General features: G+C 35.3%; 44 protein-coding genes and 1 tRNA gene. 21 read left to right on the forward strand and 24 right to left on the reverse strand.

Annotated features, from left to right (window positions below; translation table 11 throughout):
* Window positions 1–538: 538 nt before the first annotated feature.
* Window positions 539–4,978: a GUN4 domain-containing protein gene (locus ACP6PL_RS21575; RefSeq protein WP_426547331.1), complete on the reverse strand. Its 4,440-nt coding sequence runs from the start codon at window positions 4,976–4,978 to the stop codon at window positions 539–541.
* Window positions 4,979–5,370: 392 nt separating this feature from the next.
* Here ACP6PL_RS21575 and ACP6PL_RS21580 point away from each other — a divergent pair, with 392 nt between their 5' ends.
* A complete protein-coding gene (locus tag ACP6PL_RS21580; protein ID WP_426547332.1) occupies window positions 5,371–5,643 on the forward strand; it encodes a hypothetical protein in 273 nt (90 codons plus the stop codon).
* A 77-nt stretch (window positions 5,644–5,720) separates the two neighbouring features.
* Here the strand turns inward: ACP6PL_RS21580 and ACP6PL_RS21585 are convergent, their stop codons facing one another.
* Window positions 5,721–6,701, reverse strand: coding sequence for a M28 family peptidase (locus tag ACP6PL_RS21585; protein WP_426547333.1), 981 nt, complete (start codon window positions 6,699–6,701; stop codon window positions 5,721–5,723).
* Window positions 6,702–7,364: 663 nt separating this feature from the next.
* On the reverse strand, window positions 7,365–7,838 hold the full coding sequence (gene rnhA, locus ACP6PL_RS21590) for a ribonuclease HI (protein WP_426547334.1): 474 nt from the start codon (window positions 7,836–7,838) through the stop codon (window positions 7,365–7,367).
* A 227-nt stretch (window positions 7,839–8,065) separates the two neighbouring features.
* On the opposite strand from rnhA, the gene ACP6PL_RS21595 reads away from it, so the two are divergent.
* The 4 genes from ACP6PL_RS21595 to ACP6PL_RS21610 all read left to right on the forward strand — a co-directional run bounded on the left by ACP6PL_RS21595 (window position 8,066) and on the right by ACP6PL_RS21610 (window position 12,756).
* Window positions 8,066–8,242 carry a hypothetical protein gene (locus ACP6PL_RS21595; RefSeq protein ID WP_426547335.1) on the forward strand — a complete coding sequence of 59 codons (177 nt, stop codon included), beginning with the start codon at window positions 8,066–8,068 and terminating at the stop codon, window positions 8,240–8,242.
* A gap of 626 nt (window positions 8,243–8,868) precedes the next feature.
* Window positions 8,869–9,918: a type 2 isopentenyl-diphosphate Delta-isomerase gene (gene fni / locus ACP6PL_RS21600; protein ID WP_426547336.1), complete on the forward strand. Its 1,050-nt coding sequence runs from the start codon at window positions 8,869–8,871 to the stop codon at window positions 9,916–9,918.
* 423 nt (window positions 9,919–10,341) lie between these two features.
* Complete coding sequence (sppA, locus tag ACP6PL_RS21605) at window positions 10,342–12,168, forward strand: signal peptide peptidase SppA (protein ID WP_426547337.1); 1,827 nt, start codon at window positions 10,342–10,344, stop codon at window positions 12,166–12,168.
* 183 nt (window positions 12,169–12,351) lie between these two features.
* Window positions 12,352–12,756: a hypothetical protein gene (locus tag ACP6PL_RS21610; RefSeq protein WP_426547338.1), complete on the forward strand. Its 405-nt coding sequence runs from the start codon at window positions 12,352–12,354 to the stop codon at window positions 12,754–12,756.
* Window positions 12,757–13,025: 269 nt separating this feature from the next.
* On the opposite strand, the gene ACP6PL_RS21615 is transcribed toward ACP6PL_RS21610, so the two are convergent.
* The 6 genes from ACP6PL_RS21615 to cpdA form a co-directional block, all read right to left on the reverse strand.
* Window positions 13,026–13,733, reverse strand: a complete 708-nt coding sequence (locus ACP6PL_RS21615) for a GDYXXLXY domain-containing protein (RefSeq protein WP_426547339.1) — start codon at window positions 13,731–13,733, stop codon at window positions 13,026–13,028.
* A gap of 117 nt (window positions 13,734–13,850) precedes the next feature.
* Window positions 13,851–15,380 carry a YifB family Mg chelatase-like AAA ATPase gene (locus ACP6PL_RS21620; protein WP_426547340.1) on the reverse strand — a complete coding sequence of 510 codons (1,530 nt, stop codon included), beginning with the start codon at window positions 15,378–15,380 and terminating at the stop codon, window positions 13,851–13,853.
* Window positions 15,381–15,596: 216 nt separating this feature from the next.
* Window positions 15,597–16,844 carry a hypothetical protein gene (locus ACP6PL_RS21625; protein WP_426547341.1) on the reverse strand — a complete coding sequence of 416 codons (1,248 nt, stop codon included), beginning with the start codon at window positions 16,842–16,844 and terminating at the stop codon, window positions 15,597–15,599.
* A gap of 110 nt (window positions 16,845–16,954) precedes the next feature.
* A complete protein-coding gene (gene psbA / locus ACP6PL_RS21630; RefSeq protein WP_426547342.1) occupies window positions 16,955–18,016 on the reverse strand; it encodes a photosystem II q(b) protein in 1,062 nt (353 codons plus the stop codon).
* Between the two features lie 517 nt (window positions 18,017–18,533).
* The gene (locus tag ACP6PL_RS21635; RefSeq protein WP_426547343.1) at window positions 18,534–18,881 is read right to left on the reverse strand and encodes a histidine triad nucleotide-binding protein; all 348 of its coding nucleotides are present in this window, start codon (window positions 18,879–18,881) and stop codon (window positions 18,534–18,536) included.
* Window positions 18,882–19,600: 719 nt separating this feature from the next.
* Window positions 19,601–20,413: a 3',5'-cyclic-AMP phosphodiesterase gene (gene cpdA, locus ACP6PL_RS21640; protein WP_426547344.1), complete on the reverse strand. Its 813-nt coding sequence runs from the start codon at window positions 20,411–20,413 to the stop codon at window positions 19,601–19,603.
* 171 nt (window positions 20,414–20,584) lie between these two features.
* On the opposite strand from cpdA, the gene ACP6PL_RS21645 reads away from it, so the two are divergent.
* Window positions 20,585–20,656: transfer RNA gene (locus ACP6PL_RS21645), tRNA-Cys, on the forward strand.
* Window positions 20,657–21,339: 683 nt separating this feature from the next.
* On the opposite strand, the gene ACP6PL_RS21650 is transcribed toward ACP6PL_RS21645, so the two are convergent.
* The 5 genes from ACP6PL_RS21650 to coaD all read right to left on the reverse strand — a co-directional run bounded on the left by ACP6PL_RS21650 (window position 21,340) and on the right by coaD (window position 26,465).
* Window positions 21,340–21,927, reverse strand: coding sequence for a hypothetical protein (locus tag ACP6PL_RS21650; protein ID WP_426547345.1), 588 nt, complete (start codon window positions 21,925–21,927; stop codon window positions 21,340–21,342).
* 1,250 nt (window positions 21,928–23,177) lie between these two features.
* Window positions 23,178–23,327, reverse strand: coding sequence for a hypothetical protein (locus ACP6PL_RS21655; protein WP_426547346.1), 150 nt, complete (start codon window positions 23,325–23,327; stop codon window positions 23,178–23,180).
* Window positions 23,328–23,381: 54 nt separating this feature from the next.
* Window positions 23,382–24,782 carry a DUF2157 domain-containing protein gene (locus tag ACP6PL_RS21660; protein WP_426547347.1) on the reverse strand — a complete coding sequence of 467 codons (1,401 nt, stop codon included), beginning with the start codon at window positions 24,780–24,782 and terminating at the stop codon, window positions 23,382–23,384.
* Window positions 24,783–25,335: 553 nt separating this feature from the next.
* Window positions 25,336–26,004, reverse strand: a complete 669-nt coding sequence (locus ACP6PL_RS21665) for an ATP synthase subunit B family protein (protein ID WP_426547348.1) — start codon at window positions 26,002–26,004, stop codon at window positions 25,336–25,338.
* Entirely contained in the window at window positions 25,965–26,465 is a 501-nt protein-coding gene (coaD, locus tag ACP6PL_RS21670) for a pantetheine-phosphate adenylyltransferase (RefSeq protein WP_426547349.1), read from the reverse strand. Before coaD ends, ACP6PL_RS21665 begins: the two co-directional genes overlap by 40 nt.
* A 611-nt stretch (window positions 26,466–27,076) precedes the next feature.
* On the opposite strand from coaD, the gene ACP6PL_RS21675 reads away from it, so the two are divergent.
* The 4 genes from ACP6PL_RS21675 (at window position 27,077) to ACP6PL_RS21690 (ending at window position 30,477) form a co-directional block, all read left to right on the forward strand.
* The gene (locus tag ACP6PL_RS21675) at window positions 27,077–28,237 is read left to right on the forward strand and encodes a DUF58 domain-containing protein (RefSeq protein WP_426547350.1); all 1,161 of its coding nucleotides are present in this window, start codon (window positions 27,077–27,079) and stop codon (window positions 28,235–28,237) included.
* 169 nt (window positions 28,238–28,406) lie between these two features.
* Window positions 28,407–28,772, forward strand: a complete 366-nt coding sequence (locus ACP6PL_RS21680) for a ferredoxin thioredoxin reductase catalytic beta subunit (protein WP_426547351.1) — start codon at window positions 28,407–28,409, stop codon at window positions 28,770–28,772.
* A gap of 634 nt (window positions 28,773–29,406) precedes the next feature.
* Window positions 29,407–29,805: a DUF309 domain-containing protein gene (locus ACP6PL_RS21685; protein ID WP_426547352.1), complete on the forward strand. Its 399-nt coding sequence runs from the start codon at window positions 29,407–29,409 to the stop codon at window positions 29,803–29,805.
* A gap of 90 nt (window positions 29,806–29,895) precedes the next feature.
* Window positions 29,896–30,477: a YdeI/OmpD-associated family protein gene (locus ACP6PL_RS21690; protein ID WP_426547353.1), complete on the forward strand. Its 582-nt coding sequence runs from the start codon at window positions 29,896–29,898 to the stop codon at window positions 30,475–30,477.
* Window positions 30,478–30,879: 402 nt separating this feature from the next.
* Here the strand turns inward: ACP6PL_RS21690 and ACP6PL_RS21695 are convergent, their stop codons facing one another.
* The gene (locus ACP6PL_RS21695; RefSeq protein ID WP_426547354.1) at window positions 30,880–31,200 is read right to left on the reverse strand and encodes a hypothetical protein; all 321 of its coding nucleotides are present in this window, start codon (window positions 31,198–31,200) and stop codon (window positions 30,880–30,882) included.
* Window positions 31,201–31,479: 279 nt separating this feature from the next.
* Window positions 31,480–32,121 carry a DUF3747 domain-containing protein gene (locus ACP6PL_RS21700; RefSeq protein ID WP_426547355.1) on the reverse strand — a complete coding sequence of 214 codons (642 nt, stop codon included), beginning with the start codon at window positions 32,119–32,121 and terminating at the stop codon, window positions 31,480–31,482.
* 662 nt (window positions 32,122–32,783) lie between these two features.
* Between ACP6PL_RS21700 and ACP6PL_RS21705 the strand changes: the two genes are divergently transcribed.
* Window positions 32,784–34,667 carry an AAA-like domain-containing protein gene (locus ACP6PL_RS21705; protein WP_426547356.1) on the forward strand — a complete coding sequence of 628 codons (1,884 nt, stop codon included), beginning with the start codon at window positions 32,784–32,786 and terminating at the stop codon, window positions 34,665–34,667.
* Window positions 34,668–35,104: 437 nt separating this feature from the next.
* On the opposite strand, the gene ACP6PL_RS21710 is transcribed toward ACP6PL_RS21705, so the two are convergent.
* Window positions 35,105–35,683 carry a Uma2 family endonuclease gene (locus ACP6PL_RS21710; RefSeq protein WP_426547358.1) on the reverse strand — a complete coding sequence of 193 codons (579 nt, stop codon included), beginning with the start codon at window positions 35,681–35,683 and terminating at the stop codon, window positions 35,105–35,107.
* Between the two features lie 61 nt (window positions 35,684–35,744).
* Here ACP6PL_RS21710 and ACP6PL_RS21715 point away from each other — a divergent pair, with 61 nt between their 5' ends.
* Window positions 35,745–37,202 (forward strand): FAD-dependent oxidoreductase, encoded by a 1,458-nt coding sequence (locus tag ACP6PL_RS21715; RefSeq protein ID WP_426547359.1) that lies wholly within the window; start codon window positions 35,745–35,747, stop codon window positions 37,200–37,202.
* A gap of 246 nt (window positions 37,203–37,448) precedes the next feature.
* Window positions 37,449–38,024 carry a Uma2 family endonuclease gene (locus ACP6PL_RS21720; RefSeq protein WP_426547360.1) on the forward strand — a complete coding sequence of 192 codons (576 nt, stop codon included), beginning with the start codon at window positions 37,449–37,451 and terminating at the stop codon, window positions 38,022–38,024.
* A gap of 580 nt (window positions 38,025–38,604) precedes the next feature.
* Here ACP6PL_RS21720 and ACP6PL_RS21725 read toward each other — a convergent pair.
* Window positions 38,605–39,507 (reverse strand): aldo/keto reductase, encoded by a 903-nt coding sequence (locus ACP6PL_RS21725; RefSeq protein WP_426547361.1) that lies wholly within the window; start codon window positions 39,505–39,507, stop codon window positions 38,605–38,607.
* A gap of 291 nt (window positions 39,508–39,798) precedes the next feature.
* Complete coding sequence (locus tag ACP6PL_RS21730) at window positions 39,799–39,984, reverse strand: Uma2 family endonuclease (protein ID WP_426547362.1); 186 nt, start codon at window positions 39,982–39,984, stop codon at window positions 39,799–39,801.
* 39 nt (window positions 39,985–40,023) lie between these two features.
* Between ACP6PL_RS21730 and dacB the strand changes: the two genes are divergently transcribed.
* Window positions 40,024–41,487, forward strand: a complete 1,464-nt coding sequence (gene dacB / locus ACP6PL_RS21735; protein WP_426547363.1) for a D-alanyl-D-alanine carboxypeptidase/D-alanyl-D-alanine endopeptidase — start codon at window positions 40,024–40,026, stop codon at window positions 41,485–41,487.
* Between the two features lie 72 nt (window positions 41,488–41,559).
* Here the strand turns inward: dacB and ACP6PL_RS21740 are convergent, their stop codons facing one another.
* Window positions 41,560–41,733, reverse strand: a complete 174-nt coding sequence (locus ACP6PL_RS21740) for a hypothetical protein (RefSeq protein ID WP_426547364.1) — start codon at window positions 41,731–41,733, stop codon at window positions 41,560–41,562.
* A gap of 493 nt (window positions 41,734–42,226) precedes the next feature.
* Between ACP6PL_RS21740 and rseP the strand changes: the two genes are divergently transcribed.
* The 3 genes from rseP to rpsN all read left to right on the forward strand — a co-directional run bounded on the left by rseP (window position 42,227) and on the right by rpsN (window position 45,343).
* Window positions 42,227–43,321 carry an RIP metalloprotease RseP gene (gene rseP / locus ACP6PL_RS21745; RefSeq protein ID WP_426547365.1) on the forward strand — a complete coding sequence of 365 codons (1,095 nt, stop codon included), beginning with the start codon at window positions 42,227–42,229 and terminating at the stop codon, window positions 43,319–43,321.
* Window positions 43,322–43,820: 499 nt separating this feature from the next.
* Window positions 43,821–44,495, forward strand: a complete 675-nt coding sequence (gene nth, locus ACP6PL_RS21750) for an endonuclease III (protein ID WP_426547366.1) — start codon at window positions 43,821–43,823, stop codon at window positions 44,493–44,495.
* A 545-nt stretch (window positions 44,496–45,040) separates the two neighbouring features.
* A complete protein-coding gene (rpsN, locus tag ACP6PL_RS21755; RefSeq protein WP_094671973.1) occupies window positions 45,041–45,343 on the forward strand; it encodes a 30S ribosomal protein S14 in 303 nt (100 codons plus the stop codon).
* A 228-nt stretch (window positions 45,344–45,571) separates the two neighbouring features.
* Here the strand turns inward: rpsN and ACP6PL_RS21760 are convergent, their stop codons facing one another.
* Window positions 45,572–45,901: a hypothetical protein gene (locus tag ACP6PL_RS21760; protein ID WP_426547367.1), complete on the reverse strand. Its 330-nt coding sequence runs from the start codon at window positions 45,899–45,901 to the stop codon at window positions 45,572–45,574.
* Window positions 45,902–45,941: 40 nt separating this feature from the next.
* Between ACP6PL_RS21760 and aat the strand changes: the two genes are divergently transcribed.
* Complete coding sequence (gene aat, locus ACP6PL_RS21765) at window positions 45,942–46,523, forward strand: leucyl/phenylalanyl-tRNA--protein transferase (protein ID WP_426547368.1); 582 nt, start codon at window positions 45,942–45,944, stop codon at window positions 46,521–46,523.
* On the opposite strand, the gene ACP6PL_RS21770 is transcribed toward aat, so the two are convergent.
* The 3 genes from ACP6PL_RS21770 to ACP6PL_RS21780 form a co-directional block, all read right to left on the reverse strand.
* Window positions 46,497–47,483, reverse strand: a complete 987-nt coding sequence (locus ACP6PL_RS21770; protein WP_426547369.1) for an alpha/beta hydrolase — start codon at window positions 47,481–47,483, stop codon at window positions 46,497–46,499. The two genes, aat and ACP6PL_RS21770, sit on opposite strands and share 27 nt — an antisense overlap.
* Window positions 47,484–47,551: 68 nt before the next feature.
* Complete coding sequence (locus tag ACP6PL_RS21775; RefSeq protein WP_426547370.1) at window positions 47,552–48,400, reverse strand: DUF3598 family protein; 849 nt, start codon at window positions 48,398–48,400, stop codon at window positions 47,552–47,554.
* 425 nt (window positions 48,401–48,825) lie between these two features.
* The gene (locus ACP6PL_RS21780) at window positions 48,826–49,218 is read right to left on the reverse strand and encodes a DoxX family protein (RefSeq protein ID WP_426547371.1); all 393 of its coding nucleotides are present in this window, start codon (window positions 49,216–49,218) and stop codon (window positions 48,826–48,828) included.
* Between the two features lie 407 nt (window positions 49,219–49,625).
* Here ACP6PL_RS21780 and ACP6PL_RS21785 point away from each other — a divergent pair, with 407 nt between their 5' ends.
* The 3 genes from ACP6PL_RS21785 (at window position 49,626) to ACP6PL_RS21795 (ending at window position 52,643) form a co-directional block, all read left to right on the forward strand.
* On the forward strand, window positions 49,626–50,099 hold the full coding sequence (locus ACP6PL_RS21785; RefSeq protein ID WP_426547372.1) for a hypothetical protein: 474 nt from the start codon (window positions 49,626–49,628) through the stop codon (window positions 50,097–50,099).
* A gap of 191 nt (window positions 50,100–50,290) precedes the next feature.
* Entirely contained in the window at window positions 50,291–50,752 is a 462-nt protein-coding gene (locus tag ACP6PL_RS21790) for a hypothetical protein (RefSeq protein ID WP_426547373.1), read from the forward strand.
* A gap of 619 nt (window positions 50,753–51,371) precedes the next feature.
* A complete protein-coding gene (locus tag ACP6PL_RS21795) occupies window positions 51,372–52,643 on the forward strand; it encodes an aspartate aminotransferase family protein (protein WP_426547374.1) in 1,272 nt (423 codons plus the stop codon).
* Window positions 52,644–53,444 lie beyond the last annotated feature (801 nt).

The following is a 53,444-nucleotide window of genomic DNA, read 5'->3' on the forward strand; positions in this document are numbered from 1 at the left end:
GATATGCCGTTTCGGCTGTCGCCGACATGAAACGCGTAGCGTCCCGGAGGGAACGAAGACCTCGGCATCCCATCCTAACGGAATGCTCCGCAAACGACCGCTTTTTCCTCTTGAAAGAGGAGGCTTTAAACCTGAATTATTTAATTAATAATTAATAATTAATAATTATTCGGTAAATTCATAAGTAGCATCATTATTTTGTATTTCATATAATTATAAGTACTAAAGTGAACATGATAGTACATATTAATTAAGAGAGATAGGCATTAAAAAAATGTAGAGATGTTTGCTTAAATCTATCTAACAAAAAGTCATATCATGTACGCTGGTATCATTTGTGTAAAAGTTAACGTCAATATCTACAGGAAATTTAAGTTTTTTTCTTGCTCTTAAGCCTTCCTCCCTTGTCCCTATTCCTTCTTGCTTCTTGCTTCTTCCTTACCTTTATCTTGCAATACAGATGCTACCGGACATGATATCATCGCTTATTTATTAGATATCTTGGAAGAAAACTGTAGGGAGGTTTTATGGAACTTACCTACAAGGATTCCCAACCCAAACTTTGAATGTGTTCTAATGTTCCTCTAACATCAATTTCTTCGATTGCTTTTCTGCCATATATACATATAATAACTTCCCTTATAGTTTGATTTTCGTCAGATAAATTTTTGACTATTTGTGGCAACATAATCTGCCAAGCTTCTTGAGCAGATAAAACACCTGCTCCACTACCAAATAAAGGAAAAGCAATTGTTTTAAAACTGAGATTATGAGCTATTTTTATACAACTATCAACTAAATATTGAATTACTTCTTTATATGGACTTCTTAATAATCCATAAAAGACTTTTTTGGCTTGGAGATTCCCACCACTGGTCATAACTACATCCCTAAAAGATGAAGAAGATACAAAAGTTGGCTTCATCATCTCTATTCTCAACTTCATCATTTCTTTGCCAATATCTTCCCCACCAACTTGTCTAATTCGGTCACAAACTAGACCACCTATACTACTAACAATTACATCTACTTGTAAATCAGTAATATCACCTTGATAAATTTTTACTACTTTGTCATGTACTAAAAATTCACCTAAAAATCCTTCTGCATCAGATTGATAAATTTTTACTAATTTGTCAGACTGACATACATCTAATTTCATTGCTATCGCAGGAATAATATCCCACCAAACTTTTTTGACAAAACCTGATTCAAAATTTGATTTTGTCAGATAGAAACTGAACCATAACCAATTCAATACTCCCCCGGGAAGATGACCTTTTGGAGCATTTATATCAAATCTTAATTCGTCATAAGTTAAAAGTTGGTGTTGATTTTTCCAACCTAATTTATCTCCACAGTAATAATAATTTCCCAGGTCATTAATTTGATAGTTATTATCTTTAGTTGCACCACAACTTTTCCAAATTTCTTTCTGAATGCTAAAGCCAAATTTACCATTACTATATCTTACCCACAGATTATCTATTTTCAGTAGATCGTGGCAGGGAAAATTAATAATATCTTGCGTCCTTAACCAACCTTTTGATTCTCTACCAGATATTTTGAGCATAATAGCAGTAGTTTCTAAATCTGCTTCTCGCCATTCTCCTTCTGCTAATAAATCCCGTAACCGAATATAGTTAATTTCATAATTAGAATTAAGACTAAAACTAACAGGAATTTCTGTAGGTTGCTTAACGATTTCTTGAGAAACAACATCACTTAAATCAACATTTTCTATACTATTTTGATTCTGACGCTCCTCTAATTTTTCCAACTCCTCCGGATGAGTAACAAAATAATCCTGCAACCATTCATAACCGTGCACCAAAAGTTCATCCAAACTTTCCACTCGCCACAAATAAACCATACTATCTTCCCCACCCGCAACTAAATATTTACCATCTTGACTAAAACTAATACTGGTTAATTCCGTTTCTGGAGTCTTCCATTCCGCTAGTTTGCGCCCAGAAAAATCCCACAATATAACAGTATAGTCACTTCCTACAGTTGCTACCCGTTGCCAATCTAAACTAAAACATACATCCACCAATTTTTCCTGATGGGCACTCCATTCTCTCAAAAGTTCCCCAGAGACATCCCAAACTTTGATTCTATCCCTACCCGCAGAAGCAACTTGCTTTCCATCACCACTAAAACTAACACTTCTCACCTTATCTCGATGCCCATCCCAGTTTGCTAACAGTTGCCCAGACAAATTCCAGATACAGACTTTTCCATCCCACCCACCTGTAACAATGCGCTCTCCATCTTGGCTAAAACTAACACTAGCAACAATTCTACGGTTACTGCGTTTCAATATTGCTAATTGCTCTCCTTCCAAGTTGCGTAATATTGCCGTGCCATTAGCTCCCACCGCTACAAGAGATTTACTATCAGGACTAAATTTTATCTCTAATATTAGGTCTTGCTTGGGATGACATTGACTGACAAGTTGCCCGTTTTCCTTCCAAATTGAAATATTATTGCGCCCTGCTGTAGCTAGGTATTTGCCATCAGGGCTAAAATTAATGCTGGTAAGTCTACCTCTGGTGCTTTCCCACTGAGTTAATATTTGACCAGATATATTCCAGATTTTGACACTGCCATCTTCTCCTCCAGTGGCTATTTTTCTGGTTAAACTGAAACCAACGCTCCAAACTGTACCTTGTTGAGTTTTCCATTGAGTCGGTTGTTTGGGAAATAAATTCCAGATGCGAATTGTACCGTCAGCACCCACTGTGGCAATTTGTTTTCCGTCTGGGGTAAAACTAAGAGCTGTAACTGAGTTACGATCGGCATTAAACTCAGTTAGAAGTTTTCCTGACAAATCCCAAATTTTGGTTGTACCATCTGCTGCTGCTGTGGCAATATGTTGATCGCTTGGACTAAAACAAACCTTTGTAATCTCTGTTTGCTCGGTTTCCCAGTCAAGTAACCGCCGTTGTGGAAAATTCCATAGTCGTGCAATTCCATTTTTGCCAATACAAACCAGATATTCTCCACTCCAACTCATGCTTACATTTGTCAGGGTAAACTTGTCGCTCCGATCTGCTTTCAACTCTAATGGTTGTCGTTTTAATCCTTTCCACAGTCTAACTATATTTTCTCTGACTGCAACTGCAATACACTCACCATCAGCGGCAAAACTTACAGTTGTTTTCCAGCTTGAATGAATATTTTTTTGCTTGAGCGAACGCCCAGAAATATTCCATAGTTGTACTCCTTTCTCTGCTACTGTTGCTAAATATTCGCCATCATTACTAAATCTGATTTGAGAGATTGTTCCCTGATTACTTTTAAACTGATTTATTTGTTTTCCTTGTAAATTCCAAAGTCTAATAGTGCCGTCTTTTCCTGCTGTTGCCAGGAGGTATCTATTGGGATTGAATCTGACGCACAAAACTTCATTTTCGTGACCTTTTAATTTTATGGAGTGAGGTTGTAATAAATGTTGTAATAAAATTGTGCCGTCTCTTTCTGCGATCGCTAAATATTCTCTATTTGAGCTAAAGCTGATATCTTTAACTCCGATGTAATTGCTAACAAATTTATTCTGTTGACGAATATTACCAATAATTTTTTGTAGTGTTGATATTGGATTTATAGTCGGATATTCTTGTAAGGATAAATCATCTTGAACGATTTGTTTTAACTTTTTTCCTGCCTGTATTGCTAAAATCAATCCTTCTATTTGATTAAACTCAAACTCTAATAAAGCCTCATTTGTAATTTTTTCAATCTCTTGAATATCTGTCTCAGAATATATTGATTTTTCTGCTGTTGATTCTGATAATAAACCTGCTTCTCGCAATTTATTTTCTACCCAATTAAGATTAAATACTTCTGCATAGATTTTGTTGTAAACCTTTAACCTTCCTTTTTGTTTGACAACCACTCCCGTCAGTCGTAATTCCCTGTGAAAATCCTGATTATCAGCTTTAATTTTTCCCTGCTTTAATATCTGCCGATATAATAATAGTAATTCTCCCGAAGATTGATTACTATAAATGAGGCGATCGCGTATAGTTCTCAAATGTTCTGGTTCGTCTTTTGCTTCCCAATTTTCTATAATTTGTGACCGGACAATTTCTCCTATTAATTCTGCCTCATTTTCTCTAGAAATATTAAATTGAACTTCTCTACAGTAAGATAAAATTATTTGACAGACTTTTTGAGTTAAAAATGGTTGCCCCCCACTCCAATTTAAAATTTCTCTCAATACCCCTATGCCATCATTCAAAATACCAGTAAACCCGGCAACTAAAGGTGTAGCTTCCTGGAATTTAAAACCTTCTAATTCGATAGCTTGACCAATATTAAAAGGTGTACTAATATTTCGATTTTTGATCAAATCTGATGGTGTAGCTACTCCCAATAAAGCAAAAGATAAGCGTTGATATTCCGAATTATCAGCCCGTTTATTATAACAAGAACGAATTAAAGCAAAAAAGTCATCTACATTAAAACTCAAGCTGAGGATACTATCAATTTCATCAATAAAAATTACAATATTTTCTGTTATTTCTTTAAGTAATACTTGTTCAATAAAAGCATTTAAACGTTGTAAAGCAGAAAGGAAAGAGCGATCGCCCCACCAACTTAAAATATCAAAACTATCCAATAAATCAAAACTACTAGCCAAACTATAAACTATTCCCGCATACCACTGTTCCGAGGTAATATCCTGACTACCAATGGCCGTCAAATCTATAGCCGCACAAACTACTCCAGATCCTTGTAAACGTCGCATTGTCTGAACCCGCAGACTAGACTTGCCCATTTGGCGCGAGTTGAGGACATAACAAAACTCCCCATCCATTAGGCCATTAAAAAGTTCTTCATCTGCCTGTCGTTTGACGTAAGTCGGAGCATCTACAGGTAGACTACCACCGACTTGGTAGGAGTAGGTTGAATTTCCTTCTGGGTTCATTATGGTCAGAGGCCAATTTAGAAATTTATTTCCAAAATACATTATCTATTTTGGCAGACATCAAGAGCGATGGCTCCTGTAGCTGAAGTCAAAAGTCAGAAGTCAGAAGTCAGAAGTTACAGCAGATTTCGGGCAAATGGTGAAAATCTTGTGTTGCGGGCATCTTGCCCGCTTCGGGTGTACCTCACGGGCAACGGAAAGGGCTGTAAATTCGCAGCATGAACTAAATTTGAGAGGAGTGAGAATGTTTGCTTCAGTAATGGCGACTACTATAAACCTCAAAATTATTGCTTTTTTAACTTTATTATTTCTTTTAAGAAATAGGTAAGCATTCAGCTATTAGCGGTTAGCTCTCAGAAATAATACCTGGGATATAAATTAAGTTTTTATCATCGACTAAAAGCAATAGCTAATAGGTGACAACTAACGGCTAAATGCTTACAAGAATAGTTATGTTATTGTTATACTTTTTTACGGCTTTGTTGCATGAATGTTGCGATAGGGTAGGAGTCAGGAGTCAGGAGTCAGGAGTCAGGAGTCAGGAGTCGGGAGTGATTTTTCTGTCTCGCGTTAACCCAAAATTCGCTCCATACATGATCTCCCGAGAACGAAAACCTTGTACTTTTTCCAGACCATTACAGGCAATTACCACGATTGAGTCCATGCTTTTAGATTTGATCGCTAGAGCAATAACTATTGAACAATAGATGAATAAAACATCAATACCACCGAAAGCGAGCAATCATTACTTTTATGCAACAAAGCCCTTTTTTACTGAAAAATGCTATTGAATTACTCCAACAAAATCTGCAATTACTCTCTCCAAACCTGCCACAACTCTTGTGAATCTATCAAAATCTATTTTGTCAGGAGTATCCTCTGGTTGATGATAGTAAGGATAACGAAGAAAAGCAGTATCTGTTACCATTAAGGCTGGATAATTTTGCTGCCAAAATGCCCAGTGGTCTGATAAATCTACCCCAGTAAATAATTCTGGAACTGCAGCACCTTCTGAGGGAAATTTAGTATGACGACGAAAAGAAGCAATAACATCACATACTAATTTTCTATTCGCCATATTACTTACAAAAGTAATGTAATTTCCTGTAGAAGGATAAAAATTATCGAGACCAGGAGGAAACTTTTGACTGCCCAATTCATCAGAATAATAACCAATAGTTTCTAAACTGAGCATTGCGACGATATTTTCTTGGTTTTGACGACAATTTTTAGCATAAACAAGACTACCCATATTAGGAGTCATAAAAAAAGGTGGTTCTTCATTCACAAATTCTACAAAACGCAAAGTTATCGATATTTTTTTGCCAGCAAATGCCCGCGCTAATTCTAATACTGCTGCCGTTCCTGTACCATTATCATTAGCTCCTGGACAATTAAACACTGAGTCATAATGACCACCCACTACTACAATTTGTTCTGGTTGATAGGAGCCTTGAATTTCTACTTCTAAGTTTTCAAATATTTGAGTATCTACTTGATAGCTTTGTCGTCTAACTTGATAATCACATCTACTAAATTCCCTAGCAATAAAATCAGCAGTATCTATTAGTTGAGAATAATTTAAATAGTTTCGTTCGCCAATTTCAATAACTAATTTGTGTAAATCCTGTTGTAGTGAATATTTGAGAGAAATTTCTGCTTCTGTTAGTTGTGGTAAGAGACCACTATAACTTTCTCCAGGCATTTTTAGCATAGAATTATTCTCTGTTAAATAATTTATCCAAGATCGATCAAATTGAGTCATACCAAATATCAAAAATTTGGCTATTTCACTGGTAATTATACCAATTGACTTTCAAGATGCCACAAATAGTTTCAAACTTTAAATCTTAAATAATTACCTGAAACTATTGTATTGTTAAAGTTTTTAGTAATCATAAATCTAACTTCTAATACCAAATTGATCAATTTTTGCTACAAATAGCTAGGATATTTTTTAGGAGTCAGGAGTCGTAGAGGTGGTTCGCTAATTGTTCCTACAGGAGTCAGAATAAATAGCTTTGATACCATTTATTACTTCATGACTTATCTAAACCCCCTCCTTAAGAGTGGGTCTTATCAAAGGGATATTTCCTGTAAAATCTTTTTATCGCCCTTATTATTTGTAACATTCTTTTTTCAAATTGGTATAATTTATGTAAGTCGCCAATCAAACAGTCCCCCTATCTGACTTGCCTGTAGCGTTATATTAAAATAACCACCCTAATACTGAGGTGGCTATCAACTTATTAATTAAAAAACGAGTTAGCAAATGTGATTAGTATTAGCGTTTAACTGAATCTTGCTCTAACTAAGCTTTAATTATTACAGACTTATTAGATAGAAATCAACAGGGTTATTGCAATAACCCTTTTTTTTCTATAGTAAAAAAATTTTATTTATTTTATCATAATTTCCGTAATTTTACTTATTGATAACCAAGGTCTGACGGTAAATCTACTTGTTGAGATGCTCCCACTGCTAATTTATCGCAACGCTCATTTTCTATATTTCCAGAATGACCCCGTACCCAAGAAAATTCAACTTCATGTTTATCACATAAATCTAATAATTTTCCCCATAGATCGGGATTCATCGCTTTATCTTTTTTATTGCGTTTCCAACCATTAGCTCGCCAACGTTTTGCCCAACCTTTTGTAACAGCATCAACTATATATTTAGAGTCAGTATATAGAGTAACTATAGAAGAAAATTCTAGTTGTTCTAATCCTACTATTGCTGCCATTAACTCCATACGGTTATTAGTAGTTAATTTATAACCTCCAGATAATTCTTGGCGTTTTTTATCAACAATGATAACTATTCCATAACCACCAGGGCCAGGATTACCACTACAAGCGCCATCAGTGTAGATAGTAATTTCATTTTTTTTTTCTGTCATTTGAGTTCCTTTTTATTACAGTAAACTTGCTCTAAAGAATAATAGAGTGATATGGTAGTCAAGCACATGAGGTAGATAATCAAGTAACTACTATACTTGTAACAAATAGTATAGATATCCACTACTACTATTACTATATTTCTGTGATTTATGATTTACTGGTTCAGTTTATAGAAATAAAAATGAACAATCAATATACAGGGTTTACTGAGTATTAAGATTTGTGGGTGACTTCTGATTACTACAACTACCAAGATATTGCTAAGGAAGCAAACTCAATTATCGGCAATAATAATTGTCAGATTATTGAGTTAGGTATAGGAACAGGGTTACTAGCACAAGAGTACATCAATATTGATCCAACCTGTGAGTTTACAGGAGTTTATTTTACCTATTCCTTGTAAAAGAAAAGCGAGGTAAAATCCCTTTTAGCAAAGTTTTCTCTTCAGCTCGTAATGCTGCCAAACAGCATTACAATGCTTCTAATCTAGTTGTTGCAATTCTACCTCGCAATCTCTCTCTGTTTAAACGGTATGGTTTCTCACAGGTGGGGGAACCACTGCATGACCCGACTGTTAAGTCTAGCTACAAGAAAGAGTCAATTATTATCCCAATGCAAACGCCTATTTGATGATAGAAATTACTGATAGCAAGCTTTTTTCCCCTTGTTTGAGACATGGGTAAGTTATGAAAGCTTTTTACTCCAAGAAAGCAAATTCTTCAGGACTTATATCATGTCCGGTTGAACAGTGATAATTAAAGCTCGTAGTAGGGCTTTAGCCCTAAGATAGGTATTTATCGGGCTAAAGCCCTACTACAAACAAAAACTTTTTTATCACTAATTATCCGGACATGATATTACGCAGAGTAAAAGTGGCCTAGCTCATAGTTTACTCTAAATAAAAATATTTATTTTGCCTAAGTCTTGTTTAGTTATTTAAAATGGTGATGCCCAATCTACTAATTACAGTATATTGAGATAGATAAGTTTTTTGATGAACTTCTGACTGAACTTGTAATTACAAAACTGATGAACTCAATCTCACAAACTCAATCCCGCAAAGCAGACCATCTACGAATCTGCTTAGAATCAGATGTCCAATTTAACAACACGACCAATGGGTTAGATCGCTACCGTTTTACCCATTGCTGTTTACCAGAATTGAACCGCAGTGAAATAGATATAACAACCAAATTTCTAGGGAAACAACTCGGTGCGCCATTATTAATATCCTCAATGACAGGTGGCACTGAACAAGCAAAAATGATTAATTATCGTTTAGCCAAAGTTGCCCAACACTATAAAATAGCTATGGGAGTTGGTTCCGAACGAGTCGCTGTAGAAAACCCCAAAGTAGCTGATACCTTTGCTGTGCGATCGCTTGCCCCTGATATCCTTATTTTTGCTAACTTAGGAGCTGTCCAATTAAATTATGATTATGGCATTGACCAGTGTCAACAAGCGATTGACATTTTACAGGCAGATGCCCTAATTTTACATCTTAATCCTCTCCAAGAGTTTATTCAGACTGAAGGTGATACTAATTTCCGAGGCATTCTTGACAAAATATCAAAATTGTGTCGTATATTGCCAGTACCAGTAATTGCTAAAGAAGTAGGTAATGGCATTTCTAGAAAAATGGCTAAAAAACTAATTGATGCAGGAGTAGCAGCCATTGATGTTGCAGGAGCTGGAGGGACTTCTTGGGCAAAAATTGAAGGTGAACGGGCTAAAGATGCTCGTCAGCGTAGGTTAGGAAATACTTTTGCTAATTGGGGTTTACCCACAGCAGAATGTATTACCACTATTCGTACTCTCAACTCAGAGATTCCTCTAATTGCTTCTGGAGGTTTACGAAATGGGCTGGACGTGGCAAAGGCGATCGCTCTTGGTGCAGACCTAGGTGGATTAGCTTGGCCATTTCTCCAAGCAGCAGTCGAATCAGAAGAATCTCTAAATTTATTAGTAGATATATTAATTGCAGAAATAACTACAGTTCTATTTTGTACAGGTAATTCTAACTTGTCTGAACTAAAAAAATCTCAAACCTTGGAAAAATTAAACTCAAGAATGTACTAAGTATTGAAGAGATAAAAACCATTTTTATTGATTTGCTGAACTAAATTGCCCAAGCTGAAAATATACTCTTACGTTAGATTTCTCAAGGGTTGACAATTTCTCTTGCCTAATTTTTCAATTTCTATCCGGGTGGCATTCCATGTAATCATTTTAAACGATATTTTTTTAACATTTGTGGAATAGGCTCAACATCAAAAAAAATCTGGTGTAAATCTTTTACTTTTTCAATTCCTAACTTAGTAGCTTTTAGAGAAAGATTTCCATCATTAATGTAATCTTTTTTACGACTATCTGAAAAGTTGTAGTAATTTAAAATTTAATGCAGTCAGTGGATTTGGCAAAGTTTTTTATATTTTTTAGTTACGATAAATATAAACTAATACCATTAGTTAGTTTCCCACATTAGCAATTTTCACTAGAAAAATGAAGGATTTCTTCAAATACACCTTTGCCAGTCTAATTGGCAGCATACTAGGAATTACTCTGATTATCGGCTTTGGATTTGGCGGAGTAATATTTTTTGTTGCTTCGATTGCCAGCAAAAGTAAAGATATAGGTCCACAAGTTAAAGATAAATCAATCTTAGTTTTCGACCTCGCTACAAATATTACAGATACTCGACCCCTCTCCTCGACTGGGGAAGCACTCCAAGAAGCTTTATCCAGCGACCAACCTACAACCATCACTCTCCGAAAAGTAATTAATACTCTCAATGCTGCTGCCCAAGATGAAAAAATAATCGGCATTTATATTAAAGGTAGCAATACTCCAGCAGCAACAGGATTAGCAAATCTACAAGAAATACGGCAAGCACTTCAACGGTTCCGAGACACTGGCAAAACTATTATTGCTTATGATATGGACTGGACAGAAAGAGAATATTATCTAGCTTCCGTAGCAGATGAAGTTGTGATTAATCCCTTTGGTGTCCTTGAGTTCAATGGTTTAAGTTCTCAAACTATGTTCTTGACTGGTGCATTGGAGAAATTCGGCATCGGAGTTCAGGTAACGAGAGTGGGTAAATATAAGTCTGCCGTTGAACCCTTTATCCTAGACAAAATGAGTCCGGAGAACCGACAGCAAACTCTCCAATTATTACAGAATATTTGGGGTCAATATCTGCAAACAATTGGTACAAGTAGAAAGTTAACAACACAGAAATTACAGGAGATTGCTGATAATCAGGGTATATTGATGGCTAATACCAGTTTAACAACTAAGTTAGTAGATAGAGTTGCCTACTACGATGAAGTGTTGACAAAACTTAAACAACTAACTGGTAAAGAGGAGGACGATAAAACTTTCACACAAATTAGTCTCAACAACTATGGCAAAGTACCAAAAGTTGCAGCAAGTCTCAGTAGGAATGTTAAAAGCAACAATAAAATTGCCTTAGTCTATGCTGAAGGAGAAATAGTTAATGGTACTGGTACTCCCAGACAGGTAGGGGGCGATCGTCTAGCAAAGGAATTACGAAAGCTACGATTTGACGAAAAAGTTAAAGCTGTAGTTTTGCGAGTTAATAGTCCAGGCGGCAGTGCATCAGCATCAGAAGTTATTGGCAGGGAAATCAAGCTTATTAGTGAAGAAAAACCTGTAGTTGTATCTATGGGTAATATAGCTGCTTCTGGTGGGTATTGGATTTCTATGAATGCAGATCAAATAGTTGCTGAACCCACTACTGTTACTGGTTCGATAGGGGTTTTTGGTGTGTTGTTCAATGTTCAAGAACTAGCTAATGAAAATGGAATTACTTGGGATGTGGTGAAAATTGGTCAGTTTGCAGATTTGAATACTACTTCTCGTCCTAAAACTGAAGAGGAGTTAGCTTTGATTCAAAAGATGGTCGATTCAATTTATGAGCGATTTATTACAAATGTAGCAACTGCTCGTAATTTAGCACCAGAAAAAGTTGCGGAAATTGCTCAAGGAAGAGTTTGGTCTGGTGCGGATGCTCAAGAGTTAGGTTTGATTGATGAAATTGGTGGGATAGAAGTTGCTATTAAAGTTGCTGCGGAAAAAGCTGAACTGGGAGATAGTTGGAAAGTTGAGGAATATCCTAAGTCTCGTAGTTTAGAGCAACGGATTTTCAGAAGTCTTTCAGGTGTGGAAGTTGGCATACCTACTACTCCTTTAGATCCGCTAACTGCAGAATTTAAAAAGTTACAGGAGGAGTTGGTTAGTTTGAGAGCGATGAACGATCCTTATGGGATTTATACCCGTTTACCGTTTAATTTGAGAATTGATTAATTGAGGAGTCAGGAGTCAGGAGGGAAGAGAACTTAAAAAGATTTGCTCTTTGCTGAAATCACTCACTATGAAGGTAAATTATTCCTAACTTACTCCTAATTCTAACCATTCTCCAGGAAGCAAATTACTTTGTTTTACCGTTAATTTTATTATTGTTCCTAAATAAATAACTTGGAGTTAAATATGAACCTGCTAAAACGTTGTTTTCTTAACATAGAAGATATAGAAATAGAAGTTTGTAAAAATGTAAATGGTATCTATTTTGTTCGCCATCATACCTACTGGAGCATAGTCTATGGCAAAAAAAATCCAGACCCACTATACAATTGCATCACCTACAACCTGGAACTTATGGTCAACAATCGCCTTTCAACAATAAAGTGGTCTGGTTATCAGTTTAAATTAGAAAAGATTTGTTTTGAGGATGGTATGGAAGTAGAAACTGCTTTAATTCCACTGCAAATGTTTGAAGATTTTATCCACTATCAAGCTAATAACAGAGGAAATCCACCAGATTATGAATGTACTAGATTAGCTCATTGGCTAAAAAATAATAGCTTAAAAGAATTAGCGATTGCCGATTTTTAGAAGCAAATTAGAAATTAATAATAAATGACCAAAATATTTACCCACCCTGCCAATTTTAGGCAAGATTGGCAAACAACATCAAATTTATTTTTATCCGTTCAAAAAATGCAATTATTAAATTTATTCAGATGAAATTGTTGATTGTAGATTTAGAAAAATTCGAGGTTTTACAATGTATACCTCAAAAATATGTAGAGAAATCGTCAAACAAGTAATTGGGAAATATGCCAAAATCTTCTAAATTACTTCCCTATTCCCTATTCCCTGATCTAAAACTTATAATTACGCTCTCTTACCCACAAACTAACAGGTACAGCTTTACCTTGAGAATTAACTTTTACTTCTACAACAAAAGGTATGTCACCTTCTGAATCAACATTACGTTGTACTTCCGAAATATCCTGATTAATTTTTTCTCGTCTATCCTCTGGCATATAATAAGTTTCTAAACCATATTTAACTCTCCAACCATCAAGTTTCCCTTGAATAGCTATTTGATTATCTGGCAAATTTTCTGGCATTTTTGCACTTACTGCCACAGGTTGCCAAACTTTAGGAACTTCTGAATTTTCTATTTTTTCAGGTGCAGCTAAAATTACATAAATGTTAGTTTGATTGTCTGAAGAAAATCTGCCGGAAGTTTCCAATTCAAATTGATGCCAACCAGGAAGTTTACTCAAATTATCTTTGCGGGAAATGTCATAACTTAATACCTGATAATAGCCACGCAAAAAATCATAAGGATCTACAGGTGCAGTTTGTAAAATAACTGTTCTACCTGTAATGTGAGTGTAAATAGCTTGAGCAGGAACTGACAAAATTAATGCTAACTGCAAAGTTAAAGGCAAAACAAACCGCCAAATAGGTATTTGCTTTGTCAAAGATTTCGTTTCATTAATAGGTAAACTTAATTCTTCAGAATTATTCTCATGTTTAATTGATAAATTGCTATGACTAAAAGGATTATCAAATTTCATGTTAGTTCTCCACTTAGTTGTTTGAAGTTACCATAATTAGTTGTCAAAAAGTATTGGTTTATTTTTAGTATAACAACAAATTGCACTTCCTGAAGCCAACCGACAAAGCTATATTAATTACTGCATTCTATCAATTGTCCGATACTGAATTGCCTCAGCAACATAACCAGGTTTCAAATCCTCATCCCCCGCTAAGTCAGCAATAGTTCGCGCCACTTTCAAGACCCGATCGCTTGCCCTCGCTGACAACCCCAATTTTCTAATCGCCCCCTCCAACAAATTCCGACTGCTATCATCCAACTTACACCACTTGCTAAAATGACGACTTTGCATCTGCGCATTACAACTTAAACCACTCTCATCCTCAAACCGATGTCGAGCGCGATCCCGTGCCACTCTCACCCTTTCTCTGATATCTACCGAACTTTCCCCAGTTTCCTGTCTAGTAATTTCCTCTGGTTTTAAGCGACTCACCATCACCTGTAAATCTATCCTATCCATTAAAGGTCCTGAAAGCTTGCCCCAATATTGCTCCCGTTGCCGTGGAGAACAAGTACATGGCTGAATAGGGTCGCCATAATAACCGCACGGACAAGGGTTTGTACTCGCCACCAAAGTAAACTGAGCTGGAAATTCTACTGAGAGCCTAGTGCGGGATATTGTCACTACCCCATCTTCCAAAGGTTGACGCAAATATTCCAAAACATTGCGATTAAATTCTGTTAACTCATCTAAAAATAATACTCCTCTGTGAGATAAAGAAATTTCCCCCGGTCGCGGAAAACTGCCTCCACCGACTAAAGACGGCCCCGATGCCGAATGATGGGGAGCGCGAAACGGGCGATCGCTCACCAAACTACCTCTATTTTTCAACAACCCCGCCACTGAATAAATTTGAGTTACTTCCAACGCCTCCTCAACACTCAAGGGGGGCAAAATTCCCGGTAAACGTCGTGCTAACATTGTTTTCCCACTGCCAGGAGGTCCAACAAAAATTAAATTATGTCCACCCGCAGCAGCTATTTCTAAAGCACGGCGAGCATGATTTTGTCCTTTAACTTCTTTTAAATCTAAACCTATAAATTCTTGTTTTGCCAAAATCTCAGCAGTATTAATTTCTACAGGAGAAAAGGTAGTAGGATTATTCAAAAAATCGGTGACATCAAATATATTATCAAATCCATAAACCGATAATCCTTTTACTAATGCTGCTTCTTGTACATTAGCAGTAGGCACGACTAAACCAGTAATTCCCATTTTTTTGGCTGCTGCTGCAATAGGTAAAATTCCGACAACTGGTCGCAATGTACCATCAAGAGAAACTTCTCCTAAAAATAGATAGTCTCCCAATAAATCTGCATTTACCTGTCCCGAGGCAGCCAAAATTCCTATACTAATAGGTAAGTCAAAACTAGGACCCTCTTTCCGTAAATCTCCAGGGGTGAGATTAATCAGAATTTTCCGCATAGGGAAGGCATAACCACAATTTTTCAGAGTCGCTTTAACTCTTTCCTTTGACTCTTGAACTGCGGCATCTGGTAATCCTACGACGACAACTTTTGGCAGTCCCCCAGATACATCGACTTCCACACCTACTTTTATGGCCTCAATGCCAATTATTGATGCACTCCAGACTCTAGCTAACATATTACTTTAAAAGGTTAAATCAGTTTTTTTAATTAAGACAATTAGATTTTAGTAGAGGAAATAATCTCATTAATGGAAAGGTCACAGTTTTTGGAGCGGGGTTTAAATCCCCGTTACAAAAACAACTTCTGACTTCTCACTTCGTTAACAGGTACTTACCTTCTTTTATCTTCCTCCTTCCGTCTTCCTTCTTCCTTCTTACTTCTTTTCTAAGTTTTAATTTACTAAGAAAAAATATTCTGGATATTGTTTAGCTACTAAAGCAGATAAATACAAAATAACCGCTAAACCTAATGTAGCCCAAGACCATGATTTTTGTTGCCAAGGCAATTCAAAATATTTTTCAATCAGATATAAGAAAAAGAACGTACCGCCAATTCTTTGTAATAATAAAACTTGCCAAACTGAACCAATATAAAGTGCAATAATACCTGATACTATTGTCAAAAATTGTAACCAAAGATAACGATTTATATTAAAATTTCCATACTCATACCATTTGCTAGAAACAATTAAAGTTCCAACAAAATAAACAAAACTACCAACAAATAAAACTCCTGTAGAAAAAATTCCCATATAGGGAAGTTCAACATTTGTTACTTCTGCACTAACATATATAGTTAATAAAATTAAAGAAGCAGACATCGCTCTAGGAATTACATCTTTTTCAGCAAAACCAATCATGTAACGAAGAGGCGTAATAATTACAGAAAAACCGAGACAAGTCTCCAAGGCAATAATAGTAATAAAACCTAACAGAGAACTTTTATAAACAATTGCAGCGATCGCCCAAATTATGAACAGGATGAAACTATCAAGATAATAAGGATAACTATTTTTATCATCAACAAGCTTTTGGAAAAATTTTCTATGCAGATAGTGGCTGAAACTAATAGCACCAATTAACCCCAAGCAACCAGGAAAAGCAATAAATTCACCTATTCCTGTAACAAAATTTCCCCCAACAATGGCAGCCAAACAAACTAAGTAAATAATAATTTCATAACCCCAATCTGGAATTAGCGTCAGAATAGGAATTAAATATAGAGAAGCTAACGAAGCTAGTGCCAAAACAAGTAAAATTGCTGCTGCAGTCAAGATAATATTTGTAAAAGTCACAAAACCAGCAATTTTTTGAATTATGTTTGTTTGGCTTCCCGGTGTAACTATTTCGTAGTTATTAGTTAATCGTATAATCTGTTCTAAGTTTAACTTTTCCCCAACAATAATTTGAGATTTTTCCAAGTAATATTTTGTTTCTGTTGTTGCCTGAGTTTCTGAAAGTACACCCCTTTTTTCTAGTTCGTCGATAGTAGTAATACTGTGTCGAATAGAAATTAATTCTTGAACTTTTTCTAGTGGGAGGTTATCAAGATTATTAATATTATTTTGGGCAAAACTCACACTAGGGGTGGAAAGCCAAAATATAACCACTAAAAATAAACTAATTAGCCGACGCATCATAATATATAGTTTTGTAGAATGGTCATCTTTCCCTTTCTTTATATTTTCCCCGATAAAAACAAAAAACGCTCCCCAAAAATGGAGAGCGTTATTATTAGTTAATTAAAAGATTAACCCTTGATAGCAGGAGCTTCAACAGAAGCTAAGTCTAGAGGGAAGTTGTGAGCGTTACGCTCGTGCATTACTTCCATTCCTAAGTTAGCGCGGTTGATGATGTCTGCCCAAGTGTTTACCACACGACCACTAGAGTCGATGATGGACTGGTTGAAGTTGAAACCGTTTAAGTTGAAGGCCATTGTGCTGATTCCTAATGCTGTGAACCAGATGCCTACTACTGGCCATGCACCCAAGAAGAAGTGCAAGGAACGGCTGTTGTTGAAAGAAGCGTATTGGAAGATTAAACGACCGAAGTAGCCGTGAGCTGCTACGATGTTGTAAGTTTCTTCTTCTTGACCGAATTTGTAACCGTAGTTTTGAGATTCAGTTTCTGTTGTTTCACGTACTAAGGAAGAAGTTACCAAGCTTCCGTGCATTGCACTGAATAATGAACCACCGAATACACCTGCTACTCCTAGCATGTGGAATGGGTGCATTAAGATGTTGTGCTCTGCTTGGAACACTAACATGAAGTTGAATGTTCCGGAGATTCCTAAAGGCATTCCATCGGAGAAGCTTCCTTGACCGATTGGATAGATTAAGAATACTGCTGTTGCTGCTGCTACTGGAGCAGAGTATGCAACACAGATCCAAGGACGCATACCTAAGCGGTAGGATAGTTCCCACTCACGACCCATGTAGCAGAATACGCCGATGAGGAAGTGGAAAATTACTAGCTGGTATGGGCCACCATTGTAGAGCCACTCGTCTAAGCTAGCTGCTTCCCAGATTGGGTAGAAGTGTAGACCAATAGCGTTGGAGGAAGGTACTACTGCACCGGAAATGATGTTGTTTCCGTAGAGTAAGGAACCAGCGACGGGTTCGCGGATACCATCGATGTCTACTGGAGGTGCTGCTACGAAAGCGATAATGTAGCAGATAGTAGCTGTTAGAAGAGTAGGGATCATTAATACACCGAACCAGCCGATGTAAAGACGGTTATCAGTGCTAGTTACCCAGCTACAGAACCGTTCCCATACGTTAGCGTTTTCACGCTGTTGTAAGGTTGTAGTCATGTGATAATAATTGCTATGTATTTTTCAAGGTTCTCGGTAGCTTTGTTGCTACCTTGTTTACTATATTAATCATCTAATTTAGTTTTGTAAAGGGTTTTAATAAAAGTATGTTGGAATTTTTTAATAAGTTAGACTTATACTTTTTTAGTTGGACTCTCATAACATAAAGTTTTACAAGCAGTCATTAAAGATGGACTTATAACTTTGACGCTACAGTAATTACTAATTTAGGTTTATAGTTCTACGGGCAAGTCAGAATTCAGAAGTAATGTCTAACTGAGTTTTAAAATTTAGCAATGTTCTAAGCTATGCTTCAACCGCTATATAACTAAATAAAGCTAAAACCTAAAAACTACTAAACTGACACCCCTCAAATAATTTTGTAATAGTAGGGTGGGTTTTGCGTTAGCTTAATTGTGTTAAAAATTTTGTCAGATAAACCCGCCCCCACCCCAATAATCCTAATCGACAAAATTAGCCGTGTAAGCCCAACACAATCTTGTTCAATAATCTTGAATTAGCCTGGAGGCCACTGCATTTGACGACCCCCAAGAATATGGAGATGTAGATGAAATACGGTTTGGCCAGCTTCAGGGCCATTATTAATCACTACACGATAGCCATTTTGTAGTCCTTGTTCTTCTGCGATGCGCTTTGCAGTCAGCAACAAATGCCCCATTAAAGCATGGTCTTCAGCTACAGCATCGGCTAACTTGGGAATAGGCTTTTTCGGAATCACCAGGATATGAATGGGGGCTTGAGGATTAATATCTCTAAAAGCCAAGGCCATATCATCCTCATAAATAATATCTGCGGGAATCTCGTGCCTGATAATCTTACTGAAAATAGTGTCTTGTTCGCTCATTTATCTATTTATAAAGAACTAACTATACAAATCTAAGAATATAGGAATTCCCTAAAAAGTTGAGAATGAAAGTTCACTAAAAATCACTGGCCATTATTAAATTGCGCGATCGCGCAATTTAACTTAATTGCTTCACCAAGTGAATATGTTTTTTTGAAACCCAATAAAACTTGTAGGCCGAAGTAGCGATTGCTACTTCGGCTTTAGATTTTTAACAAAGTTTATTCAATAGATTAAAAGTTGAGTTTGGGTGTTATTGAGTTGTAGGGCATCTTTGGCTAATGTCAATCATCTGATTCTTTACAATTCAGGATAATTTGAGCTTTAGATGAGATGAAATTTGCTCCTGAGAAATTAAATAGAAATAACAATGACGAAATCCTTCATCTAAAATACTGTGAAATTATTTGCACCTTTTCATATTGCGTTTTGCTAGGGGATATATACAGCAAAAACAAACTCTTAACAAATGCTCAATCTTTTGTTTGATCAAAATAATTTGCTCCTGCAACTCTACCTTTTATGGCGAAATGTTTTTAGAGGGTTCTTCAAAATCCCCGTTATAAAACAATACAGTTCAAATAAGACCAAAATTTATAAAGCATGGAACCATTTAGATAAGCTTTTCAGATTAAAGAACTCCAAAAAAATCCTTAACTGAACTATGTTGCATTAGAAAAACAATTTATGACTTTTGACTTCGTTAAAGACAGCCTCTATCAACCATTTTTTGAATATCCACTAGCAGTAATATCAAATTCATAAATATAGTCAGACCTTTCAATTTTTGTAGTGTAATTTCCATCAGGATATAGATTCATTAATCTTAATCCCGGTGGCTTTTTATCTAGAACAAATTTTGGATTTTTTGGTTCAAATTGAATACAAGTAGAAGGGGTTGTTAAATAACGAACACCATTTATTTCTGTATCAAATTCTTGATGAACATGACCAGATAAAACAACTTTTACCTGCGGATAACGATTAATTATATTTAATAATGGTTCTGGGTCATGTAAAATAATTCTATCCATCCATTCTGAGTTTATTTTTACAGGAGGATGATGTAAAGCAATTAAAACTGGTTTTTTTCCTATCATTTTCAGTTGAGATTCTAACCATTCCAGACTTTCTGGATAAATTTGACCATGCACACATCCAGGCACATTAGTATTTAGCAATAAAAAGTGCCACCCACCCATTTCAAAATATTTTTTTGAAGAAATAGGGGCATAATTTAACTCCTGTTCCATAATAGGTAAACAGTCATGGTTTCCTGCTATCCAGTAAGTAGGAATATTTAGGGGACTAAGTAAGGATGCTAGACGTTGGTATGATTCTGGGGTTTCATCTTGAGAAATGTCCCCAGTGAGTAGCAGCACATCTGGCGGGGGTTGTAATTGTGCCAGTTTCTCTAAAACTTTAATGAAAGAGCTTTCGGTGAGAACTCCATACATTTTTCCCTGAGTCGGATCTGCAAATAAATGGGTGTCGGTAATTTGGGCGAGAAGGACAGGAACTTTAGAAATCATGATTAATCAGAAAGTTTTTATCTTGTGAGGATAAGAATCTTAAAGATAGCTTTAAATATTTGTCCATAGTGCAATGGAAAACAAGGCCATAAGTGATTTAGATCGCATTCACTTTTTAGAGAGTTGCTATATTTCTTTGGATAGTGTATATTAATGTGTGTGAGTAAAAATGGCGGCATGGCCAAGTGGTAAGGCAAGGGTCTGCAAAATCCTCATCCCCCAGTTCGAATCTGGGTGCCGCCTTTGATAAATAAATATTAAGAGATGCTTAGAGATTAATTTTTGGTAGTTTACGGCAAATCACAGTAGCTCACTATTTAAGTTTAACTATTAATCTGCGCCTAAACTACCCTGCTGGACTAACGCACCTAAAATGTTGTAATAGTAGGGGCGAGTTCCACGTTAAATTAAGGAGTTTCACCATTAGATAAAATAAACCCGCCCCAAAATCTAACGCACAAAATTAGCCGTGTCATTAAACTACACTTTTACCTTTGATTAAGGTCTTTTTTTGTTGTTAATTTCTTTGGGTATTTGAATGATACTTTGAGAGCGTTTGAGCTTAATAAAACACACTTAATTCTGATAGATTGATCCATTATTTTTACTGTGAATTGCTAGGTGATAGTGACTTAAAAAACTTCCTGAGAGGGAACCGATAATTTCACATTTGTTACTCATCAATATTTGTACTCTTCGTCTATAATATGTGGAATCGGCTACTTTGATAAAAGTTGACAGGAAGATAGTTTTAGTATAATTTTAAGTTTGTTGTAAATTATAATAATGTTTTGTAATTCTTTCATAATTATGTTTATAGCACTTGCCATTATTCTTAGGATATTCTCAAATGATCAAAAATATAGCAATAATGTAGGGGCAATTTACGAATTGCCCCTACTGACTTCTGATCTTAGCTATAACTACTATTTTTGTAATGATGGTAAGTAGCTAACTTTAGCCCATTTAGCAATAATATTACCTAGCCATTGAATATTGTCATAAGACTGATAGGCAAGAAGATGATAATCTTGATGGGTAGTTTTGATTAATAAGCCCCATGATGAGAATCTATTCCCTTTAAAACCGCTAGTTTTAACTTGTTCTATATATTTAATTTTTGAGCGCTTAATTTTTTGTTTTTTTTCTTTAAAAGTACCTAATTTTTCATTGAAAACTAGGCAGTCAAATCTCAAGTCAAAGCTGGCTTGTGCTAGAAAAAAATATAGAACTATATAGACTTGATCGAAAATTTTAGCAGCAAAAAAATACATCACTAAAGGAATAAAGAAAAATATAAAAGTTAAAATACTGATTAAATAATCTTGAATTAGGATAAATGAAGTTATCAGCAATGTAGCAATAAAGATACAGAATAGTATCCAAGCAAAAATGCAAATAATTGCAAATATAAGTAAGTATCTCATACCATTTGGACGATAAACTAATAGAAGCTCACTGTTAGAAGAGTAGAATATTCTAAACCCTTTAGGAGGTGGAATAATTGGTAACATAATAGAAGGAAAGATAATCAAGGATTTTAAACATTTATTGCTAGACAAAATTTTAACTCATACCAAATATAATTTATTTGAAAAATAAATTGTTGGCTTGACGTTTTGTAGAATTTTTTTATTGGTGTTAATTGTGGATTAGAGTGTGTTTCATATCAGTGAGCTACACCTGTAGCGGGCAATATACCCGAACTACAAAGACTTTATAACTAATATTTGTACCGCATATACCTGCCACCTGCTGTAATTTTCGGAAAATAAAATATTCTTGTAGGAAAGTTCTATGGAACTTCCCTACTTTCTCGTCTGTTCCCTATTGCATATTCCTATAATTTATCTGGAGTAATAAGCAAATCTCTGATACATTTACCTGTAAGCATGATAAACAGGATTAGCGATCGCTGCTGCAACGCCCACTACAAAAAGTTCCCCAATACCCAAGGATTATTATTGAGAATACAACCATAGTGGGGAGAAATTACTATATGTTCCATCAACGCCATACCAATACCCCAAGTAATAACAACTATCATTTGACTGCAGGCAGTCTTAGTATTAAGAATGTGTTCTGCACCCACCAACACATCGCCCCACTCGCACTTCTACAAAAACTGCTCCAAAAGAATGTTTGGCATATTCTTGTTGCTCTTATTTCGATGAATTTTTACCAACTGCTTCAATATTTTCCTAACCATAAGGAGTCAGAATTTGCTGATAACTTTCTGCCACAGTAGTATTATTTTGCAACAATAATTTCTCTGAATCAAAAATTATCTTCTCTGGTTTTACTTGATAAAGTAGAGAGTCATATCGAATCAGCTTAATTCGGTATCAAAAAATCTTTCATCTGAGTGCCAAAGCAAAATATTTCTAAATTCTCTTCACTTCTGACTCCTAATTAATATCATGTCCGGATAATTAGTGATAAAAAAGTTTTTGTTTGTAGTAGGGCTTTAGCCCGATAAATACCTATCTTAGGGCTAAAGCCCTACTACGAGCTTTAATTATCACTGTTCAACCGGACATGATATAACTATCTAATTATATCAAATCCGGTTAATTGCACATAGAATCTGATTATATGATATATGTTTATGATTCTATAATTATTAAATCTTCAATCTCCCTAAATTCCAATCCTGGAAGTGGTTAAGGGTGTTTTCCCGTCTCCCCATCCCCCCATCTCCCCATCTCCGCATCTCGTCCAAATATATAATAAGTATTCAAGCGGATTTGATATTACACCAATGCTACTGGATTTGATAATCAGGCTGAGAAATTGTCATATCTAATACTTTATTCCGAGCGTTCATTGGTGCTGCTTGTATTGCTGAACCTGGCGATCGCGTATTGTGTAGAATAAACTCCTTGAGTTGTATTGTAGAGGATGAGACTGTCATCTTCCCAAAGTGACAACTGCTATAATACTTACACAGTACAACTTATTTTTATCATTATTTTCTGACTTCTTCTGATGATAAATGACGTTCATACCATAAGCCTGCGGCTATTACTCCTACACCACATAAAATAAATACAAAAGACTTCAGTAATAATCCAGTATTGTACTCAAAAGTACGACTAATAATTTGTAAAGTCAGTAATACTAAACCTCCCCAAAAAGTACTTCTAATTCCTCGCGCTAATCCAATCCTAATTAAGCCTGCTGCCAAAAGAAACATTTCTATATTTATGATAAAAGTCGCTATTTCTGGAATTTCATTAATACTTAGATGCCAGAAACATAATATTGCTGTTCCAACAATAAAACCCAAAATTACACCACTGACTAAATCTAATCGCCAACTCTGAAAATCTCTTTTATTTGGTCGTGCTAAATAGAACCATTCCCAAATAGTTAATCCCACAAACACTAAAACTTCAACTAAAGTTAACCAATGAATTTTTGATGATGTTCCAGAATAATTTACTAATGAAAAGTTCTGCCAAAATCTTTGAAAAGATAAATAGAAAAATCCAATACTCAAGTACCAAATAGCTAAATTTCTTGCTAGAGGTTGAAAAATTCTGCTATCTAAGTTTGGTAAAATAGTATCGTCATATCCCCACAATAAAGCAGGAGGTAAAGTTAAAGCGATCGCTCCCCATAAACCATGATTTGATAAATCAAAAACTCGGAACAGACTAATTTCTAAAGCTAGCAATATTATCAATATAGATAGAAAGAAAATTATTCGTGAATTGCACCAGTAAGCTAGGGGAAGAAACAACAATATTGCCACCAAAGACATATATTCTATTATGAAGTGTAACCAGGAAAATTCTCCTGGGTAAAATACAGTTGATAACCCCATTAAATAGCCTAGTCCTATCAATAGAGTAGCGATAACTCCCAAAGAAGCTAGTTGTAGACTATAAGCCATTACTAAAACTCCTAATCCCCAAACAATATATAATCCGTAGGGAGAACCACCAATATGAAACATTTGAGCCATTAGTGCTATATTTGCCCCTAAAATTAATGCCCCAAATATTAATAGGCCGTGACCTAACTTTTGTTTTTTATTGGTTGTATTAGGTAGAGTATTTTGTTGTCGCCATAGATAAAAACCAGTGGTATTAACTCCGACAAATAAAGTTAATAAAAGGAGTGTTTTTACTTCTCTTGACCACTGTTGCCAGTTAGCAGAAACAAAAGTAATTATACCCAATCCTAGGAGAATACAGCCTAGGGAAATTAAGATAGTAATAAAACGAGAGCTAGCAGTTTTTTCTAAAAAATCAAACTGGTAACGCTCTGATAATTCTTGATAAAGATCGTTATCAATTAATCCCTCTGCTTGCCATAGTTTCGCTTCTGTGCGGAGCTGGCGACGAAACTTTTCTGTAATCATTTTATTTCTAGAAGAAGTTAAGAGTTTATGTTATATTTATAGCGAATTTAAAGTATATAAAGTACAAATATTAACGATCAAAACTTTTGCATCTTGCCTGTTACAGCGGTACATTAAGCTTAATTAAGTCTGCTTTAACTCTAGGATACTAAATAATCATAAATTTTATTTGAGTTTATTTTTCTAAAATAGAGTGTAGGTAAGCATTCAGCGGCCAGCTATCATTCACAAGTTATCAACTCATTATTCATTATCAATTAATAAGATTTCCTAACCTTCAATCCTCTCGATTTTAACCAGAGGTAATTATCTATTATTCATTATCAATTAATGAACTGAATTTATATAAATTATCGTGGCAATTAACAATTTTCACTTAAGTATAGATGCCAGTTTTAAAATTGCCACATTTATCTGATTTTATCCTTGGGGAAACCGGGCTAATGTTATGATGAATTGATAATATTTATACTTACTTGAAGTTACCCGGTTTCTGAGTCTTGTTTAGGAGTAAACTAAGTCCTGATTTAACAATTAATAAGCCCATTATTAATTATGCTTCGGGATTTAATGGCGTTCCTAAACTTTCATAATTTCCATCTCCTTCTAATTGTTGACGACCATTGCGAATCACCTTGAGCATATCCGTTAACTGCTGTTCAATACTATCAAGCACATGATCTGCATAGTCATCAGCACCATTCTGAATTTCATCACATTCGGCGATCGCTCTAGCTCTCATTTCTTCCAGTTCTTGTTGAGCTTGATAGCGAATTTGTTCAATTTCAGCAATAGTAGCTTGTTGAATTGCTTCACAATCTAGCTGAACCTGATTTCTGAGCTGATCTGCTTCTACTTTAGCTTGCTGCACAAGACCCATTTCATTTAAAATTTGGGAAGCTCGTTGTTCAGCATTTTCAATAATCTCTTCAGCATAAAGTTCAGCTTCTTGAAGAATTTCATCCTTATGTCGAACAATCATTTCTGCTTCCTGAAAAGCAACTGGTAAATTCAGACGTACTATATCTAGTTGGTCTAATAACTGTTCTTCATCTATTAAAGTACGTCCCACAAAGGGTATTCTAGGACTATCGAGAATAATCTCCTCCAGTCGATTTAGTTCTCTCTGGATATCTACTCCAGGAGAAGCACTGGTGGATTCACCCTCGACATTTTGTCCATTTACTTCTGGTTCAATATTGGCTGAGTTTTGTCGTAACATTTATAAATATCAATAGCAATGTGCTGAGGAACAAGATGATCTACTGAGCCACCAAAAATGGCAATTTCTTTAACTACACTACTACTTAAAAAACTATATTCGTTAGAGGTAGCCAAAAAAACTGTCTCTATTTCAGACGATAAGGTTTTATTTGTGTGGGCCATTTGCAATTCTTTTTCAAAATCTGAAAGAACCCGCAGACCTCGAATCAGGACTTTAGCCTGTCGCATTTTTGCATAGTTTACCGCTAAACCATCAAAACTGGCTACCTCTACATTAGGTAAGTGTTCTGTGGAATGGCGAATTTGATTTAAACGTTTCTCAATAGTAAATAAAGAGGTCTTACTAGGATTTCGCAGTACGGCCACAATCACTTTTTTAAACAGCTTACAACCTCGTTCTATAATGTCTATGTGACCGAGGGTAATAGGGTCAAAACTGCCTGGATAAATAGCAATCACAATTATAGATATATTAAGAGTTACTGAAGTATTTTAGCAAGCTTTTTCACATATTAGGGAGTAGAGTTCAATAATTAATAATTAATAATTAACAATTAATAATTACCTCTTCTTAAAAAGTTGCTCAATTACGCAATTGGTTAAATCAAGCTTGTGCTGAAGAAAAAATAATCAAAACTCAAAAACCAGTAAATTACAGAATTCCTGCTGAAACTCAGGAACATCAAAATCATCAAATTTTCACACAGCAATTAAATATTTATGAAGCAGTTTTGCCAATCATACTTAAAAACCTACCACAAACAGATAAAGATTTAGCCACAAAGTTAAACGTAAATATTAGTCAATTACAAGATTAGTTAAAAACAGCAAAAATAGAAGGAAAAATAATTTCAGAAAATAAATCCAATATTTATGTAATTTCCCAAGATATCAAACAGTTATCTCCATTTGATACAGTAGAAGATGATGAACAAGGATTAGATTGGTAAAAAAATGAGGAATAGGGAAAAGTAATGGATGATTGATATAGCAATTCCCACAGTTATCAGGTACAGTTGTTTATCTTATTTTCTACTCCCCTATACCCTACTCCCTACTCCCTAAAGCAAATGAAAATTTACTACAAAATTTCCGACTGGCTAGAAACTAACTGGGTAACACCAGCTTACGCAGGTGGGTTACTCGGAACATTATCAATATTCTTCTTTGGTGCCGCTACAAACACAATGGCAGGATGGCTATATGTAATTAGTGGTATGAGTTTTGCATTGTTAGGAATGGGTGCTGTTTTACCAGGGCGATCGCTACGTCAAATAAAAATACGTCGTCATCCAATTCAACCTATAACTGTGGGTGATAATTTAGCGATCGCCTTAACAATAGAAAATTCTACTAACCAACCACTAGCTTTGCTGCAACTCCAAGATGATATTCCTTTTGTCTTAGGGAAACCAGTGCAACAAGCAATAGAAGTTATTCCTGCTAAAGATACTTACGATTGGATTTACTATCTTCCCACTCAAAAAAGGGGTATATATAGATGGCATTATCTTCAACTGAGAACCGCAGCACCTCTAGGTCTATTCTGGTGTCGGCGTACTCGAAATGCTAAAGCTACCGCTATTGTTTATCCTACCGTTTTACCCCTAAGTAGCTGCCCGATAATAGATGAACTTGGTCAAGAATATAGTCGTCAACTTCACGAACATAGTCGTTATCAAATGGCTTCGGAAGGATTAACTAGGACATTACGACCATATCGGTTTGGAGACCCTAGTCGTTTGATCCACTGGCGGAGTAGTGCGCGTTATGGCGAGTTGCGGGTTCGGGAACTAGAGGTCTCTAGGGGAGGAGAAGAAATTCTAATTTGTCTCGATAGTGCTGCTAACTGGCAACCGGACCGTTTTGAAGCTGCGGTGACTGCTGCTGCTTCTTTATATTTTTATGCTAACCGCTCTTTGCTAAATGTTCAACTTTGGACTGCTGCTACTGGATTAGTGCATGGTAATCTAGCTGTGTTGCAAACCTTAGCTGGAGTTAACTTTGGGGAAGAGGTTTTGGCAGGAAAACCACCAGAAAGGTCTTTGCTTTGGTTGACTGAAAATTCACTTAGTTTGAATTCTCTTCCTTCTGGGAGTAGATGGTTGTTATGGTTAGATGAGTCTGTTGCTTCTGCAGCAGAAATACCTAGGCTTCAAGATTGTTCTGGTTTAGAAATTAGTTCTAATCAACCTTTAGAGTTTCAACTTCAGTCACAAATCAACAATTAAATTGGCAACTACTGTATTATTTATTTTGATTGACAAATGGAACTATATATAGTATATGAGTGTAGAAAATTAAGTCTGGAAATTTTTAATTTGATTTGCTCCTGAAAATGGCTTTATGTAGTAAAATTAACGGAACTAACTAATATAACCACCATAACAAAAACATATTATGACCCTGACTACAGAAAACAAGAAACTATCTACTGAAAAATCTTTGGAGGCGATGAAAAAGTTCTCTGAAAAGTATGCCAAAAATACAAATACTTATTTTTGTGTAGACCCTTCAGTTACTGCTGTGGTAATTGAAGGATTAGCTAAACATAAGGATGAATTGGGCGCTCCTTTATGTCCATGTCGTCATTATGAAGACAAAGAAGCAGAAGTAAAGGCTACATATTGGAACTGTCCTTGTGTACCAATGCGGGAGCGCAAAGAATGTCATTGTATGCTATTTTTAACTCCTGATAATGATTTTGCTGGTGAACAACAAAACATTACTCAAGAAGATTTAGAGTCTACTAGAGCAAGTATGTAAGTCTAAAACTCGAAGGAAGAAGGTTAATAAAGTCAGAAGTCAGAAGTTAGAAGTTAGAAGTCATAAGTTAGAAGTTAGAAGTTAAATTCTGAGTGTGACTGAGTTTTATAGTAGCAATAATGTCTTAACTGTCCTGATGACTGCTATATTTTGATAATTTATTTCTCTTTTTCCTTCTTCTTAAGATATTAGGTTTCACTTATTGGATAGTTTTGTATATTGAACAAATGATAATTGATTTTCAACTATCTATTAATTGAGGAAAGACCAATCAAAAAATATCTAATGAATGTATTTCATTAATGGATAATGGATAATGAATAATGGATAATTACCTCTTTAACAATGGATAATGAACAATGGATAATGGATAATTATGTTTGTTTCGCTGCGCGACATGAATGCGGAGCATTACCTAGGAAAGCTTTGCAGAACGCAAACATAATTATGAATGATGAATGATGAATTATGAATTATCCATTATCCATTGGTAATAATTTCCTGATTGTTTAACCCTAGATGAATAAGCATAATTTCCTAGTTAAATTAAAATTAAGAGCGAAGAAAGAAGAAAGTTGAGAATTGATATGGGATTAAATTCCGTTTTTAGTGTTAATTTTGAATTTAATAATTAATGACTTCTGAACAAGAAAAAATTCCCCAAGAGTTTTGGCAGGGAATAGCAGAGTTTAACAAACAAGAATTCTACAAATGCCATGATACTCTTGAGGCTTTATGGCTGGAAGCTGGAGAACCAGAACGCACTTTTTATCAAGGGATTTTACAAATAGCAGTAGGACTTTATCATGCTGGAAATGAAAATTGGCGTGGTGCTGTTATGTTGTTGGGAGAAGGTGTGAGGAAATTGAATTATTATCAGCCTAGTTATTTTGAGATTAATGTTGATAAATTATTAACAGAAAGTAGTGAACTGTTAAAACATTTGCAAAAGTTGGGACCAGAAAAAATTGCTGATTTTGTACGATCGCCCCAAAATAGTAAATACCCGAAAATATTAAAACTAAAAGATTAATTATCTAGTAAATTAATGGTTTGGTTGGCAAAAATTAAGCCAACCAAATATACCTAATTTGATTTGAATTTAATCAAGGGTTTTCAACTTATGCTAAAAGTTCAAAAACAACTAGAAACATTTCAAGCAAAAAATCGTCAACAATGGCGAAAATGGTTAGAAGAAAACCATAAAGATTATGTTGGTATCTGGTTAATTTATTACAAGGTAAAAAGTGGTAAGCCAAGCATTAAATATAGTGAAGCAGTTCAAGAAGCCTTATGTTTTGGTTGGATTGATAGTAAAGTCAAATCATTAGACTCTGAACGATATATGCAGGTATTTACACCTCGAAGACCAAAAAGTGTATGGTCAAAATTGAATAAACAATATATCCAAGAACTTATAAAAGAAGGTTTGATGACTGAAGCAGGCTTAGAGAAAATTGAATTGGCAAAACAAGATGGTTCTTGGACTAAGTTAGATTCTATAGAAGAGTTAATAGTTCCCACAGATTTACAGCAAGCATTAGCAGCAAATCCCACTGCTAAAAAGTATTTTGAATCATTGAGTAAATCATCGAAAAAAAATCTACTATTCTGGATTGAAACTGCAAAACGTTCTGATACTAGGTTAAAAAGAATTGAGAAAATTATTAACTCAGCAGCACAAAATAAAAACCCATTGAAGTGATTATATCGTTTCACAGAAGTCAAAAGTTAAAAGTTAGATTTGATCGGCTCGAAATTTTGACGGTACAGTAATTTCAAGAAATTATTTCACATCTAAAGTTTGAAACTATTTGTGACATCTTTAAAGTAAATTGGTATTACTAATATTACTTTAGATGCCGTCAACTTAATGAAAATATTATCAATGTTACTCCAAATATACGGAAGTTTTAAATTGTGTAATAGGGTTTCCTTTGTCTTCTTACGTAAGTTGTTTATGGCAAACTCTCAAGACTGCACTTTCGCGCAACTCAACCGACAAAGTGCCAATTTTAAAACTTATCAACCGGAGCAAATACAATTCCAACTACCCAAGCTATAGTTGGTATTAAAGTAAAAATTATTATTTCTAAACTTGTCATAATTAATTATTCCTCTCATTTTCTATTTGATCAATTTTGGCTGTTAATAGAGTCCAGTTACTAGCAATAATTCGTTGATTAGTAACATGATCGTAAGCTTCCCATTCTTGAGTAAGTTCTGTATCTTGCCAAATAAACCAGTTTCGATAAATTTCTCCACTGTCAATATCACCACATAGAGATAACCAATCATCTCCGGTAAAATATTCTATTTCTTGCATCACTAAATTAACTTCAACTAGAGCTAAAAATGTTTCTAAATCATTCTTTTTTGTCTCAGAGATATCAGGAGTTGGGCTTTGGTTAATCAATGTAAGTTTCATAGTTTTTGTGAAATTTTATTTACAGTATTTTCGTACTTGAGTAAGTACATATATTGATGGTTTTAGGGAGTAGGTAAAATCGTGAGTAGAATAGGTAACAGCAAAAAATATTTACCTTGTTAGTTGTACGAAATTAATCTGGAATTTGATCTATAATATCAATTCATAAAAAAATACTATGCTTGCTCAAGGCTTCATTTATTAAGTAATAAATAAGTAAAAGCAATGTTTTTAACGATTCTATGTATGAAGCGCAATTAATACTTATTCCTAAAAAACCTACTGCCTATTTAGATTATCATCCAGCTCTAAAAAATCTGGAATTTGAGCCTCAATCTCAGCTATTTTTTGCTCTACAGCATCTTGTTTAGCAGCAAAACTATCATAACTAAAATAAAAATGACCAAGAACTTTTTCCTGATAACTACGTTTTGTAAATTTCCAACCTGGTTCGAGAAAAATTTTCATTATTCCATCACTTATTCCGCGAGTTCTACCTATCAAATTTTTATCTCCTGTAAGAGAAATGCTAAATAATTTAATTTCATCACCAACATTTTCTAAAATTAATCTATGACTCCTGGATAAATCATTACCATTTACCCGTATTGAATAATCATTACTATCAGTAGCTTGCTCACAAATACCAGCAAAATTAAAGTTCAATAGTAAAGGTTCGACTACAATTGGATATAATTTGGTTTCGCTTTCTCTCCAGCAACGTCTTTCATTAGAATTCTGCTCTAAAATCATCAGTTTATAACTAGAATATTCTTGGGGCATTGCCATAGCAATAACTTGGTTTTGATCTATTTGTACTTCATCAAAAGTGAAATTTGTTTGGGCGGCAGTTTTAGAATAGATACCCAAAACTATTGTTGCTAAAATAGTAGTAATTCCTGTTTTAACAATGTTTATCATTGTTGTTACCCCTGTTTAGTTATTGGTAATTCATATAACTACTTTAAAAAAATCGTTAGTTTTTTGTAGAGAACATTAGGAACTTAATTAAAAAAATTAAAAATCTTCTAGAAAACTGTTATTTTAGTTATCAGTGACCAGTTATCAGTTATCAATACTGACTGCCGAAGTTAGAGTATGGAAGGACTAAATTCCTTAAATTAGACAAAATTAGTTATCTTCGTTAACAGCTCTAAAATATTAGATGAGGATAAAAAACCTCTGACAAAGGAGCAAGATACTCCCACTACTATGCTTGGAGATTAAAATAATTACAATGAACTGCTACTATAACTTAGAAGTTGTTTGAAAAGTTTGAGATCCCCCTAAATTCCCCTTAATAAGGGGGACTTTCCATCTTATTTCCCCCCTTTAAAAGGGGGGCTAGGGGGGATCGAAATCTAAATTTAGCACTTTTAAAACAGGTTCTTAGAGCGGTTTTCATAATTAGTAGACCACACAGTAGGGGTAGGGAGGTTTCATGGAACGTCCCTATATGGTTATTATTTTTTTTATGTGCTTCGTTCACCTGAAAACTGCTGTAAAATAAAAATAGAAAAATTATTATTAGAAGTAAAGTAGATACAAATTCTCTACTCCCTATTACCTATCCTCTATTTAAAATGGAAAAAAAATCAAAACGCGATCGTGGACGAATTCTCACAACTTCTGGACTGAAAAAGTTGAATGAAGCTATTGAAGAATGGAAACAGGAATATAACCTCAGAGGTACTCTGGCAGAAATTGAAGCAGAGTCTGGAGTTGGTTCTGACACTATCAGTAAAATTAGACAAGGGCGAGTCGGTGCAGATGTTAGCAAAATTCAACAGCTTTTTGCCACCTTTGGTCTGACATTGGATGAAACTGACCACCGCTCTGGAAAACAAAACTCATCTCAAACGGAGTCAGAACACCTAGGGGAACTGTTACCTCTACTGGATGACGAACAAATAGTCAATCAAAATAGTTCCCAAGTTTTCATCAGTTATCGCAGTCAAGACCCAGATCAAGAATTGGCGCGACAGTTTGAAACTGCTCTGACTGCTGCTGGTCATCAGGTGTTTATGGGAGCAGATCACATTCGCCTGGGAGAAAATTGGTTTCGGCGAATTAATGAAGAGTTGAAGCGATGTGACTATTTACTGTTGTTTTTGCCTCCCCAGTCGGCGCAAAGTGAGTTACTCACCTATCAAGTACAACTTGCTAGAGAATTGCAATTTTCCCGACCAGACCGTAAACCTGTAATTTTGCCAATTCGGGTAGGTTTTTCTCTCAGTACACCCCTCAACCATGACTTGCGCGGTTATCTCTATCGCATTCAACAACGGGAATGGCGATCGCCTGAAGATAGTGTGGTTATTTTGAGGGAAGTTTTGACTTTGTTAGCTGCTCCACCGGGAAATGTTGCGCCGGAAGTAGAGGAGCATGAAGAAACTCACCTTCCTGAAGAAATTAGTAGCATTGTGTCAGGAAGTCCCCCTCCTTTACCCTCTGCGGAACCTGAAATACCGGGGGGACAAATTGATGTGGCATCTACTTTTTATATCGAACGCCCCCCTATTGAAGAACGTTGTTATCAAACTATATTACAACCGAGTGGTTTAATTAGAATTAAAGCGCCACGACAAATGGGTAAAACTTCTTTAATGGCAAGAATTTTGCATCATGCTGCTCAGTCAGGATATCGGACTGTACCGTTGAGTTTTCAGTTAGTAGATAAAGAAGTTTTTAGTAATCTTGAACAATTCTTAAAATGGTTTTGTGCTTATGTGGGGCGAGAGCTACGTTTACCCAATCAATTAGATGATTATTGGGATGATATTTTTGGTAGTAAGGTTAATTGTAAGGATTATTTTGAGAAGTATTTATTAGCACAAATAGATAATCCCTTAGTATTAGGTTTAGATGAGATTGACCGAGTTTTTCAATATCCTGATATTGCTGAAGATTTTTTGGGATTATTGCGAGCTTGGCATGAGGAATCAAAGCGACGTGCTATTTGGAAAAAATTAAGGTTGTTGGTAGTACATTCTACCGAAGTTTATATTCCCATGAATATTAATCAATCTCCTTTTAATGTGGGATTACCTATAGATTTACCTGAATTTAATCGAGAGCAAGTTCAGGATTTAGCATCGCGACATAATTTGAATTGGTCTGAACAAGAAGTCGAGAAATTAATGGCAATTGTTGGCGGTCATCCTTATTTAGTTAGGGTGGCATTATATCATATTTCTAAACAAGATTTAACTCTATCAGATTTACCGGAAAATGTAACGAGTGAAACTGGAATTTATAGCGACCATTTGCGACGACATTTGTGGAATTTAGAAGAATATTCAGAGTTAGTTGAGGCGATGAAAAATGTGATTTCTGAAAATTCTAGCGGGCAGTTAACAGGAATGTTAGGTTTTAAATTAGATAGTTTAGGTTTAGTGAAATGGCAGAATAATAAATGTTATCCCAGGTGTGAGTTATATCGGCAATATTTTCAAGTTCATTTGTAGGAAGAAGGAAGAAAGGAAAAGATCCAGTAGGGGCGGGTTTATTTAATTTAATGTTCATGCTCATAAATTTCTTGTGAAACCCGCCCCTACATTTATTTAAATACTACGGTTTCAGTTAATTCAATTTAGCGATCGCTTGTCGCACTTGGTCTATTTCTAATTCTAAAATTTCGGCAATCTTTTATCAGTTATCAGTTATATTATGTGCCCCCTTCGGGGGAGCTACGCTAACGGTTAAATAGTTTTTATAATTAAAGTTCGTAGTAGGGCTTCAGCTCGAACTGTAGATAGGGCTGAAGCCCTACTACAAACCATATACTTTATTATAAGTGATTATGCAAACATGATATTATCAGCTATTAGTTATCAGTAACTTTCACTACAGTTATAAAACTGAAATACTTAACTTTATTCTTTTCATACTCTTTAGTTAATATCTAAAGTAGCGCTACACCAGGAACTTTTTGATAGATTAATTCAATCTGACAATGAAAATCTAGACTAGCAAAATTAACTTCTTCTCCCCTACTATAAGTTTGAGAAACCCACATTCCTTGTTCATTTTTCCGAAAACATTCTATACTCATCTGAGACTGACTAACTAATACATATTCTTGTAAACTTGTAGCAGTTTGATAATCAGCAAATTTACCTCCTCTATCAAAGTTAGCTGTGCTTGGAGACAAAATTTCTATGATTAAAGAGGGATAACGAATAAAGTCTTCATTTGAACTTAAATCCCGTTCATCACAAGTTACTGCCACATCAGGATAATAATAACAGTTAGCTTCTTCTAGTCGAACTTTAATATCAGAGGTAAGTACAACACAGTCATTATCAAGAAGATGATTGCCCAATAATCTGACTAAATTACTAGCAATAATAATGTGGGGTTTCTTTGCCCCTACCATTGCATAAATTTTGCCCCGTCTATACTCATGTTTAATCGGACTTTCTCGCTCTCCTGCTAAATATTCTTCTGGAGAAATATAGAATTGATTTTGGTTGGCTATCATGGATTTTACTCTGCTATTTATACTATTATATTATATCAACAACTAGGGTGAAATAAAAACTATGTCTACAGAAACAAAAAACTTCAACCAAAACGCAGTTATTATCGGTGCAGGTCCGGCTGGTTTTGCTACAGCATTAATGTTAGCTAAACGTGGTTGGCATCAAATTACAGTATTAGAAAAACGACCTACTGCAGATTTTTATGAACCTGATAAATCATTCCATTATTTAATTGATGGGCGGGGTCAAAAATTTACCTATCTATTAGGTTTAAATGAAAAATTAGCAAAAGTTAGCGTGCCAAATACAGAATTTTACCTGACAGAAATTAAGGCTGATGGTAATCGTAAAACATCAAAATTACCCATAGTAGATCCCAATAGAAAAACAGCTTACTGGCTCCAACGCCGAATTTTCTTGCAATTACTTTTTCAAGAGATTGAGGAAAATTGGCAAGATAGGATTACGACTTTATTTAATACAAAATGTCTGGAGATTAACAAAAAGGATGGAAAATTAACAATTATTGCCCAAGGAATAAATGCTAAAACTAATTATGAATTTGAGCCAGATTTGTTAGTTGGTTGTGATGGGATTAATTCTCTAGTTAGGCAAACTTTAGATAAGTGGGATAATTCTGGAACAGATAAATTTAAAATGCAGTTTTTTCCCTCTGCAAGTTCTGGTTTAAAATACAAAGTTTTGACTTTACCACCTAAGTTTCCCCTAGACCATAATAATTCTGAACAGGCAGTTTGTACAATGGCTTATGCTATTCGGGGAGTATTTACAGATTCTCAACATTCTCTATCTCTAGGTATTCTACCTTTTGCTGACCCTAACGAACCAAGAACAGCAAATATTATTAGAAAACCAGAACATGAAATTTGGAAATTACAAGATGGTAAAAAATTATCTGAGTTTCTTGAAAAAGCTTTTCCAGAATTGCCGATAAATGAAATAGTTTTGTCAGAAGAAAAAGAGCGTTTTGCTAAAAGTGAGGGTGGATATTTTCCCATCCCTCAATATTGTTCTGGGTTGCATTTTTTATTATCAAATACAGATAATTATGCTGGAGTAGTTTTACTGGGAGATGCGGTTCATTGTTTTCCTCCTGATATTGGGCAAGGTGTAAATTCGGCTTTGGAAGATGTGTTTATACTCGATCAAGCACTTGCTCAAACTAATGATCTTATCTCTGATGCTTTGCCATTATTTGAGTCTTTACGTTCTCCAGATATGAAGCCTTTAATACGTTTGAGTCAAACTGCTTTTCCTTGGCAATATAATCAAGATATTTTCGGTAAAAGACTGTGGAGTATTAACTTTTTTATCCGGTTATTGTTGAGTAAAATATTGCCTTTTATTTTTGCTCCTCCCGCTTTTATCATGATTCAAAACCATAAACTTAGTTATCGTGAAATATGGTCTATGGCCCAAAGAACAACTATCTATATATATGTCTTGGGAATGGTTTTGATTTTTGGAATTTTGGTTTTATTGTTTGATAATTTTTAGTGGTGCTAAAATTAAAGCGATCGCCTTCGGGAAATGGAAAGATAGTTAGAAAGGAACTTGAAAAAAGTGATGCCTGTTCGCCATAATTAGTATAACAAAAAAAATAATTCGTATATCCGTGGCATAATCCGTGTCTAGCTCTAGCTCTGGGGAGCGATGGCTAATAATATGTTAAAATCTAAATAGGACTTTAGCTAACTGCTGAATGCTTACTTGGTAATTAGCTTAAAGTCAAAAGGAGGAAAAATGACTAATTATACGATTGAGCTTAATTCAGTAATTGAAATGACAGACGAACAATTTTTTCAACTCTGTCAAAAAAACCGTAATTTAATATTTGAAAGAAATGCTAAGGGAGATTTAATTATTATGTCGCCGACTGGGGGAGAAACTGGAAACTATAATGCTGAAATTTTTGTCGATTTGGGAATTTGGAATCGACGAACTAAACTAGGTAAAATATTTGATTCATCTACAGGTTTTAAGTTACCTAATGGTGCTACTCGTTCTCCTGATTCTTCCTGGATAACTATGGCAAAATGGAATAATTTAACTCCTGAAGAAAGAACTAAGTTTCTACCTCTTTGTCCTGATTTTTTAATTGAATTAATGTCACCTTCGGACAGTTTATCTGAGACTAGAGAAAAAATGCAAGAATACCTAGAAAATGGGATGCGTTTAGGTTGGTTAATTAATCGAAAAAATCGGCAAGTAGAAGTTTATCGTGTTGGTAAGGAGGTAGAAATATTAGATGCACCTCAAACATTATTTGGTGAAGATGTTTTGCCTGAATTTGTGTTAGATATGGAACTAATTTGGTAATGAGTTGAGTTAAGGGGTATAATTAGGTGTCATTAGAAATAGGCGATCGCTTCTTGAATATAATTAGGACTGACGCACCAACCACCTATTGTAGGGGCGAATGGCATTTGCCCTCTACGGATAGGGTATTACCTACGAGTTTGCGCAAGTCCCGATCGTAATAGCTCGTTGAACATTGTCATTGCGTGGCAGTGATGGAAACAGTTAACCTTTAGGAGTAATCATTAATTTAGCCGTAGGCGAAGCCTTCCCTAAAGGTAGCAATCTCTGCCTTAATATATCCAATATATTGAAGAGATTGCTTCGGGGGGTGTTGGGTAGTTCAAATCAAAATAATTTCTGTTTCCTCCCCCCTCGCAATGACTATTTTGACTTTTGACTTAAAGATATGGATGAACAACGAATTGAAGCTTATCTGAATCTGAATAACGCCTTACTACTTAATCGTGAGAATGAGGCAGAATTTGACAAAATTTGGAATGATAATCAAGAATTATTAATAGATTCTGGGTTATGGCAAACAATGTTCCAAGAAACACAGCGGTTGGCATCAGCGGATAATCAAGATCGTGCTAAATTTTTACTCAAAATGGCAAATTATCCGAAATCCCGAGACTATACAAATTTCTTGATCGAGCGACTCCGTAGCCACAATACAACAATGCACTCCCGCTAACGACAATACATATCCCATCGCTTCTTGCATATTCAAAACTCCTGGTTTGAGTAACCTACCGTAAGCAGGTATTTTCATCCCAATAACTCCTACATTTTTTTGTTGCGCTACGGGCAATACTGTGGGAGCAAAAGGTCGAGGATGATGTTTGTCCGCAGCATTTATCGAAACCAGAGTCGTATCAAACGGATAACGGCGCAACCCCTCAGCAATAACATCCGGTTCGTGATGACCTGTAATTCCAGAAAACTTGACTATTCCTTGTTCCTTTGCCTCCTCCATCGCTTTAATAGCACCTTGGGAACCAAAAATTTCGTCTAAAGTTTCCATAAACGAAACATGATGTAACTGCCACGAGTCAAGATAGTCTGTATTTAACCGTTTTAGCGATCGCTCCAATTCTCGCCATGCTCCATCGTGATCGCGTCTACCTGTCTTACTTGCCAAAAATATATCTTTTCTGTAAGCAGGCAAAACTTTCCCTAAATGTTCCTCATTTGCACCGTAACTAGCAGCAGTATCAAAATATCTAATTCCTAAAGATAGAGCAGCCTCAATTATTTCCACAGCCTCTTTTTCTTTCCCACTTTTGTCTACAGGTGTTTTTCCTGCTCCCCCTAAACCTAAAAGTGGCACTTTGACACCTGTTTTGCCTAATATTCGCTCTGGCATTGTGGATGTAGTTGGTATCTCTACAGATGCCACTTTTGTCTGAGTCTGTTTATTCATGGCAGCACCACCGATGATGCCACCTGTAACAGCAACACTTGTCATTATAAAATTACGTCGAGTTGTTTTTTTAGGCATAGTTGTCTATAGTTTTTTCACATTATAACGACTCTAAAAAATTTATGTTGTTTGCTATATTACTTACTTACACACCCAAACAAGAAACCGGGTTTATTACCCTAATTATTCAAATCACGAAATTTTGTCTATTAATATCATGTTCGGGTAATCACTTATAATAAAGTTTTTGTTTGTAGTAGGGCTTCAGCCCTAACTGTAGATGGGGCTGAAGCCCTACTACGAGCTTTAATTACAATAACTATTTAACCGAACATGATATAAGTCTGTAACTGCTAATGTAAAACTTGGTCAAATATCTTCTCCATCTAAATTATCGGTAATTTGTAATAATTTATCTGGCTCTAGTTTATGATAAACTAATATTAATTTTTCATCGGGATTAATCACCCAAACTAACCGACAGCCATTTTCAAAATATTCAACAATTTTTTGATGTAGTTCCTCAAATGTATTATTAGGATAAATTACCTCCACTAATATTTTTTCTCACAATCTATTTTTAGTTAATAGCAAATGTTTCAATTTGACCTCAAAAAAATTATAATTACTTTCTTTGTATTATTTTTCAATCCATTAATCGCACTTAGTCAAGAAACTACTCAAGAAATTTGTCCTGCTGAATTAATTAATAGCATTGATGCTGTAATAAATCGTCCAATTTTAAATCGGTCTCGTTGGGGAATTTTAGTCGAAACTTTATCTAGAAAAACTACAATTTACAGCCGAGATGCTGAATATTATTTTATTCCTGCTTCTACAGCTAAACTCTTAACAACTGCAGCAGCATTACAACAACTTAGACCTCAATTTAAAATTAGAACTTCAGTTTATGGTGATGGAAAAGGCAATATATATGTTGTGGGAAGAGGCGATCCTAGTTTAACAGAAACTCAACTGAAAAATTTAGCTGAACAACTAAAAGAACAGGGCATAGAAAATATTAATCAACTAATTGCTGATGATAGTTATTTTCAGGGAATGGTAGTTAATCCTAATTGGGAATGGGAAGATGTTCAAGCTGGTTATGGCGCACCAATTAATAGTTTAATATTTAATCAAAATGCTATAGATTTAGTTTTGTCACCTCAAGGTTTAGGTCAACCTTTAAAAGTTACTTTTGTGAATCCGGCGGAAAGCAAAAAATGGCAAATTGAAAATAATTCGGTGACTGTAGCAACAAATCAAAAAGAATTTGTGGAAGTAGGACGAGATTTTATTCAACCAATAATTCGTATATCTGGGCAACTCCAAGTTGGCTCGGCATCAGAACCTGTTTATGTAGCAGTTGTGGAACCTGTAGATAATTTTTTAAATAATTTTCGTCAGGTTTTAGAGTCAGAAGGAATAAGCGTTTCTCGAATAGTCAAAAATTCACAAATAACCTCTAATGTAAACTTGACTGAATTAGCTTTTGTCGAGTCTCCCACAGTTGGAGAATTAATAGAAGAAGTAAATAAAAAAAGTAATAATGTTTATGCAGAAGCTTTGTTACGTCAACTAGGAGTTAGGAGTAGATTAGTTCCTAAGAAAAAATCCGATAATCAGACTTTGGCAAAAAGTTTGGAGGAGGTAAAAGTAATTTTAACTAGATTAGGAGTTACTCCCAATAGTTTTAGATTAAATGATGGTTCTGGTTTATCTCGTCATAATTTAGTTAGTCCGGAGGCTTTAGTACAAACTCTCAGAATTATGGCTAATTCTCCCTGGGCAAATATTTATAGAAATTCTTTACCTGTGGCTGGTGTAAGTGGCACATTAAGTCGGCGTTTTAGAAATAGTTTTGCAGAGGGAAATGTACAAGCAAAAACAGGAACAATTAGTGGAGTTTCCGGTTTAGCAGGATATATTCAGCCTAGGAACTTTCAGCCTTTAGTTTTTAGTATTATTGTTAATCAATCTGATTTAGAAACCAAAGATTTGAGAATTGCTATTGATGAAATAGTCTTGCTCTTAACTCAATTAAAATTTTGTGGTTAAATAAAAAAATAAATTACAGGAGATTCCAAGTATGTGAAGTACAAATATTAAACTTTTTGATATTCGGCAGATTTATCTGTGGGTAAACGACGCACATTGAGGCAGGTTAACTGTTTCGGTTTCTTCTTCAAAACTGCCTCCAAAACCTGCAAATTTTCCTTCTAATTTTGTCTTAGTTTTTCGAGTTAATTCACTGACTAATCCCATTTGCTTTAACTGTTGTTGCGCCCATTCATCGTCTGGCATACTTCGAGCTAGGGCAATGAGGGCAGCGTCGCTAAGTCAGTTTTTTTGTAGGAAGACTAATATATGTAGCTAGTACCGCTACGCGGAAGTCAGAATTCAGAATTCAGAATTCAGAAGTTTTGATTGGTAAGGCTTTGAGTATTTTGTCACTGGTCACTTATTTCCGTCATCCTGCACTAGGGTATCTTTGCTTTTACGTTGCAAGACGCTTAATACTTCCAGAATATTCGTAGTAGGGCTTCAACCCGAACAGAGATAGGGCTAAAGCCTTACTAGAAACAAATGTTACCGAATTATATTAATATCATGTCCGGTTAAATAGTTATAATTAAAACTCGTTCGTAGTAGGGCTGAAGCCCGAACATAGATAGGGCTAAAGCCCTACTACAAACAAATATTACTATCTATTAAAGTTAGTTGAGTAAACTTTAGAAAAAATCATCTATAATTAAAATTTAACTGTTTATAATAGGAAATTTAATAGGAATAACTTATGTCCGTATTGTTAGCGATCGCAGTTTTAGGTATGTTGATTGTAGTTCACGAGTTAGGCCACTTTCTGGCTGCTAGACTCCAAAACATCCATGTTAACCGTTTTTCTATCGGCTTTGGCCCTGTACTCTGGAAATACCAAGGGCCACAAACTGAATATGCACTTCGAGGTTTTCCCTTGGGAGGTTTTGTAGGTTTTCCTGATGATGATCCAGATAGTACAATTCCTAAAGACGATCCAGACCTATTACGCAACCGTCCCATTCTAGACCGAGCGATCGTTCTCAGTGCCGGAGTAATTGCTAACCTGATATTTGCTTATTTTCTCTTAGTTTCTCAAGTAAGTATTGTTGGTGTAGCAGATTTTAACTACGCTCCTGGGGTAAAAGTTCCAGAAGTTGCTACAAATGTTAGTTCTGCTGCTGCTCAAGCAGGTATGAAGGCAAATGATATTATTTTGTCAGTTGGTAACCAAGAATTAGGTGCTAACAAAGAAGCTATTTCTACTTTGGTAGAAACAATTCAAAATAATGCTAATAAAACTTTAGAGATGGAAATTCAGCGTGATGGAGAAAAATTATTTCTAGAAGTCACACCAGAATTAGGAGATGATGGTAAAGGTCGCATTGGTGTGCAACTAATTTCTAATGGAGACATAGTAAGAAATCGGACTAATAATGTTTTTGAAGCTTTTAGTATTGGTGCTGAGGAATTTCAAAGAATTGTTCTCTTGACAATTCAAGGTTTTTGGCAGCTTATTAGTAACTTCGGTCAGACAGCCGGGAAACTAGCGGGGCCTGTTGCTATTGTAGACATGGGAGCAAAAATTGCTGAGGATAATGTGGTCGAATTGTTTAGGTTTGCTGCATTAATTAGTATTAATTTGGCAGTGATTAATATTTTGCCTTTGCCTGCTTTAGATGGTGGTCAGTTAGCATTTTTGGCAATTGAGGGAGTTAGAGGTAAACCCTTACCACTTCGTGTGCAAGAAAATGTCATGCAGACTGGTTTGGTATTGTTATTAGGTTTAGGAGTGTTCCTCATTATTCGGGATACTGCTAATTTGGATGGAGTGCGTTCAATATTCCAGAGATAAGTTGGGAATTCAAAATTCAAAAGTCAAAAGTTAAAAATATTAATTGGTATAGTAGGGGCAGGTTCCGCGTTAAATTAATGGTGTTACCAATTATCATCTGAACCCCTCCGCGCCCCAATGCTAGACTACTAAACTGACTTAATGGTTGAAATGTTGATTATGTCAACGTCTCGCTTACATACCGGAACAAGGTACTCATATCAAATCCGCTTGCTACGGTTCCCGAGAAATCGGAGTTACAAGAAACCGGGTTTGTGGGAGCTCAATGTTAGTATGTAAGGCATTTAATACAAACCCGGTTTCTCTGCTTTTTTATAGCGATACTACCAGATTTGATATGACAGGACTTACGCAGGCGAACCCAGAAACCGGATTTTTAGGATAAATCCTTGTTTTTAACTAACATTGATGAAAAAAACCGGTTTCTTTGTTTAAGTCCTGTTTGATTAAGAGACAACTAATTATTCGCTCTACCCTCTTCCTTCTTCCTTCCTCAAAAATGGTAACAACTCGTAAATTTTCAGTGAAGCGACAGCGATCGCTAGAACTGCTCCGTCGTCTAAAGCATCTCTATCCAGATGCTACTTGTACTCTGACTTATGAAACTCCTGTTCAATTACTTGTAGCTACTATTCTTTCTGCTCAATGTACTGATGAACGAGTCAATAAGGTTACGCCCGCTCTATTTCAAAGATTTCCGGATGCTTTAGCACTGGCAAATGCAGATATTGAAGAATTAGAAAATTTAGTGCGTTCCACAGGATTTTATCGCAATAAAGCTAAAAATATTAAAGCTGCTTGCCAAATGATTATTGAGAAGTTCAACTCTCAGGTGCCAAAGCAGATGGAACAACTTTTGCAATTACCTGGAGTAGCAAGGAAAACAGCTAATGTTGTTTTAGCTCATGCTTATGGAATTATTGTCGGGGTGACAGTAGATACCCATGTTAAACGGTTAAGTCAAAGGTTGGGTTTAACTGAATATTCTGACCCAATTAAAATTGAGCGAGATTTAATGGGGTTAATACCTCAGCCTGATTGGGAAAATTGGTCAATACGATTAATTTATCATGGTCGGGCAGTTTGTAAAGCTAAAAATCCTGCCTGCGATAAATGTTCATTGGCTGATTTATGTCAAAATAGCAGTGAAGAGGGAATAGGGAACATTAAATAATTGATAATTGATAATGAATAATTGATAGTTACCTCTTCCTTTTAGGGAGAGGATTGAAGCGGTAGGGAAAATTTTTTCTTCTTTCTCCTTTAAAGGATAGGCTTTATACCTTAATTATTTGGTAATAAAAACATTTCCTAGTCTAAGATTCATCATTAGTCTATGTCCTAAGCAATTCTTTCTGAGCTATATTAAATCTGCCAACTTTGCATCAAAATAAGATTCTCCCCTCAGTCATTGTTAAAATACAAGAAAAGTAGGGGTTTGCTCTCCAAATCCCTACAGTATTGCATTTTACCTATGCTACTGGATTTAATCCAATATGAAAAATTGGGGAAAAGAAAAATTTTATGGTATTATCAGAGATTGGGCAAATCACCTAAAATTAAAGATATCGCAGTCGAAGCAAAGGTTAGGACATTGCTAAATGTTGTTTGCGCAGCATTTCTGCACCGAAAACTAAGTCAGAGATAACTTCTGACTTCTGACTTCTGACTTGCGCGTAGCGCTGTACCAATTATTTTGGAGGAATAAAGTAATTAATCATGGCTAAAAAGAGCATGATCGAGCGTGAAAAAAAACGCAAAAAATTAGTAGAAAAATATGCTGAGAAACGTGAAGAACTCAAACAGCAATTCATGGAGGCAGAAGATTTAGAGGAGAAAATAGAACTCCATCGTAAACTTCAGAGATTACCTCGTAACAGCGCTCCTAATCGTGTTAGGAATCGTTGTTGGTTAACTGGACGTCCCAGAGGGTATTATCGGGATTTTGGACTTTCTCGTAATGTTATCCGAGAAATGGCCCATGAAGGTTTATTGCCAGGAGTTGTGAAGTCTAGCTGGTAAAAGCAATGGATAATTGATAATTGATAATTGATAATGAACAGGACTTACGCAAATAATAGAATTATGCACCATCTGTAGGGGTAAATGGTATTCGCCCCTACTAGATATAGCAGTTATGTGTGAGTCAGTCATGAAAATAATCTGTAATTATCAATTATTTAAAGAAGAGGCTTTGAACCTCTGGGGATTAATTATCAATTATCCATTATTCATTATCAATTATTAATACTATTGCCCACAACAACGTTCTATTCCGAGACTATCTAATAGTAAGTCACTAACGGCATTGGCGATCGCAAACTCCCCATAAAAACTCTGGGAAAAATCAAAGGCTTGCATTTCTGTAACAATGGCAATGACTAATGAACCTAAATCATTTTCCCCTTCCATGCGATGGCGAACAAAAATTTGGGCTGCTCTGTTGGCAATATCTTCGTTCACTTTTTCGGGAATAAACTCTTGATTGAGCCACTTATGTAAGGAAGTTTTTAACCATTGGCCCTCTTCTTGGGGGTTTTGTGCTTTTGGTAAAGTAATTGCTTTGATTGGTTCAGCCATAATTCTAAAGTTTATATTATAAATTGTTGACGTTAGTCCTATGATAGAATATGATATTGATTCGATCATACAAGGATATGCTCAAGGCTATTTCCTCATGGCGAATGATGGAGAGAATAGTTTAGGGTGGTATGGTAGTCGTAAACGGGCCTTAATTCCTTTAGATGATAGATTTCGCTATCCACGGTCATTACGTCGTGTAATTAATCAAAATCGTTTTAGTGTTGCTATTAATAGAGATTTTGAATCTGTGGTTGAGGGTTGTGCAGATCGAGAAACAACGTGGATATCTGGGGAATTGAAACAAATTTACAAAGCCTTAAATGAAGCTGGATATGCTTATAGTTTTGAGACTTGGCAAGGAGATGAGCTTGCTGGTGGAATTTTAGGAATTGTCATTGGGGGTGCTTTTATTGGGGAGTCGATGTTTTACAATATTCCCGAAGGATCGAAGGTGGCGATGGTAAAGTTGGTGGAGCGACTCCGAGAGCGAAAGTTTGTTTTTTTTGATGCTCAGATGAATAATCCCCACTTGGAAAGATTTGGAGCTTATTCTCTCAGCGATAAAAAATATAAAGCACTTTTGAAATTAGCGTTAACTCGTGGATGTAGTCTGATCTAATTTATCTAGTAAGATTTTAACACCATCAACAATCATATCAGGTTCATCTATCCACACAAAATGACCGCTTTTATTGGCTTGAAGTTGAATAGAATTTGTTGATAGATTAGATAACTCTTTGTGCATTTGCTCCCGTAATTGGTTAGCAGATCTGAGAGGAATTAAAAAACTCCACAAAGAAGGTTGGAAAAAAGAATTAGCCTTAATGTTTACAACTGGTATTGAACCAAATTGATTAGCAATTGTAACCTGGTTTCCACTATTATTTAGATTGAGCATTTCTCGACACATTGTAATCCAGTGCTTAGAACGACAAAAAGAACGTTTTACTGAATTTCTAGACTCTTGAGAAAACTGTCGTAATTCAGGTTTAATTAATTCAAATATTCCACATTTTCTTAATAGCTGAATAAATCCTAATATTGAGCCAAAAGTAGACATAACAAAGCCTGAAATAAAGAATAGTTTCAAAGCTTGTAATTGGATAGGCATTTTCAGCATTCCTGTCTCATGGAGTCCATCTGTGAGTACCATTCCCATAACTTTTTCAGGGAAGCGATGAGCATACAATCTGACATTGTAACTGCCAAAGGAATTTCCTACTAAAATGTAAGGTGGCTGAATTTTAGCTTGAGTGAGTAGGGTATCTAATTCTTCGACAATTTGACTGCTAGTTCGAGGATGGGGGCTATGTTCGCTCCATCCAAATCCAGCTCTGTCGTAGATACATACTCGTCCTAATTTTGCCAGTTTTTCTACTAGGAAATATCCCTCTATTCCTCCTAAGCTATGCTCTATAATAATTGTGGGATTACCTTTTCCTAGGGTGTACAAATGTAGATGATAACCGCCGACATCAAATAGCTTTCCTGGAGGTAGTTTTTGATTTTCCAGATAACAGGCGATCGCTTGATAAACTGTTGTAACAATTAGCAAAATAATTCTGATAGATAATGACATTTTTAGTATTCTCATAGATTAAAGATACTGAACCAGAATTACTACTCCCTACTCCCTAAATTATAAATTTATTTAATTTTATGCTCTGTAACTAAGGTCGAACTTACCCATTCTCCTTTGTCATTATAACTACGAATAATTCGTTGACGAAGTTGCGCTTCAACTAACCAACCAAGTTCAAAAAATAAAGCTTTTCTCAATTCAACTTTTACAGGCAAAGTAGCAGAAGCACCATCAGGAAGTAAAAAGACTTGTACAGGTTGGGAACTTTGATCGAAGTGTAAAATTGAACCTTCAATTCTAGCAGTAGAAGTGAGAGTTTTTGGATTAGTATTACCAAAAGTAATTTGCTGAACTAATCGACCTGTATTATCAATATTTAATTCCATTTGAGTAGGATAAGTATCGGGTTTCCGCAAGTCAGGATACATAGTAATAGCTTCTCCCTGCCATTTTCCTAATAAAGCATCTACTGTCAAAGGAGGATTTTCTGAAGCATCTGTTCCAGCTCGTTTTTCTCGAATTAAAGTTAATTTATCAAAATCGCCATCCTTGTTAAATAATTCGACTAAACGTAGACGACGATTTTTATTAACAAAACCAAACTCAGCACCATTAATTGAAAAAGGTGCTATTTGAAAGTTTCCTTTAGAAAAAGCACCTTTTTCAAAAAATAAAAGATTTCTACCTAGAGTCTGATATTCTGTCACTATTTCATCAACTTTTGACTCAGGAGTTTTGGCAAAAGAGTTAAATCGACGTAGTGTTAAACGTACTTGTTTATTTGCTTCATCCAAACTTTCTAAAATCAGAATACTAGGTGTGTCTTTCAGTATTTCTCCCTTGGCAGAAATATTACTAAATGAACCGTGCCATTCACCAAGATTTTGTAGAAAATTTTCCCATTGTGTTTTCATATTTTTTAAGTAGTTTTGCTTTTAGTAATTTCCTATTTGAGAGAGGGAAAAGGGAACACTTAACTCAGAACAGGGAGTTAATATGATGTTTCAATAATTAGTAATTACCTCTTATTAAAAACGATAGGATGGCTTCATCGGAACTTTTTTTCTTTTTTTATCCCTGAAAGGAGACGCTTTAAACATTGATTTTTAAGTAATTAATTTTGCTTATAAAATTAGTAGATTTTTTTAATTTTTTATTCTTTTTTTTACTACTCCCCGACTACCTTTTATTAATCGATAATGGATAATTAATCAATCCGGTTTAAAACTTATCCTAATAATTAATAATTATACTCAAAAATCATTATCCATTGTTCATTATCAATTATGAAAGAGGTAATTATCCATTATTCATTATCCATTATCAATTAATAAATTCCCTACTCCCTATAAATACTTTTCTCATCTAAACTAATTCTACCTGGGCCAAAGGAAGTTACCATTAAAAGTCCTCCTATTAATCCAAGATTTTTCATAAACGCAATTTCTTGAGCAGGGTCTATAAAAACATTATGAAAAATCAGAGTAGCTGGAATTAAAAATCCTACTAATGCAAGTGCCCCATAACGAGCTTTATAACCTACTAAAACAGATAATCCACCTATTAAAAGAACAATAATCGTTGGAATTAATAACCAACCAGGAACTCCAGAAGATTCCATATATTGTTGAGTACCTGCTCCACCCAAAATTTTACCAATAGCAGATTTGATAAAAACGGCAGAGAGGAATATTCTGCCTAAAAGCGAAGTCCACGGCTGTAAATTGTTCATATTCGTTGATTAAAAAAATATAGTTTTCTTCAATCATTTTAATTGATGTTGGCAAATTTGATTGATTTAATAAAAATTTAATCTGAAATCATCCCAGGAAATATTTAACTTTATTTATAATAATAATCTTACTTAAATCAAAATAAATAACTTTGATTTTTTAGAGATGTGAGTAGGAATGTAGTAACTATCCTCCCTGGGGGGAATAGGTTAGGTGGAATCATAGAATACCAATCTGAAATTATTATCCCTGTTTATCATTCTCAGTAATTGTTGTTTCCTAATTCCCAAATATTTTTCGCACAATCACGCTGAGGACTACTATATAATAAGTATCAATATAATAGGCCAGGAATTGATGTTAATCACCTGGTCATCAAGTTTAGATTTTTTAGAGCTTTAGTTTTATGAAAAAATTTGCTTTATTTATATCTGTTGCTTCAGTTATTTTTACTAATAACTTAGCTTTAGCAGGAGAATATGGCGCTAAATGTCTCCATATAGCTAGTAGTAAAATGAGAGGATGTATCGTTGTTGTCTCAACCAGACAAAATAGCTTTGAAATGAATTTTAGGTCTGATAAATATCAAAAGGATAATCTAAGGTTGAGAGGTAACAAAATCATTGAGATTTCAAGTGGTGAACACGCTCAAAAAAGAACTAAAGAAACTATCGGAGCAAGTTTACTTTTAGGACCTTTAGGGGCATTAGTTGGTTTGGCTAAGGAAAAACGCACTCAATTCGCAATTGAATATTGGGATACTCAAAACAAACAAAATATCGCTTTGATTGATATTAAGACAAAAGATAGCGAGCCTTTAAAGCAAGAGTTGGAAAGTTTGACGGGTTTAAAGATTCGGACTACGGAAAATCCTCAATAACGAATTTAGAGTTCAGAAGTTATAAGTAAGAATTCAGAAGTTCAATTCTTACTATATTATTTTTATCAAACTAGAAAAAAGATTTAACTTCTCACTGATTAAAAGGTGGATTGTTAATCCAATGATTTTGATAATACCATTCTGAATATTATCAAAATATTTCTGAAGTTGTTAATTATTTTGCTGAAATTATGAAAAATAAATTAATTAGTTTTGTGTCTGCTTTTTCATTGGTTTTTCCTATTAATCTTGCCTTAGTAAGAACTCATGGTGCTTACTGTTTAATTCAGGATAGTGGGGAGTTAAAACCATGTGAAGTTACTATAGATACCGATGCTGGAACTCTAGATGCAGAATTTAGGAAGGAAGAATTTCAAGATGGTAATTTTAGTTTAAAGAAAGATGATATTACAGAAATTTCTACAGGACAGTATGCTAAAAGTCAAGTAGAAAAAAGTGTCGCTAAAGGTATTCTTTCTCCTCTTGGTGGGATAGTTAGTGCAATAGATAAACAAGCTAGAGTTCAAGTAGCAATTGTTTATTGGGATAAGGAAAATAATGAAAATGTAACTATCGTTGATATCCGTAGTCGAGATGCTCTGTTGTTTAGAAAAGATCTAGAACTTATGACTGGGTTAAAAATCAAGAGATAAATTCTGAATTCTAAATTCTAAATTCATAATTTAGAATCACCTCTCTTTCAAAGAAGAGGATTGATTCAAACATTTTTTTTAAGCATTCAGCTATCACCTATTTATTTTGGAGCAGATAAACTTAATTGGGGGAATTGAGAGAAAATTAAAAATTACTGCTAAATTAGGCTCAGTTAAACTTAGAAGGAATTATTCATTATTGGCTGATAACCTGGTTCTTTTGTAATAGGCTAGCTGAATGCTTACGTTTTTTTTTAATGCTGAATCGATTCATAATTGTTGGGAAATTTAGAAGTTTTAATATGTAAATTTTAATTTGTAATAGAAAATGATTATTTATAATTGATTGAGACCGATATCAGTAAATTATAATATAAATTATCCCAGACTTAAAAAATAGCGATCGCCATCATCACTATTGAATTTATTTATTAATAACAAAAATAAACTTTAAAATAATCTAAATAATAGCCAATAATAGAAATAATAATTGATAAAATATAGTATTAATTTTGCCAAAAATACAATAAATTAAAAAAAGCGGAAAAAATCCATATTCTCTCCTAATATTAAGTTAGTATTGACCTTAATTTTGAGGATATAATTGAGGATATAATTTATGACTTCAGAAACAATAGTTAAACAGTCTTTAGAAACACCTGGTGCATATACAACATTTAGTGCGGACAACTTCAACGCTTATGTAATGAACACCTACGGGCGTTTTCCCATTGCTCTCGAACGGGGTGAAGGTTGTCGCGTTTGGGATACTGAAGGAAAAGAATATTTAGATTTTGTTGCTGGAATTGCTACCTGCACTCTTGGTCACGCTCACCCCGTAATGATGGCAACAGTGTCAGAGCAAATTCAAAGATTACACCATGTATCTAATCTATACTATATTCCAGTTCAGGGAGAATTGGCACAATGGTTAATACAACATTCCTGTGCTGACAAAGCATTTTTCTGTAATTCTGGAGCAGAAGCTAATGAAGGAGCAATCAAACTTGCCCGGAAATATGCCCACGAGAAGTTAAATATCGAAAATCCCACAATTTTGACTGCCCATGCAAGCTTCCATGGTAGAACTCTGGCAACTATTACCGCAACTGGGCAGCCGAAATATCACAAAGGTTTTAGCCCCTTAATGCCAGGATTTTATTATGTACCCTACAATGATATTGACGCTATAGAAAGCGCGATCGCTGAATTAGACAAAGACAAACGACAAGTTGCAGCTATTATGTTAGAAGCACTCCAGGGAGAAGGTGGTGTACGCCCTGGTGATGTAGCTTATTTCCAAAGAATTAGAGAAATTTGTAATGAGAAAGGCATTCTTTTAATATTAGATGAAGTACAAGTAGGAATGGGTCGCAGTGGCAAACTTTGGGGATATGAAAATCTGGGTATCGAACCAGATATTTTTACTTCTGCGAAGGGATTAGGTGGGGGTATTCCCATCGGCGCAATGTTATGTAAATCTCACTGTGATGTATTTGAACCTGGGAGTCATGCTAGCACGTTTGGCGGAAACCCTTTTGCTTGTGCGGTGGCGTTGGCCGTTTGTCAGACTTTGGAACAGGAAAATTTATTGGCAAATGTACAGCAGAGGGGGGAACAGTTGCGAGTAGGATTAAATGCTATTGCAGCTAAATATCCTAACTTATTTACTGAAGTGCGGGGTTGGGGTTTAATTAATGGTATGGAGTTGAATGCAGATGTAGAGTTGACTTCTATTAATATAGTCAAAGCGGCCATGAATGAGGGGTTGTTAATTGTTCCAGCTGGTCCAAAAGTTTTGCGGTTTGTGCCTCCACTAATAGTTACTGAGACTGAAGTCAGGGAAGCTATGGATGCTTTGGCAAGAGCGATCGCTAATATAATTAAGTAGTGTATAGCTATCAAAAAAACCGGCGTTGCTGATTTTAGCTATGATTTTTCTGCCATTGTAGAAACTGGGTTTGTATTAGATACCGATGCCTTACTAACATCTGTCTGCAACAAACCTGCTTTCCCATCGTATAGAACCTATTTGGGATCTATGATCGGGAGTCTGGGGACGTGGGGAGATGGGGAGGTGGGGAGAGTTGGAGTATTTTTCCATCTTTTTCCCCTATTCTATTTTGAGCTGCTCCTTAATTCTCTACGCACCCATACCCCGTACCAAGATATGCTTAGGGATTCTATAACATCCTCCCAATTCTGAATTCTGAATTCTCACCCACCCATACTGGGTAACAAGATACGCTTAGGGCTTCTATACATCAATTCTTTCCCCCAATCCCTCTCCCTCTTTTCTGGAGATACGCTTAGGGCTTCTATAAACTTAGATTTCATAGCTGTATCAACCAATGCAAAAAAACCTTTACATAATATATGTAGAGACATATTCTATATAACGTCCTTACAAATTTATGCTATGGAATCTTCCCTCTCTCCTGACTATTCCTAGTACCGCTACGCGGAAGTCAGAATTCAGAATTCAGAATTCAGAAGTTTTGATTGGTAAGGCTTTGAGTATTTTGTCACTGGTCACTTATTTCCGTCATCCGGCACTAGATATAAATTCATTAATTGATAATGGATAATTGATAATTGATAATTACCTCTGGTTAAAACCGAGAGGATTGAAAATTGGGAAATATCCTAGCACTTTTCTCTTGGTCGATTGGATATGGCGTTTCGGCTAAGA

The organism is Dapis purpurea BLCC-M126 (genome assembly GCF_050015975.1).
In the GTDB taxonomy this organism is placed as follows: Bacteria; Cyanobacteriota; Cyanobacteriia; order Cyanobacteriales; family Microcoleaceae; genus Trichodesmium.

Bases quoted from the DNA above. Each gene is read 5' to 3' on its own strand.
- ACP6PL_RS21770 (WP_426547369.1), bottom strand. From the start codon at position 47,483: ATGTCATTATCTATCAGAATTATTTTGCTAATTGTTACAACAGTTTAT.
- rseP (WP_426547365.1), top strand. From the start codon at position 42,227: ATGTCCGTATTGTTAGCGATCGCAGTTTTAGGTATGTTGATTGTAGTT.
- ACP6PL_RS21680 (WP_426547351.1), top strand. From the start codon at position 28,407: ATGACCCTGACTACAGAAAACAAGAAACTATCTACTGAAAAATCTTTG.
- ACP6PL_RS21660 (WP_426547347.1), bottom strand. From the start codon at position 24,782: ATGATTACAGAAAAGTTTCGTCGCCAGCTCCGCACAGAAGCGAAACTA.
- ACP6PL_RS21585 (WP_426547333.1), bottom strand. From the start codon at position 6,701: ATGACTCAATTTGATCGATCTTGGATAAATTATTTAACAGAGAATAAT.
- ACP6PL_RS21795 (WP_426547374.1), top strand. From the start codon at position 51,372: ATGACTTCAGAAACAATAGTTAAACAGTCTTTAGAAACACCTGGTGCA.
- ACP6PL_RS21775 (WP_426547370.1), bottom strand. From the start codon at position 48,400: ATGAAAACACAATGGGAAAATTTTCTACAAAATCTTGGTGAATGGCAC.
- ACP6PL_RS21690 (WP_426547353.1), top strand. From the start codon at position 29,896: ATGCTAAAAGTTCAAAAACAACTAGAAACATTTCAAGCAAAAAATCGT.
- ACP6PL_RS21675 (WP_426547350.1), top strand. From the start codon at position 27,077: ATGAAAATTTACTACAAAATTTCCGACTGGCTAGAAACTAACTGGGTA.
- ACP6PL_RS21760 (WP_426547367.1), bottom strand. From the start codon at position 45,901: ATGGCTGAACCAATCAAAGCAATTACTTTACCAAAAGCACAAAACCCC.
- dacB (WP_426547363.1), top strand. From the start codon at position 40,024: ATGTTTCAATTTGACCTCAAAAAAATTATAATTACTTTCTTTGTATTA.
- aat (WP_426547368.1), top strand. From the start codon at position 45,942: ATGATAGAATATGATATTGATTCGATCATACAAGGATATGCTCAAGGC.
- ACP6PL_RS21685 (WP_426547352.1), top strand. From the start codon at position 29,407: ATGACTTCTGAACAAGAAAAAATTCCCCAAGAGTTTTGGCAGGGAATA.
- ACP6PL_RS21615 (WP_426547339.1), bottom strand. From the start codon at position 13,733: ATGAAATTTGATAATCCTTTTAGTCATAGCAATTTATCAATTAAACAT.
- ACP6PL_RS21780 (WP_426547371.1), bottom strand. From the start codon at position 49,218: ATGAACAATTTACAGCCGTGGACTTCGCTTTTAGGCAGAATATTCCTC.
- ACP6PL_RS21725 (WP_426547361.1), bottom strand. From the start codon at position 39,507: ATGCCTAAAAAAACAACTCGACGTAATTTTATAATGACAAGTGTTGCT.
- ACP6PL_RS21705 (WP_426547356.1), top strand. From the start codon at position 32,784: ATGGAAAAAAAATCAAAACGCGATCGTGGACGAATTCTCACAACTTCT.
- ACP6PL_RS21700 (WP_426547355.1), bottom strand. From the start codon at position 32,121: ATGATAAACATTGTTAAAACAGGAATTACTACTATTTTAGCAACAATA.
- ACP6PL_RS21790 (WP_426547373.1), top strand. From the start codon at position 50,291: ATGAAAAATAAATTAATTAGTTTTGTGTCTGCTTTTTCATTGGTTTTT.
- ACP6PL_RS21740 (WP_426547364.1), bottom strand. From the start codon at position 41,733: ATGCCAGACGATGAATGGGCGCAACAACAGTTAAAGCAAATGGGATTA.
- ACP6PL_RS21575 (WP_426547331.1), bottom strand. From the start codon at position 4,978: ATGTATTTTGGAAATAAATTTCTAAATTGGCCTCTGACCATAATGAAC.
- ACP6PL_RS21720 (WP_426547360.1), top strand. From the start codon at position 37,449: ATGACTAATTATACGATTGAGCTTAATTCAGTAATTGAAATGACAGAC.
- ACP6PL_RS21610 (WP_426547338.1), top strand. From the start codon at position 12,352: ATGAACCTGCTAAAACGTTGTTTTCTTAACATAGAAGATATAGAAATA.
- ACP6PL_RS21665 (WP_426547348.1), bottom strand. From the start codon at position 26,004: ATGTTACGACAAAACTCAGCCAATATTGAACCAGAAGTAAATGGACAA.
- rnhA (WP_426547334.1), bottom strand. From the start codon at position 7,838: ATGACAGAAAAAAAAAATGAAATTACTATCTACACTGATGGCGCTTGT.
- nth (WP_426547366.1), top strand. From the start codon at position 43,821: ATGGTAACAACTCGTAAATTTTCAGTGAAGCGACAGCGATCGCTAGAA.
- ACP6PL_RS21620 (WP_426547340.1), bottom strand. From the start codon at position 15,380: ATGTTAGCTAGAGTCTGGAGTGCATCAATAATTGGCATTGAGGCCATA.
- ACP6PL_RS21715 (WP_426547359.1), top strand. From the start codon at position 35,745: ATGTCTACAGAAACAAAAAACTTCAACCAAAACGCAGTTATTATCGGT.
- ACP6PL_RS21695 (WP_426547354.1), bottom strand. From the start codon at position 31,200: ATGAAACTTACATTGATTAACCAAAGCCCAACTCCTGATATCTCTGAG.
- sppA (WP_426547337.1), top strand. From the start codon at position 10,342: ATGAAGGATTTCTTCAAATACACCTTTGCCAGTCTAATTGGCAGCATA.
- ACP6PL_RS21580 (WP_426547332.1), top strand. From the start codon at position 5,371: ATGCTTACAAGAATAGTTATGTTATTGTTATACTTTTTTACGGCTTTG.
- cpdA (WP_426547344.1), bottom strand. From the start codon at position 20,413: ATGATTTCTAAAGTTCCTGTCCTTCTCGCCCAAATTACCGACACCCAT.
- ACP6PL_RS21625 (WP_426547341.1), bottom strand. From the start codon at position 16,844: ATGATGCGTCGGCTAATTAGTTTATTTTTAGTGGTTATATTTTGGCTT.
- ACP6PL_RS21785 (WP_426547372.1), top strand. From the start codon at position 49,626: ATGAAAAAATTTGCTTTATTTATATCTGTTGCTTCAGTTATTTTTACT.
- ACP6PL_RS21710 (WP_426547358.1), bottom strand. From the start codon at position 35,683: ATGATAGCCAACCAAAATCAATTCTATATTTCTCCAGAAGAATATTTA.
- ACP6PL_RS21650 (WP_426547345.1), bottom strand. From the start codon at position 21,927: ATGTTACCAATTATTCCACCTCCTAAAGGGTTTAGAATATTCTACTCT.
- fni (WP_426547336.1), top strand. From the start codon at position 8,869: ATGAACTCAATCTCACAAACTCAATCCCGCAAAGCAGACCATCTACGA.
- rpsN (WP_094671973.1), top strand. From the start codon at position 45,041: ATGGCTAAAAAGAGCATGATCGAGCGTGAAAAAAAACGCAAAAAATTA.
- ACP6PL_RS21655 (WP_426547346.1), bottom strand. From the start codon at position 23,327: ATGACAGTCTCATCCTCTACAATACAACTCAAGGAGTTTATTCTACAC.
- psbA (WP_426547342.1), bottom strand. From the start codon at position 18,016: ATGACTACAACCTTACAACAGCGTGAAAACGCTAACGTATGGGAACGG.
- ACP6PL_RS21635 (WP_426547343.1), bottom strand. From the start codon at position 18,881: ATGAGCGAACAAGACACTATTTTCAGTAAGATTATCAGGCACGAGATT.